This window comes from Buttiauxella cochleicola, from assembly GCF_021282405.1.
GTDB classification, from domain to species: domain Bacteria; phylum Pseudomonadota; class Gammaproteobacteria; order Enterobacterales; family Enterobacteriaceae; genus Buttiauxella; species Buttiauxella massiliensis.
In genome coordinates, this window is the sequence record NZ_JAJSOU010000024.1 from 1 (window position 1) to 51,163 (window position 51,163).

Consider the following 51,163-nt stretch of genomic DNA (forward strand, 5'->3'; position numbering starts at 1 on the left):
GGGGGCAGTGAGATTGATAATACCGAGAGCTTGTGAAAGTTCCATTTAAAAAGGGTCCATGTTGTGCATGAACCCTTTTTACACGAGCCACCGGATCGGTCAACTGATCCTTAAACGATCAGCATTACCCTCTGAGGTGCCGTTTTTTTTGGCAAACTCCAGGATCAGATTCCAGAGCCTTGCGAATAACTCTCTTCGCCAAACACGCCCGTCGATAAATATCGATCGCCACGGTCGCAGATAATTGCTACGACAACAGCGCCCGGATTTGCCTGTGCAACACGTAATGCGCCTGCAACCGCACCGCCCGAACTCACACCACAGAAAATGCCTTCTTCGCGCGCAAGTTTGCGCATGGTTCTCTCTGCGTCTACTTGAGACATATCGATCACTTCATCAACCAAACTCGGGTTGAAGATCTTCGGTAACCACTCTTCTGGCCAGCGACGAATTCCTGGAATACTGCTGCCATCTTCTGGCTGCAACCCAACAATTTTGACTGCTTTTTCTTGCTCACGCATGAATTGGCTGACGCCGGTTACAGTACCGGTAGTTCCCATACTTGAGACGAAGTGCGTGATTCGCCCTTGCGTCTGGTTCCAGATCTCCGGCCCGGTAGTGCTGTAGTGCGCGTAGGGGTTATCCGGATTATTGAACTGGTCGAGAACCTTCCCCTCACCGCGTTCATCCATCAAACGGGCCATTTCGCGTGCGCCTTCCATGCCCTGTTCTTTGGTCACAAGGATTAACTCAGCGCCATAAGCCTGCATCGCCGCTTTGCGTTCCATACTCATGTTGTCAGGCATTAAAAGCTTCATTCGATAGCCTTTAAGCGCTGCAATCATCGCCAGTGCAATCCCGGTATTGCCACTAGTCGCTTCAATGAGCGTATCTCCTGGGGAGATTTCACCGCGAGCTTCTGCGCGCACAATCATAGAAAGTGCCGCGCGATCTTTAACCGAGCCTGCCGGATTATTCCCCTCAAGCTTCACCCAAATTTCGCTGCCGTTATCAAGGCCGGTGCGTTGTAATTTAACCAGAGGCGTATTACCAATCGTGCTTTCTAAGGTGTTCACTTGCCTGTCCAAAAAATAAGAAAAGCGGCCACGTGGGCCGCCTTTGCGTGTCGTGTTGTTCAGTAAACTTATCAGGCTGATTGAGCCAGGTCTACACCCTGAATTCGGTTGTTGCCTTCATACAAACGCGCATGTTGCAGACCAACGAACAGACGTTCGCCACGTACCGGGACATGATTTTCACGTAGAACAACCGTTAATGGTTCGTCATACCAGCCGATCGGCTGCACAACCAACTGCATATAATGTCCGCGTGGGCTGATTTCCAGCACCTGTACCGGAAGTGGAGAGTCGAGATTCGTACGGCGACTGACATCTACCTCCCATGGGCGTAAGAATAAATCAACAGCCCCCTGATATGCAGGAGTGAAGCCCAGCGGCCAGCGGTGTGCACCTACATGGAACTGGCTGCCGCGAATAGTGCCTTTCATACGGTTCACTTCGCCGAGGAACTCCAGCACAAAGCGAGTCGCGGGTTCGCGCCATACCGCTTCTGGCGTATCAACCTGCTCGATATTCCCCTGGCTCATTACGACAACCCTATCCGCAACTTCCATCGCTTCTTCCTGATCGTGGGTCACGAATACGCTGGTGAATTTCAGCTCTTCATGCAACTGGCGCAACCAGCGGCGCAGTTCTTTACGCACCTGTGCATCCAGCGCGCCAAACGGCTCATCAAGCAGCAGGATTTGCGGCTCAACCGCCAGCGCACGTGCCAGAGCGACACGTTGCTTCTGCCCACCAGAAAGCTGTGCCGGGAAACGATCTGCCAGATGTGATAACTGCACCATCTCCAGCAAACGAGTCACTTTCTGTTTAATAGCCGCAGACGATGGACGCTCACGGCGCGGTAAAACCGTCAGGCCGAAGGCGATATTGTCGAACACCGTCATATGGCGGAACAGCGCGTAATGCTGGAACACGAAGCCCACTTTACGGTCACGGGCATGAATACGGCTCACATCGGTGCCGTGGAAACTAATACGCCCGCTGTTCTGGTGCTCAAGACCCGCAATAATACGCAGTAGCGTGGTTTTACCGGAGCCTGACGGCCCCAACAACGCCACCATTTGGCCTGAGGGGATATCCAGCGAGATATCATTTAGCACCTGGGTGCGACCAAAAGATTTCTTAATATTGGTAATATCAATGCTCATGATTCCCCTCCTGTTGCAGGCGTTTTTCCTGGCTATTCAAACGCCACTGCACCGCACTCTTTAAGAACAACGTAACGATTGCCATCAGGGTCAATAACGCCGCTGCGGTAAACGAACCGACGGTGTTGTAGTCCTGCTGTAGCAATTCAATCTGTAACGGCAGTGAGAACGTCTCACCGCGAATAGAACCGGAAACCACCGACACGGCACCAAACTCCCCAATCGCACGGGCGTTGGTTAACACCACGCCGTACAGCAGAGCCCAGCGGATATTAGGTAATGTGACGCGGCGGAACATCTGCCAACCGGATGCGCCGAGTAAAATAGCCGCTTCATCTTCCTGGCTGCCCTGGCTCAACATCACCGGCACCAGTTCGCGCACCACAAACGGGCACGTCACGAAAATCGTCACCAAAACCATGCCCGGCCAGGCAAACATAATCTGAATATTATGCGCATCCATAAAGCCCGCCAGCGGGCCGTTGGAGCCGTAAAACAGCAGGTAAACTAAACCGGCGACCACTGGCGAAACCGCAAAGGGAATATCCAGCAGCGTCAGTAACAACTGGCGTCCAGGGAAATCAAAACGCGTTACCAGCCACGCCAGCAAAATACCGAACACCAGGTTCACCGGCACGGTAATCAGCGCAATCATTACGGTGAGCCAGATTGCGTGCAGCATATCCGGGTCGACAATATTCTGTAGCGCAGGCATCAGCCCTTTCGAGAAAGCCTGAGCGAAAATAGAGGCCACCGGTACCACCAGCAGCAAAAATGAAATCAGCACGCCGAGGCCAATCAGTGTCCATTTGCCCCAGTTAAATCCCGTGCGGCGATAGCTTTTCAATTCAGTTACGTCCGTCATCAGTGACCTACCACGCGCCGACCAAAGCGACTTTGCAACGTGTTAATGGTAAACAGCAGCAGCAGTGAAGCAGCAAGGATCACCGAGGCAATCGCACTGGCTGCCGGGTAATCAAACTCCTGCAAACGTACAAAAATCATCAGTGAGGTGACTTCGGTCTTCCAGGCGATGTTCCCGGCGATAAATATGACCGCGCCAAATTCACCCAGGCTGCGGGTGAAAGAGAGCGCCACGCCCGCCATTAATGCTGGTGAAAGCTCCGGTAAAATCACACGGCGGAAACTCTGCCAGCGCGTTGCGCCCAGGGTTTCTGCGGCCTCTTCGTATTCTGGCCCGAGCTCTTCAAGCACGGGTTGGATGGTACGTACCACAAACGGAATGCTGGTAAATGCCATTGCCACGGCAATACCCAGCCAGGTGTAAGTCACTTTGATGCCAAACTGCGCCAACCACTCGCCGTACCAACCGTTAACGGAAAACAGCCCCGCCAGCGTTAAACCTGCAACGGCGGTTGGCAGTGCAAACGGCAAGTCCATCAAAGCATCGAGCAGGCTGCGGCCGGGAAATTGATAACGCGTTAAAATCCACGCCATCAACATGCCAAACGCGCCGTTAAAGATTGAGGCAACCCCCGCCGACAGCAGTGTGACTTTATATGCCGCCACTACCTGCGGGTTGGTGATCACTTCCCAATACTGAGCCAGCGTCATCTCGGAAAGCTGCATTACCAGCGCGCTTAAAGGCAGCAGCAAAATCAGGCAAACAAACAGCAAACTGGTGCCGAGGCTTAAGGTAAAGCCCGGCAACACCCGTTTAGAAGCAACAGCAAACATTACTCACGCCCCTTGCCGAGCAACTTGTCGAACTCACCGCCACTGGCAAAGTGGGTTTTCATCGCTTCTGGCCAGCCGCCAAATTCGTCTTCGACGCGGAACAGTTCGGTCTGCGGGAATTTGTCTTTCAGTTTCGCCATCACTTCCGGGTTATTCACGCGGTAGTAATAGTCAGTAATGATGGTTTGCGCCGCAGGGCTATACAGGAAGTTCAGATACTCTTTCGCCGCTTTTTCAGTGCCGTTGGCTTTAACGTTTTTATCCACCCAGGCGACTGGGAATTCAGCCAAAATATTGACCTTTGGCACAACCACTTCGTAGCCATCTTTCTCGTACTGTTTGCTAATGTTGTTAACTTCAGACTCAAAGCTAATCAGCACATCACCCAGGTTACGCTCAACAAATGTCGTGGTTGCGCCACGGCCACCGGTATCAAACACTTCGACGTTTTTCAGGAACTGCGTCATATACTGTTCGGTTTTGGCTTTATCGCCACCGTCAGCTTTGTTTGCCGCACCCCATGCGCCTAAGTAGGTGTAACGGGCGTTACCGGAAGTTTTTGGGTTAGGGAAAATGAGTTTTACGTCCGGGCGAACCAGGTCGCTCCAGTCGTGAATATTTTTAGGGTTGCCCTTGCGTACCAGGAACGCCATGGTGGAATAGAACGGCGAACTGTTGTTTGGCAAACGGGTCTGCCAGTCGGCGGGAATCAGGTTGCCTTTGTCATGCAGGATCTGCACATCAGAAACCTGGTTATAAGTTACAACGTCTGCTTTTAAGCCCTGCAAAATTGCCAGTGCCTGTTTTGATGACCCGGCATGAGATTGTTTAATCACCAGCTTGTCGCCGTTATTTTCCTCAGCCCACTGCTTCTGGAAGGCAGGATTGAGCGCGGCAAAAAGCTCGCGAGACACATCATAAGAGCTGTTCAGCAGTTCCGTGGCATGAGCTGAACCTGCCAGCAACGCAGAAACAACCAAAGCACTCCAGACTTTTTTAACCGATGTCATTGCCATTGGGTACCCTTATAAATGTTATATACCCATCATATTTCAAGTTGCAGATGCGTTGGCTGCTCTCGTTCACCCGAATCACTTACTTGTGTAAGCTCATCGGGATTAATGAGAGACTCCTGTCTCTCACCGAAGGCCAGCCTCCGGCTGGTCAAATTCGTTCCCGACGAATTTGTCGCTCGTTTGCCGCTTTCCTGCATCTTGAAATATTTTGGGTATTACGGTCTGCTTAATTGTGACCAGTGTATTTATAACGAGTGTCAAAGCTGTAACGGTTTTATATATCGTTTGGTGATTTGCAATAAGAAAGGGGTATAAGCTCAGAAAGGTAGGGCGTTAGCGGCGAAGGCAGTCTGACGACGGCCAGCGCGCAAAAAACGGAGCGTACATGAAGTACGTGGGGATTTTGAGCACTGCCCGGTGCCAGAATGGCGAGTAAGGTAGCCCTTACAGGTTTAGAAGCTTGTCTAAGGACGGCGCGAAATAATATCCACCCGTCACCGGCTTAGTAAAACGCAGCATCCCATCACGCTTTCCGTCGGTTTCGCCAAACATGCTCAGCAGTTGCTGCTCGATGTTATGCAAACGCGCGCAATAAGCGATGAAGTACAGGCCGTGCGGGCCGCTGGCAGTACCGTATGGCAGACTCTGGCGCACAATCTTCAGGCCTTTGCCGTTTTCTTTCAAATCAACACGAGTCAGGTGAGATGTGTCCGGGCGCTCGTCACCGTCAATCTCTTCATTGGCTTCTTTTGTACGGCCAATGATCATCTCCTGCTCGTTCACGCTCATGCGGTTTAGCTGCTTGAGATTATGCTCCCAACGCTGCACGAACACGTAGCTACCACCTGCATCGATGCCATCATTAATGACCGCCACTTCACGGCGAGTCTCTTCGCCCTGCGGGTTTTCGGTGCCATCAATAAAGCCGCTCAGATCGCGTTCTTCAACCCAGCGGAAACCGTGGATTTCTTCTTCAATTTTCAGCGCGTCGCCAAATGCCGCCAGTGCCGCCTGTGCCACAGAGAAATTTACGTCATGGCGCAGAGAAAGAATATGGATCATCACATCATGCTGCGTTGCAGGAGCAAGACCCTTGCCCAATGGAGCAAAGTTTTTCAACTCGGTCGCACCCACGCCACCACTTAAATCACGCCATAAGTCATGACCAAACGCCACCACTGCGCCTAAGTTTGCGTCCGGGAATTTACCCTGCAACTCAGTTAGCGATTGATTAAAGGTTTTGCAGCCCTGGCGAATAGCATCGAAATCGCCCTGAATACTCGCTTCCAGCCAAACGGCGGCGCGACAATGTTCTGGCAAAATACCAGTTTGAACACGAGACATGAATCCTCCTGAAAAAAACACGCCACTCACCGTGGCGTTTATTTCCATATGATACCCAAATCTGGCCGCACCTTCTTGAGAAGGCGCAAGGCCGGGCGAATTTTTTATCGACGCCAGATAATTTTGCTGACTTTCCAGTTTTTGAGCGCATCGTCAGACGGCATCAACTCCTGCCCGCCATGCCATTCACCGCTAAAAATGTAGCTAATGTGCTGGCTGTCTTTGGCCTTACACTCGACACCGTCACTATCATCTCCAGTCCCTTTGACACATGCGCCAAATGCTTTGTCGTACAGGTCGCTGAAGGCGGTGCCAATCTTCACGCCGCTATCAGTTTCGATGTCGCTATCCATAACATCAACGCGGCTTACTGTGCCTTTTTCGCCGTTGACGGCAACCATCACGGTTTTGTCATCCATCGCTTCATAGAAGCGAACAATCTCGCCGTTATCGGTTTTCATGCCGCTGCGTAAACGGTAGTTATCATTCAACGCGCTGCTGACGGCCTTTTCATCCATCGGCGTACTGGCGTTTAACTCACCCACGCCCTTCTCGCTGACTTCAATCGACGAACCAAACCAGTTCCACGGATTTGCCGCAGACCAATTGACGGATGACAACGTCGAACAGCCTGCTAACACCAGCGGCAGCCCTAATAACATCAGGCGCAGTTTTTTCATCAGAAATTCCTTTATTAAGCATGGATACGCGCTTTGGAGTGCAAACTTTCCCAAAAGTGCCCGGTTATTCACAATTGATAGTGAAGTAATCTCGTAAACGGCGGCTGGTACACAGCCACCAGAGGGCAAAAATATCGGCAACCAGCAGCGCTAAAGTGACGCCCGTCAGCACTTCGCCCTGCCAAAGCAATATGAGTTGCCAGGCCAAAACGATGAGCTGTGCGGCAATCAATATCCAGCGCCAGGCGGCCCATAATCGAGGGTATAAATGGCGGCGGCCGCTAATCATAAATGCCAGAGCCGCAGGAACGCCAGGCAATAGCCCGAACCAGAAATTGTCGCGGTCAGGATAAAAGACGCCAAGGATAGCATCACCCTGTTGACGGGACGCTGCCGCCAGCACCAGGACAAACCAGGTTCGCGCCTGTAAAAGAAGGGTACACCAGAACAAAAAAGGTGTTTTCAGATTACCGTGGGTATCGTAATCCGAAGGTGGATACAGCACAGGCATTAATATTCCTGATCTTCAATCAATCGCTTGCCGAGTAGCATCACATCTTGCTGCTCATACTCGAGCCGCTCGTACATGCCAATCACAAGGTCGTTTTCTTCACGCACCATGATTTGAATTTTTGGGCAACCGCGTGCGATTAGCTTCTTTTCCAGTCGGCTAAGTAGCGCATTAGCAATGCCGCGACCACGATATTCCGGGTGCACGCCAAGGTAATAAGCTGAACCCCGATGGCCGTCGTAACCACCCATCAGCGAGCCTACGACTTCGCCGCCCACTTCTGCCACTAAGAACAGATCCGCGTCATGATTGAGTTTGCGTTCAATGTCCATCTCAGGATCGTTCCATGGACGCAGTAAGTCGCAACGTTCCCAAAGCGTAATGACTTCTTCGAAATCATCCTGGCGAAAAACACGTATTTCCATGGTATTAGCCACCTGAAAGTCTAAAACAGTGATTATGGCGTTAAGTTTCTGTTTAGCCAATATCTGCCGCAAAACGAGGCAAAAAATGACATACTAGCCACTCATTCATTTTTGGTAATGAAAATCCCAAAAATGCTTGTCGTTTACCCTTTGCCGATACGCTATAAATGCCTATCTGCAATTTTAAAGATAAAAATATTAGCCGCATGAGCAAAATTAAATCACTGACGCATCTGACTACCCGCCGCCAGTTACTGCTTACTGGGTTGGCTGCTTTAACGTTAACGGGCGTAAATAAGGCTTTGGCCAGCCCGGAGACTAAACCTCTTAAAACCACCACAAACCACAGCAAACCGAGCAAAAAATCGGGTGGCCGTCGGGTAGTGATGCTCGACCCAGGCCACGGCGGTATTGATACCGGCGCGATTGGCCATAATGGTTCTAAAGAGAAACATGTCGTACTGGCCATTGCTAAAAATGTACGAAACATTCTTAAAAGCAATGGGATAGAGGCCAAACTCACACGTACCAGCGATGAATTTATTCCGCTGTATGATCGCGTAGAAATCGCCCACAAACACGGGGCCGATCTCTTTATGTCGATTCATGCTGATGGTTTTACGAACCCGTCTGCTGCCGGTGCGTCGGTGTTTGCCCTTTCCAATCGCGGCGCAAGTAGTGCGATGGCGAAATACCTTTCGGATAAAGAAAACGCCGCCGATGATGTCGCAGGCAGCAAGGTCAAACATAAAGACCAGTATCTACAACAGGTACTGTTCGACCTGGTGCAAACTGACACCATCAAAAACAGCCTGACGCTCGGCTCGCACATTCTTAAGCAAATCAAGCCAGTGCACAAACTGCACAGCCGTAACACGGAACAAGCGGCGTTTGTGGTGTTGAAGTCACCGTCGATTCCTTCCGTACTGGTTGAAACGTCATTTATCACCAACCCTGGTGAAGAGAAGTTGCTGGGCACTCCCGCGTTTCGCCAGAAAATTGCTAATGCTATTGCCTCTGGCATCATTAGCTACTTCAATTGGTTTGATAACCAAAAAGCCCACAGTAAGAAACGTTGAACCCTATGAACTTGCCAGATATTCAGTCCGTAAAACAATTCCTGCTGCAATTGCAGGACACCATCTGCCAGCAGCTCAGCAATATTGATGGTGCTGCGTTTGAAGAAGATAGCTGGCAACGCGAAGGCGGTGGTGGCGGGCGCAGCCGGGTGTTACGCGGTGGGAATGTCTTTGAGCAAGCGGGCGTTAACTTCTCCCATGTACATGGCGATGCGATGCCTGCGTCTGCTACAGCGCATCGCCCGGAACTCGCCGGGCGCAGCTTTGAAGCAATGGGCGTCTCTCTGGTGGTGCATCCGCTCAGCCCGTACATTCCCACCAGCCATGCCAACGTGCGCTTTTTCATTGCACAAAAGCCAGGTTGTGACCCGGTATGGTGGTTTGGCGGCGGTTTTGACCTAACGCCGTTTTACGGTTTTGAAGAAGATGCCGTTCACTGGCATAAAACCGCGCAGGAGCTGTGCCAGCCGTTTGGCGATGACGTATTCCCACGATACAAAAAGTGGTGTGATGATTATTTCTTTATTAAACATCGGAATGAACAACGTGGTATTGGCGGCCTGTTCTTCGACGATCTGAACACCCCAGATTTCGACCATTGCTTCAGCTTTATGCAAGCTGTGGGTAATGGTTACCTGGATGCATATCTGCCGATTGTCGAACGCCGTAAAGCGCTGCCATGGGGCGAGCGTGAGCGCGACTTCCAGCTTTATCGCCGTGGCCGTTATGTGGAATTTAACCTGGTGTGGGATCGCGGAACGCTGTTTGGTTTGCAGACCGGCGGGCGTACAGAGTCGATTTTAATGTCGATGCCACCACTGGTTCGCTTTGAATATAACTATCAGCCAGAAGAAGGCAGCCCGGAGGCTGCCTTGTATCGTGATTTCTTACCGGTTAAGGATTGGGTTTAAATCACAGCGGAACGGTCTGCGCCTCAACCACTGCCAGCGCCACCATATTCACAATACGACGAACAGACGCAATCGGTGTTAACACATGCACCGGTTTTGCCACGCCCATCAATACTGGCCCGACTGTCACCCCTTCGGAACTGGAAACACGCAACAAGTTGTAGCTAATGCGTGCCGCTTCGACGTTTGGCATGATCAAGATATTTGCAGAACCTTTCAGTGGGCTGTCAGGCATACGCTCGTTACGAATGCTTTCCACCAGCGCCGCATCACCATGCATTTCACCGTCAATTTCCAGCTCTGGTGCACGTTCGCGTACCATCTCCAGCGTTTTACGCATCTTGCATGCCGCTTTCGAATCGGAGGAACCATAGTTGGAATGCGACAACAACGCGACTTTTGGCTCGATACCAAAGCGACGCACAGTTTCCGCAGCTAACAAGGTTATTTCTGTCAGCTCTTCCGGCGACGGATCGTCATTCACATAGGTATCAGCAATAAAGGTGTTACCGCTTGGCAACAACAGCGCATTCATTGCCCCAGCCGCTTTCACGCCTTCACGATACCCGAACAACTTTTCCACCACGGAGAAGTGCTCGTGATACTCACCGATAGTGCCGCAAATCATGGCATCCGCTTCACCACGGTGCACCATAATTGCACCGATCACCGTGGTGTTGCTGATCACGGCACGCTGCGCCTGTTCTTGCGTAATACCGCGGCGTTTCATGATGTTGTAGTACTCATTCCAGTACTCTTTGAAACGCGGATCGGATTCGTTATTCACGATCTCAAAATCGCGCCCGGCTTGCATTTGCAGGCCGAGTTTCTTCAGGCGCATTTCGATAACCGCCGGGCGACCAATCAGAATCGGTTTCGCCAAACCAAGTGTAATCAGCTCCTGAGTCGCATGTAGCACACGCGCCTCTTCACCTTCTGTCAGCACCACACGTTTTGGATCTTTGCGGGCCTGAGAGAAGATTGGCTTCATAAACAGGTTAGTTTTGTAGACGAACTCGGTCAGTTTTTCGCGATAAGCGTCGAAATCCTGAATCGGACGCGTTGCCACACCGGTTTCCATTGCCGCTTTTGCCACTGCTGGTGCGATTTGCACGATAAGACGCGGATCGAATGGTTTTGGAATCAGGTAATCAGGGCCGAAAGTCAGCTCTTCTTCGCCATAGGCGGAAGCCACTACATCGCTCTGCTCGGCGTGAGCCAGTTCGGCAATCGCGTGAACCGCCGCCAGTTTCATCTCTTCGTTAATCGCCGTTGCGCCAACATCCAGCGCGCCGCGGAAGATGAACGGGAAGCACAGCACGTTGTTAACCTGGTTAGGGAAGTCAGAACGACCGGTGCAGATAATTGCATCCGGGCGCACTTCTTTTGCCAGCGGCGGCAAAATTTCCGGCTCAGGGTTTGCCAGCGCAAGAATCAATGGCGCGCGCGCCATCTTCTTGACCATCTCCTGGCTCATGGCTTTCGGGCCAGAACAGCCGAGGAAAATATCCGCGCCTTCAATCACTTCGTCGAGCGTGCGCTTACCGTTATCTTCCACCGCGTAAGCCGCTTTGGTTTCAGCCATGTTCTCTTCACGGCCCTTGTAGATAACGCCTTTCGAATCGCACACAACGATGTTGTGTTTCTGGATGCCCAGTTGTACCAGCAGGTTCATACAGGCGATAGCCGATGCACCCGCGCCAGAAACCACTAAACGCACATCAGAGATATTCTTCTCAACTACACGCAGGCCGTTAAGCACCGCAGCAGTACAGATGATGGCCGTACCATGCTGATCGTCATGGAACACAGGAATGTTCATGCGCTCGCGCAGTTTTTTCTCAATGTAGAAGCACTCTGGCGCTTTGATGTCTTCCAGGTTAATGCCGCCAAACGTTGGCTCAAGTGCAGCAATCACCTCAATCAGTTTGTCCGGGTCCATTTCATCGACTTCGATATCGAACACGTCAATACCGGCAAATTTCTTAAACAGAACGCCCTTACCTTCCATCACTGGCTTGCCCGCCAGTGCGCCAATATTACCCAGACCCAGCACCGCGGTGCCGTTGGAAATCACGCCGACCAGGTTGCCACGCGCGGTGTATTTGTAAGCAGCAAGTGGGTCTTTTTCAATCTCAAGACAAGGTGCCGCAACGCCCGGAGAGTAGGCCAATGCTAAGTCACGCTGGGTCGCCAGCGGTTTGGTTGGCGAAACCTGAATTTTACCGGGGACTGGGAATTCATGAAAATCGAGGGCACTTTGTCTTAGTTGTTCGTCCATTTCTTCGTTCCTTTTTTATCACTCTCAAGGGTCGTAAGGTCACGTTAAGATCGCTTTAGGGCCACGTAGTATCACGCTTGCGCGCGTTCTAAACTTTGAACATCGCCATACTATCAGCAACGTCTTGCAAAAATGTTAGAAAATCAGAGCCATTATGTTACCTGGCATTAACAACAATGCCATGCCTATCTGCTATGCTTTTTAGTTATGCCAACGATGAATTTTCATCGTGAGTGACATGGAACACTCAAATTAGACTTTGCATTTCAAGGAGATAGTCATGAATCAGTTAGATAGTATCAAGAAATTTACCACCGTTGTTGCCGACAGCGGTGACATTGAATCTATCCGCAATTACCAGCCTATCGATGCGACGACCAACCCCTCGCTATTACTGAAGGCAGCAGGTTTAGCGCACTATCAAACACTCATTGATGATGCCATTGCTTACGGTAAACAGCGCGGCGACACGCGAGAAGCCCAGGTCGCGCAAGCCTGTGACAAACTTGCGGTCAATTTCGGTGCGGAAATTCTGAAAAGCATTCCTGGACGAGTCTCAACAGAAGTGGATGCCCGTCTCTCGTTTGATAAAGAAAAAAGCATCGCGAAAGCCCGCCATTTGATCGCTCTTTATGAAGAGCTGGGCATTGATAAGTCGCGAGTTCTCATCAAGCTTGCTTCAACCTGGGAAGGTATTCGTGCCGCAGAAGAACTGCAAAAAGAGGGAATCGATTGTAACCTGACGCTGCTGTTCTCTTTTGCTCAGGCACGAGCCTGTGCGGAAGCTGGCGTGTTCCTGATCTCACCGTTTGTCGGGCGTATCTACGACTGGTATCAGGCTCGCAAACCGATGGACCCATATGTGGTTGAAGAAGATCCGGGCGTCAAATCGGTGCGCAATATCTATGATTACTTTAAGCAGCACAACTACAGCACCATCGTGATGGGCGCGAGCTTCCGCCGCACCGAACAAATTCTTGCGCTAGTAGGCTGTGATCGCCTGACTATCGCCCCTAACCTGCTGCAACAGTTGCAGGAAAGCGAAGAGCCAGTGGTACGCAAACTGGTGCCGATGTCCCAGGGCTTCCGTCGCCCGGAACCCATCAGCGAGGCAGATTTCCGTTGGGAGCATAATCAGGATCCAATGGCGGTAGAAAAACTGGCAGAGGGCATCCGCCTGTTCGCCATCGATCAACGAAAACTGGAAGATTTGCTCGCCGCTAAACTTTGAACGACAACCACGGAGTGAAACATGTCATCTCGTAAAGAGCTTGCTAATGCCATTCGTGCCCTGAGTATGGACGCGGTACAAAAAGCGAATTCGGGCCACCCTGGCGCACCGATGGGGATGGCAGATATTGCCGAAGTGTTATGGAACGAATTCCTGCACCACAACCCGACGAACCCCACATGGGCTGACCGTGACCGCTTTATTCTCTCTAACGGCCACGCCTCGATGTTGCTCTACAGCCTTTTGCATCTGAGCGGGTATGACTTGCCGATGGAAGAGTTAAAAAACTTCCGTCAGCTTCACTCCAAAACCCCCGGCCATCCGGAAATTGGTTATACACCCGGTGTTGAAACCACCACCGGGCCGCTTGGCCAGGGGTTAGCAAATGCGGTCGGCATGGCGATTGCTGAACGCACGTTAGGGGCGCAATTTAACCGTCCCGACCATGAAATTGTCGATCACTTTACCTACGTATTTATGGGGGATGGCTGCCTGATGGAAGGCATCTCTCATGAAGTGTGCTCGCTTGCCGGCACCCTCGGTCTTGGCAAGCTTATCGGCTTCTATGACCACAACGGCATCTCAATTGATGGTGAAACTAAAGGCTGGTTTACCGACGACACCGCGAAACGCTTCGAGGCTTATCACTGGCATGTGGTGCATGAAATTGATGGCCACGACCCGGAAGCAGTGAAGAAAGCGATTCAAGAAGCGCAAAGTGTGAAAGATAAACCGTCACTGATTATCTGCCGCACCATCATTGGCTTTGGCTCGCCAAACAAAGCGGGCAAAGAAGAGGCCCATGGCGCGGCACTCGGCGAGCAGGAAGTGGCTCTCGCCCGTAAACAACTGGGCTGGAACTACCCGGCGTTTGAAATCCCGAAAGAGATTTATCAAGCCTGGGATGCCAAAGAAAAAGGCGAGAAAGCAGAAACGTCCTGGAACGATAAGTTTGCCGCTTACGCCAAAGCTCATCCAGAACTAGCCGCTGAGTTTAACCGCCGCATGCACGGTGAAATGCCGGAGGATTGGCAGGAACTCACTCAGCAGTACATTGATAAATTGCAGGCCAACCCAGAGAAAATTGCCACCCGTAAGGCCTCACAAAACACGTTAAATGCCTATGGCCCAAGCCTGCCTGAATTGCTCGGCGGCTCGGCTGACTTAGCGCCAAGTAACCTGACCATCTGGAAAGAATCCAAATCTATCAAAGAGGATCTCGCCGGGAATTACATTCACTACGGCGTGCGCGAATTCGGTATGACCGCCATCGCTAATGGGATTGCCCATCACGGTGGATTTGTGCCATACACCGCGACATTCCTGATGTTTGTGGAATATGCGAGAAATGCCGCACGAATGGCGGCGCTGATGAAAGCGCGGCAAATTATGGTTTATACCCACGATTCCATCGGCCTTGGCGAAGATGGCCCAACCCATCAGGCGGTAGAACAACTCGCCAGCCTGCGTATGACGCCAAACTTCAGTACCTGGCGCCCGTGCGATCAGGTTGAAGCTGCTGTAGCCTGGAAAGCGGCAATCGAGCGGCACAACGGCCCAACGGCACTCATTCTTTCGCGCCAGAACCTCGCACAAATGGAACGCACGCCGGAGCAAGTCAAAGCGATTAGCCGTGGTGGTTATGTTCTGAAAGACGGCGGCGGTACGCCAGATGTGATTCTGATAGCCACAGGATCGGAGATGGAAATCACTGTGCTGGCGGCAGATAAACTCACAGCCGAAGGCCACAAAGTACGCGTGGTTTCACTGCCTTCGACCGATATTTTTGATGCTCAGGACGAAGAGTATCGCGAGTCAGTATTACCTTCAGGTATTGCTGCGCGAGTGGCGGTGGAGGCAGGTATTGCGGATTACTGGTACAAATATGTCGGCCTGAAAGGCGCGATTGTTGGTATGACGACTTACGGTGAATCAGCGCCTGCTGACAAGCTATTCCCGTTCTTTGGCTTTACCACCGAGAATGTGGTGGCGAAAGCGAAAAAGGTATTGGGTGTTTAATCTTCTTAGAGAAAATTGACGGTAATCCCCTAAATAATTTGAGTTGCAGAAAGGCGGCAAAGGAGTGAATCCCCAGGAGCTTACACAAGTAAGTGACTGGGGTGAACGAAAGCAGCCAACGCATCTGCAGCTTGAAGTATGACGGGGATTATTTGGTGACCCAGAGTGTGGGCCACGACGCATTGCTGTTCCACGCATCACACGTCGGCTCTTCGGCGTAACGCACCAGGCGGAAGCGCTGCCCATCAAAACGCCAGCGCGTCGCCACGCCGCAGTCGCCCACTCCGCGTCCTTTGGCCAACGTCGTCAGCTCTTTATTAGTTTCGTCATAACCGGCATTCATCAGCTCAAGCTCGGTGGTTCCGCTTCCCGGTGTAAACGGCAGTTTTAAGCGAATCTGCCGGGCGGCAAAGGGCTTCTGGCGCGACACAACCCAGGCGAGATCTACCACGTTGTAAGCACCCGCTTCACAACCGGTCATTAGCAAGGCTTTATCATCACTGAGCGCAAACACACGCACTTCGCGGCGAGCGGGATCGAGCGAACACTGGCTGTTGTTCATGCGCCAGGTGCCGTAATCGAGCAGGTCGCTGAGTTCTGGTTGCGTGAGTGGCGTCGGAGTGGGGTTAGTCAGCGCGACTTCTTTAAGTGCAGGCGCTGGCGGCACGCTCAGCGGCGGATCGTCACCTTTCTTAATCCAGGCGGTTTCACTTCCCACGCGCTGCTGTTGACTATCAATAAACAGCATTGAGGCTTTCAGCCCCGCAAGCGAAATATTTCCCTGCCCTTTCGCCAGCGTAATCGCATCGGCGTTGGCGACTTTTTCGAGGAAAGTGTTAATCGCGTCGGCATCACTGGTTTTGAGATGGTGCGGTGTTTCCTGCCATTTCGCTAAGTCCAGCGTCAACGGTTCACCATCAACAAGCAGGCGCGGCGCAATTGGCGGCGCTTTAGGTTCTGCGATGGTCATATTACCGAAATCAATTCTCAGCGTTGCATCAGTACGCGCACCCGCACTGCGGGTTAGCGTCATGACTAATCCTTGATGCAGCCCAGTGTTACGGGCCGCACAAAAATTTTGGTTGTTGCAGGTAACTTGCCAGTCGGAGAAAGACTTTTGTGCAGGTGCCGCGAAAACAGAGCTCGCTATAAAGAATAAAAAGAGAAACAGCGATTTGATCCGCAAAGACATTGGCGACACGTATCCTGAGAAGACGAAGAGAATTTAATGTATACCCAAAATAATTCGAGTTGCATCACGGCGGCAAGGGAACAAGTCCCAGGGAGCTTACATAAGTAAGTGACCTGGGTGAGTGAGCGCAGCCAACAAAGAGGCAACTTGAAGTATGACGGGTATACAAAATATGGCGATATCTTCGTCTGGTTAACGTTTGTGCTCAATCAGAATTATCGGATAGATTTACTTAAAATCGCCTATCCGTAATTCATTGAATAACAATGTTTTTAGTTCATGATTCCGCGTAATTGCAGCTGTTGTAACAGAATAACTGTTTTTCCGTCACGAATTTCACCTGTTGATACCATTTCCATAGCGCGGGTAAACGGTAATTCGAGCACGTCGATGTCTTCATCATCAATGCCACCACCGGCGTTTTCACGCTGGGCATCGCTGTATTCGGCCATGTAAAAGTGAATCAGCTCGGTCACACCGCCTGGCGACATATACAGCTCAAAGACTTTTTCGACTTCCCCTACTTCGTAGCCGGTTTCTTCGATAGCTTCTTTGCGGGCGCAAACTTCCGGTTCATCGGCATCCAGCAAACCGGCACAGGTTTCAATCAACATGCCGTCAGCATTACCGTTAACCCACGTAGCCACGCGGAACTGACGCGTCAGCACAACGGTTTTTTTATCGCGGTTATACAGCAGCATAGTTGCGCCGTTACCCCGGTCATAGACTTCACGTTTGTGGCGAATAGCTTCGGCTTCGTTACGGTATAGATCGTAGGTGATATTGCGCAGGATGAAGTAATTATCTGAGAGGATTTTATCTTTGATGACTTCGATTTTAATCGACATGCCGTCTCCACAGTGAGTTAGGGGAGCCGATTATAATATTCCGCTAAATACTTTTTGTCTTCTGGTTATGAAACGATATTACCCTAAATAATTCGAGGTGCAGGCAGGCGGTAAGGCCGTAAGTCCCCAGGAGCATAGATAACTATGTGACTGGGGCGCACGGGAGCAGCCAACACACCTGCAACTCGAAGTATGACGGGTAATCAAAAACCGTTTTTTACTTCACTCATGTCGGGCAACTTATGCGCAATCCCCTTGTGGCAATCCACGCAGGTTTGCCCATCGTTGACCGCTTTATCATGCATCTTTGCCGCGACGGTTTTCTGAGCGGTGAAATCCATGAAATCAAAGTTATGGCAGTTTCGGCACTCTTGCGAGTTGTTGTTCTTCATTCGCCGCCACTCGTTTTGCGCCATCGCCAGGCGGTGGTCATCAAACTTTTGCGGCGTGTCGATTAAGCCAAACGCTTTGGCATACAACTCTTTGCTGGCCTGAATTTTACGTAAAATTTTAGGTCCCCATTCGTGGGGAACGTGGCAGTCCGGGCAGGTTGCCCGCACGCCGCTGCGGTTGTTGTAGTGCACCGTCTGCATATATTCTTCGTAGACGTTGGCACGCATTTCATGGCAACCGATACAAAACTCCTCGCGGTTGGTCATCTCCATGCCGGTGTTAAAACCGCCCCAGAAAATAATCCCACCAGCGAAACCAATCAGCAGTAATGTGCCCAGCGCCAGGCGGCTCGGGCGACGCCACCACTGCCATATGCGCTTGATGATTCCGGGTTTACGGGTTGATTTATCCATAATGACCTCTAGTTCCCAAAACCTTTAGACGGCGTGAATGTGTTTTCAACAATCGGCGCTGCATCGGTTTGAGGGACATGGCATTGCAGGCAGAAGTAACGACGCGGTGCCACATTAGAAAGCACGTTGCCGTCGCTATCCATAAAGTGTGTGGGACTAACACGCGGCGCCCCCGTGGTGCGGTAATGTTCGACACCGTGGCATTGCAGACAACGGTTGGTGTTTTTGGAAACCTGGTAGCCGTCAACACTATGCGGAATCATTGGCGGCTGGTTTACGTAATTGAGCGCCATTCTGCCCTGCTGTTTTGGCATATGAATTGAACCTTCCGGCGTACCAGAAACCTCAGGCGATTGCGTAAGGTCAACGCCGTTTGCCGCCCACAATGCACCACTTACCAGCAGCGTAAATGCCGCAACCCATTGAAAGAACGTTTTAGTCAGGATGGTTTTTTTCATGATTTAGTCCCCCTTACACCTTCGCCAGTTTTACAGCGCATTTCTTATAATCCGTCTCTTTCGAAAGTGGGTCGGTTGCGTCCAGCGTCAGGTTGTTCACCAGTTGCGCTGCATCGAAGAACGGCATGTACACCAGCCCCTGCGGCGGTTTGTTACGACCGCGTGTTTCGACAATCGAAATCACTTCGCCACGACGGGAGATAACTTTCACTTTGTCACCACGACGCAAATCACGCGCTTTGGCATCAAGTGGATGGATGAACAAAACAGCTTCCGGGAAGGCACGATGCAATTCCGGTACGCGGCGCGTCATGCTGCCGGTATGCCAGTGTTCCAGCACGCGTCCTGTTGACAGCCACAGGTCATACTCCTGGTCCGGAGACTCCGCCGCAGGCTCAAATGGCAACGCGAAGATCACTGCTTTGCCATCTGGTTTACCATAGAACTTGAAGCCCTCACCCGCTTTCACATATGGGTCGTGACCTTCGCTGTAGCGCCAGAGCGTCTCTTTACCGTCGACCACCGGCCAGCGCAGGCCGCGCGCTTTGTGGTAATCATCAAACGGAGCGAGATCGTGCCCGTGACCACGGCCAAATGCGGCGTACTCCTCGAACAACCCTTTTTGCAGGTAGAAACCTAACTCGTGGGATTCGTCATTTAACTGCCCTTCAGCCAGTTCGGTGACCGGGAATTTGCTCACGTTTGAATTCGCAAACAGCACGTCAAACAGCGTTTTGCCCCGGTATTCCGGTTTTTGATCGACCAGTTCCGCAGGCCACACCTCTTCGACTTTGAAGCGTTTCGCAAACTGCACGAGCTGCCACAGATCGGACTTTGCCTCGCCCGGTGCTTTCACCTGCTGACGCCAGAACTGCGTGCGGCGTTCGGCGTTGCCGTAAGCGCCCTCTTTTTCCACCCACATTGCGGTTGGCAGGATCAGATCCGCGCTCAGTGCGCTGATCGTCGGGTACGGATCGGAAACGATGATGAAGTTACGCGGATCGCGCCAGCCCGGCATACGCTCTTCGGTAATGTTCGGCCCGGCCTGCATGTTGTTGTTACACATCACCCAGTAAACGTTGAGCTTGCCATCTTTCAGCGCGCGGTCCTGGGCCACGGCATGTAAACCCACTTTTGCCGGGATGGTGCCTGCTGGCAACTGCCACATGTTTTCGGTGATTTGGCGGTGTTTCTCGTTCGTCACCACCATGTCTGCTGGCAAACGATGGGAGAAAGTGCCGACTTCACGCGCCGTACCGCATGCCGATGGTTGGCCGGTTAAGGAGAATGGCCCGCAGCCCGGCTGAGAGATTTTTCCGGTGAGCAAATGGATGTTGTAAACCAGGTTGTTGGCCCACACACCGCGTGAATGCTGGTTAAAGCCCATCGTCCAGTAAGAAATCACTTTCTTATTCGGGTCGGCGTACAGCTTCGCCAGCGCTTCAAGTTGATCTATTGGCACGCCGCTCATTTCGGCGGTTTTTTCCAGCGTGTATTCCGCAACGAACGCTTTGTAATCTTCAAAGCTCATCGGCTCTGAAGCGTCAGAACCTGGGTTTTTCGCCGCTTTTTCTAACGGATGCGTCGGACGCAAACCGTAACCGATATCCGTCACGCCTTTACGCAGATTCACATGCTGCTTAAAGAAGGATTCGTTTATCGCGTTGTTCTGAATGATGTAGTTGGCGATATAGTTCAAAATCGCCAGGTCAGTTTGTGGCGTGAACACCATGCCGTTATCTGCCAACTCAAAACTACGATGTTGGAAGGTAGAAAGAACGGCGACTTCAACGTTTTCATTCGACAAGCGGCGGTTGGTGATGCGCGACCATAAAACCGGGTGCATCTCGGCCATGTTCGAACCCCACAGCACGAACGCGTCGCCCTGCTCGATATCGTCGTAGCAGCCCATCGGCTCGTCCATGCCGAAAGTACGCATGAAGCCCACAACAGCTGAAGCCATGCAGTGGCGTGCGTTCGGGTCAAGGTTGTTGGAACGAAAACCGGCTTTGAATAATTTAGAAGCGGCATAACCTTCCCACACCGTCCACTGGCCGGAGCCAAACATGCCGACCGCTTCCGGCCCTTTCTCTTTCAGGCTGGTCTTGAATTTTTGCTCCATGATGTCGAATGCCTGATCCCAGGTGATGGGAGCAAACTCACCTTCTTTATCATACTGCCCGTCTTTCATGCGCAACAGCGGCTGCGTGAGGCGGTCTTTTCCGTACATGATTTTTGGCAGGAAGTAGCCTTTGATGCAGTTCAGGCCACGGTTAACCGGCGCATCCGGGTCGCCCTGGCTTGCAACAACTCGCCCGTCCTGGGTACCGACTAATACGCCACAACCGGTGCCACAAAAACGGCATGGGGCTTTATCCCACTTGATAGCATCTTGTTTCCCGACAACCGCACGGGCAACGCTCGGTACGCTAAGGCCAGCGGCGGCCGCCGCGGCTGCAATAGCGTTCGCTTTCATAAAGCTACGACGACTGAGTTTCATGGTGTTTCCTCACCTTGCTCATCCTGCTGGTGATAAACCAGCGACACCGCCAGCACGCCCGCAATATTGCGTGCCGACTCGATTTGATTCAGCAGCACGTCACTACGTTCTGCTTCCATAACTACGACCAATTTGCCGTGTTCAGCATCACTTGCCGCGACTTCGCTGCCAGGTAGTTCGTTTAATGCGGCACTGACCGCGAGAATATTGTGTGGTTGCGCCTGAACGACCAGGCCTGCGACATGCCAGTTAGCTCGCATTTGCGTGCCTCATCTTGATGGCTGAAACCGGACAACCCGATATACATGCCCCGCAAGCGGTGCAATCGGTGTGATTGAGCAGAGGTTGTGCGATACCCTGCAAAGAAGGGCGAAATGAAATAGCCTGCGTGTCGCAGGTGTCCTGGCAGCTACGGCATTCGATGCTGTTTTTAGCCAGGCAATTATCGCCAATTGACAGCGTGTGTTCCCACGGGGAAACGTCACGCGCCAGGAAGAGTTGTTCCGGGCAAGCTTGTGCGCAGGCGTAGCAAAAAGTGCATTCACCGTGATCAAAGTTAACTTCGGGGTAGCCGCCCTGGCCGCGTTTCAGAACGCGAGTTTCGCAGGCCGACAAACAGGTATCGCAGCGAGTGCAATCCACAAGGAAATGGTTTTCATCTCCGCTCCAGGGTGGGCGGAAAGCAGTTGCGGAGCGTCGAAAGCTCCCGGTCAATAATCCACGTCGGGAAAAATCAGCCATAAGGCACATCCTTGCATCACAAATGCCAGCCTTCGCAGTGCAGAAGCCGGCAAACACATCTGTGTTATCTCCGTAGTTTTCTACGGGTTTTTATAGAGTGATACGTTATGTGACAAAGGGGGAGTAGAGGCATCACCCTTTAGGGGTAAATACAGGGGTAGGATCAAAAAGGAATTCGGTTTGTAAAACAAACACTCACCCCGACTCACAGACGGGGTGAGATTAACGTCTAATTAAGGCGTTGGGGTTGGACTTCAAGATATTCCATGATCCCTGCAGCAGCATGACGCCCTTCCGCCATCGCCGTGACAACCAGATCAGCACCACGGACCGCATCACCACCAGCAAAGATTTTTGGGTTGCTGGTCTGATAGCGTAATTTATCTTCAACGCTGGCAAGGATCCTCCCCCAGCTATCAAGCTTCACACCGTGCTCTTCAAGCCATGGCATACCATGAGGGTGGAAGCCAAATGCCATAATTACAGCATCGGCTGGCATGATAAATTCAGAGCCTTCAATCGGTTCCGGACGACGGCGACCTTGCTCGTCTGGCTCGCCCATTTGGGTGCGCAGCATACGGATGCCCATCACTTGCCCACTGTCATCCAGTTCAATATTCAGCGGCTGCACATTGAACTCAAACATCGCCCCTTCTTCCCGCGCGTTTTTGACCTCTTTTTTTGAACCCGGCATGTTGGCTTCATCACGGCGATAGGCACAAGTGACTTGCTGCGCGCCATGTCGCAAAGAAGTGCGCACGCAGTCCATCGCAGTATCACCGCCACCGAGCACCACCACTTGTTTATCCGCCATATTGATATACGGCTCGTCAGGCAACTCTGGTAATCCCATCACCTGTTTAGTGTTAGCAATCAGGAACGGCAGCGCATCGTAAACACCCGGCGCATCTTCGTTCGGCAATCCAGCTTTCATTGAACGATAAGTCCCAACGCCAACAAACACCGCGTCAAAATCAGCCAACACCTGTTGTAGAGAAATGTCGCGGCCAATCTCGGTATTGAGTTTGAATTCAATACCCATCGAACTGAAGATTTCACGGCGACGACTTAACAGCGATTTATCCAGCTTGAATGCGGGAATACCAAACGTGAGCAGCCCGCCGATTTCAGGATGGCGGTCGAACACTGTGGCTTTAATCCCATTGCGCGCCAGAATATCCGCGCAGGCAAGGCCGGCAGGCCCAGCACCAATCACGGCAACGCGGCGACTAGTTGGTTTGACATAAGAAAGATCCGGCGTCCAGCCGCTGGCAAAGGCTTTATCGGAAATATAACGCTCGATATTGCCGATAGTGACCGCACCATATTCATCTTTGAGGGTACAGGCACTTTCACATAAACGGTCTTGTGGACACACACGCCCAGTCACTTCTGGCAGGCAGTTTGTCTGGTGCGAAAGCTCCACAGCTTCCAGAATGCGCCCCTCTTTGACCAGTTCAATCCAATGCGGGATATGGTTATGCAGCGGGCAAGTCCACTCGCAAATGCTGTGCTCGCCACATTTCATGCAGCGGTCAGACTGGTTTTCAGCCTGGTTTTTATCAAAGGTGAGATAGATTTCATCAAAACCTGTTTTGCGCAAAACCAGGTCAATTTTATCAGGGTCCTGCCGTGCAGGAGTGGCGCGCATTTTTTCTACTTTACTTAAATCAGCACTCAGAGAAAGCTGCGGTGCTGTTTGCTGCGCGGTGGTATGCCACGGCTGAGATTCCTGAGCCGCCGAGCGTAAACGCCGGTTTTTTGCCAGGGCGGCAAGCGTCTCGCTATTAATTAATTTCAGCGCCTTGCTGGGACAATTTTCCACGCAAGCCGGGCCATTTTTACGGTCATGGCATAAGTCGCATTTATGGGCATTGGCTTTAACAGAGCGCCCATCATTAATCGGAGTGGTGAGAACCTGCATCGCACCAAACGGGCACGCTACCACACAGGATTTACAGCCAATACACTTGTGTTGATTAACCTGAACACTGTCATTAATGCGTGAAATAGCTTCGTTGGGGCAACTGCTTGCACACGGAGCATCTTCGCAATGACGGCAAGTTACCGCATTGCGCCTTCCCTGATGTTTAATAACAGAGATCCGTGGCTGAAATTGTTGGGTGGTCAGAACATGCTTTTCATCATTGTGAGCCATTACGCAGGCGATTTCGCATGCATGACAACCGATACATTGCTGTGCATTGGCAAGAACAAAACGATTCATTTTTACCCCTTTGCCCGTTATCACAAACAGGAGGCTATTTTTTATGGGGGTATGTTATGACCTGGCAAAGTCTTCGCTGGCAATGGTCATTTGCCCAGTTTGCTGCGAAATCTGCCAATAACCTGGTAAGGATCAATTTATTTTCGTGTTTAATGAAACATCGTTTTTCACTAGCTTGTTGTGCAAAGGTTACATTTCTGGTGTGCACTAGTTAATTCTGTAAATTTGTTTTGGAAGGAATGCCGAAATATAGCCAACAAGAATGACTGACATCTTACGTTTCTGATACGTTTCGCTCTCAACTATTTCGATGGGTTATTATAAGTGATAGTAAAACGCTCGCTCTCCACGAGCCTTGCCCGAGCTTTCTTTTACATTATTCTGCTATCGCTGCTTTCAACAGGCATCGCGATGTTAACCCTTGCCAGCAGTTTGCGTGATGCCGAAGCGATTAACGTCGCAGGTTCGTTACGTATGCAGAGCTATCGCCTGGGATATGATTTGCAGGGCGACCGCATCAATCTGGACAAACATCTTGAGCAGTACAGCCAGTCACTGCGCTCTCCAGCCTTGCTTAAAATTGAAAAATTCTGGGTTCCTGCTGAAGTCCGTAACCGTTTCGCAGTGATTAACCATGCCTGGTCTGATATGGAAAACCATATTCGCCAGGGCGATTTACAGTGGTACAAGGCCAACATTACTGGCTATGTAGCGCAAATTGACCTGTTTGTCCTCGCCCTTCAACATTATGCTGAACGCAAAATGATGCAGGTGGTGATAGCTTCAGTGGTAGGTTTTATTGCCATTTTCACGTTAGTCTTTTTCACCTTACGCCGCTTTCGCCACCAGGTTGTGGCACCTCTGAACAAACTAATGGAAGCAAGTCGCACTATTGAACGCGGTGAGTTTGATTACCCGCCGCTAAACACACAACTACCAAATGAACTGGGTTTGTTGGCACATACTTTCACGCGCATGTCAGGCGAGTTACATAAACTTTATCGCTCACTTGAAGAGAGCGTGCAGGAAAAAACGCTGGACCTGCAGGAAGCCAATCAGACGCTGGAAGTGCTATATGCCTGCTCACAAGCCCTGACGGTCAGTACCATCGATCAGCACTGTTTTGAACGAGTGTTGCAGCAGGTACGCCAGAAAACACCGGTCAATTATCTGGAGATGAAAACGGGTGAAAACTGGAAAATACAGGAAGGGGTTCAACACGATAAGCAAGCATGGCAAACATTGCCGATCGTGCTTGAGAATAAAGAATTAGGTTTGCTCCGCTGGCAGGCTCCAGAAGGTGTTCCGCCGCTGCCATTAATGCAAAGTCTGGCAAATATGTTGGGCCGTGGCCTCTACTTCAACCAGGCGCAAAAACATTATCAGCAATTGTTGCTGATGGAAGAGCGCGCGACGATTGCCCGGGAATTACACGACTCGTTAGCGCAAGTGCTCTCTTATTTACGTATCCAACTCACGTTACTCAAACGTGCGGTACCGGCAGAAAACCAGCCTGCGCAGCGCATTATTGGCGATTTTTCCCAAGCGCTGAACGATGCCTACCGCCAGTTACGTGAGCTATTAACGACCTTCCGCCTGACACTTCAGCAAGCCGATTTACCTTCCGCATTGCAGGAGATGATTGCCCCGCTGCGCAACCAGACTGAAGCCGTTATTACCATGGATTGCGACATACCCACTCAGGCACTGGATGCCTCACAACAGGTACATTTGCTGCAAATTATCCGTGAAGGCGTTTTAAACGCGATTAAACACGCGCAAGCACATAAAATATCCGTAAGCTGTAATACATCGGTATCAGGGATTCATTCTGTGAATATTCTTGATGATGGAACTGGAATAGCCAGTCTGACGGAACCCGAAGGTCATTACGGCTTAAATATTATGCACGAACGCGCCACACGGTTAGGTGGCGAGCTGACTATTTCCCGCCCAGCACAAGGCGGGACGTTGATTACGATGACTTTTCGTTCGCCGCCATCAGACCTGGCAACGCGCGAAACGCCGGTGAACCTATAACGATAATAATGTGAACAATATTGGGAGTTGTGATGAGTGAGAAAAATGTCTGCCGGGTATTAATCGTCGATGATCATCCGTTAATGCGTCGTGGCATCCGTCAGTTGCTGGAAATGGACGACAGTTTTAGCGTAGTAGGTGAAGCAAGCAGCGGCGCAGAAGCCATTAGCCTTGCGAATCGCCTGACCCCTGACCTGATTTTGCTCGATCTGAATATGAAAGGTTTGAGCGGGTTAGACACGTTAAACGCCCTGCGCCGTGATGGCGTCAGTGCGCGTATCGTGGTGCTGACAGTTTCAGATTCCCGCAGTGATATTTTCACCCTGATAGATGCCGGAGCAGACGGTTATTTGCTCAAAGACAGCGACCCGGACGTGCTGCTGGAAGATATCCGTCGTGGTGCAACCGAAGGCGAAGCCTACAGCGAGCAAGTGGCTGAATATTTACGCACCCGCAGCACTGATAAACGCAGTGACGATCCTTTTGCGGTCTTAACCGAACGTGAGTTGGATGTATTACAAGAAGTCGCTAAGGGTTTGTCAAACAAACAGATTGCCTCGGATCTGCATATCTCCGAAGAGACGGTGAAAGTGCATATCCGCAATTTGCTGCGCAAACTCCAGGTGCGATCTCGTGTCGCGGCAACGGTGTTGTTCCTTGAAAGCAGAGGCTTCTGAAGCCTCGCCATACCACAGAGAGCGAAGATAATTTACAATATCTCCTCAATTTCTCCACGTTTGGACTTGCCGTTAAGGCTACAGTGACGACTATCTCAATAATCACAATCTGAAGTACTGACGAGGTTCTGACTGAATGGCGAATTTCTTTATTAATCGCCCCATTTTTGCCTGGGTGCTGGCCATTATTTTGTGTCTCACCGGCGCACTGGCAATTTTTTCACTTCCCGTAGAACAATACCCCGACCTCGCACCGCCAAATGTGCGTATCACTGCAAATTACCCAGGTGCGTCTGCACAAACGCTGGAAAATACGGTTACTCAGGTTATCGAGCAGAATATGACCGGGCTGGACAACATGATGTATATGTCCTCCCAAAGTAGCAGCACCGGTCAGGCGACGATTACGCTGAGCTTTAAAGCCGGAACAGATCCAGACGAAGCAGTGCAGCAGGTGCAAAACCAGTTGCAGTCAGCATTGCGTAAATTGCCGCAGGCCGTGCAAACCCAGGGCGTAACGGTTAGAAAAACCGGCGATACCAACATTCTAATGGTGGCGTTTGTGTCGACCGACGGCAGCATGGATAAGCAAGATATCGCGGACTACGTCGCCAGTAATATTCAGGATCCTATAAGCCGTATTAACGGCGTCGGTGATGTGGATGCCTACGGTTCGCAATATTCAATGCGTATCTGGCTCGACCCGACCAAACTCACCAGTTTCCAGATGACCACGCAGGATGTGGTGGATGCGATTAAATCGCAGAATGCACAAATTGCGGTCGGGCAGCTAGGTGGAACGCCTTCTGTCGATATGCAGGCGCTGAACGCCACCGTTAATTCTCAGTCACTGCTGCAAACGCCGCAGCAATTCAAAGACATTACGCTGCGTGTAAATCAGGATGGATCTCTGGTTTCGCTGGGTGATGTTGCAGAAGTTGAACTAGGTGCCGAGAAGTACGACTTCCTGAGCCGTTATAACGGGCAAGCAGCGTCAGGCCTGGGAATTAAACTCGCCTCGGGCGCGAACGAGATGGAAACTGATAAACTCGCCCGCGCAAAAATTGAAGAATTATCGCAGTACTTCCCTCATGGCCTGGAAGCGAAGATTGCTTACGAAACCACTCCTTTTGTGAAAGCCTCGATTACTGATGTAGTGAAAACTCTGCTGGAAGCCATCCTATTGGTGTTCCTCGTCATGTATCTTTTCTTACAGAACTTCAGAGCGACGTTAATTCCGACTATCGCCGTGCCGGTAGTATTATTGGGTACCTTCTCCGTCCTGTATGCGTTTGGCTACAGCATTAACACCCTGACGATGTTTGCCATGGTTCTGGCTATCGGTTTGTTAGTTGACGACGCCATCGTGGTGGTCGAAAACGTTGAACGCATCATGAGTGAGGAAGGGTTATCACCCAAAGAAGCGACCCGAAAATCAATGGGCCAGATTCAAGGCGCGTTGGTTGGGATTGCAATGGTGCTGTCAGCGGTGTTTGTACCGATGGCATTTTTTGGCGGCACCACTGGGGCGATATACCGCCAGTTCTCGATAACCATCGTTTCCGCGATGGTGCTATCGGTATTGGTGGCGATGATTCTGACGCCCGCATTGTGTGCCACCATTCTCAAGCCATTGCATAAAGGTGAACATCACGGCCAGAAAGGTTTCTTTGGCTGGTTTAACCGCATGTTTAACCGCAATGCACAGCGCTATGAATCTGCTGTCGGCAAAATTCTGGCGCACAGTCTGCGCTGGATCCTGATTTATGTGCTGCTGATTGGCGGCATGGTGTTCCTGTTCCTGCGCCTGCCAACCTCTTTCCTGCCGCTGGAAGATCAGGGCGTATTCACCACTTCAATACAATTGCCGAGCGGCTCTACGCAGCAGCAAACTACCAAAGTGGTGGAAAAGCTTGAGCAGTATTATCTGACCAAAGAGAAAGATAACGTACTGTCGGTGTTTGCCACTATAGGCTCCGGCCCCGGCGGTAACGGACAAAACGTGGCGCGCATGTTTGTACGCCTGAAAGACTGGGATGTACGTGACCCGAATACCGCCAGTTCTTTTGCCATTATCGAACGGGCAACAAAAGCCTTCCGTGATATTAAAGAAGCACGTGTGATAGCCAGCAGCCCACCGGCCATCAGCGGTTTAGGTAACGCAGCTGGGTTTGATATGGAATTGCAAGACCACGCAGGTGCCGGGCACGATGAGCTCATGCAGGCGCGCGATCAGTTACTGGATATGGCGAGCGATGAAAAACTGCTGACTCGCGTGCGTCACAACGGTTTAGACGATAGCCCGCAAATGCAGATTGATATCGACCAACGAAAAGCGCAAGCATTGGGCGTATCCATTGACGATATCAATAACACGCTGCAAACCGCCTGGGGTTCCAGCTACGTGAACGATTTTATGGATCGTGGCCGCGTGAAAAAAGTGTATGTGCAGGCAGGAGCGAAATATCGCATGCTGCCGGAAGACATTAACCAGTGGTATGTGCGTAACAAAGACGGTGGAATGGTGCCCTTCTCTGCTTTTGCCAGCTCGCACTGGGAAACAGGGTCACCACGCCTCGAACGTTATAACGGTTATTCAGCTTTGGAAATTGTCGGTGAAGCAGCACCTGGTGTAAGTACCGGGACCGCGATGCAGGTGATGGAAACCTTGGTGCAAAAGCTGCCAACAGGTTTTGGCCTGGAATGGACCGGTATGTCTTACCAGGAACGGTTATCAGGCGCGCAGGCTCCGGCGCTATACGCCATCTCTCTATTAGTGGTGTTCCTGTGCCTGGCGGCACTTTATGAAAGCTGGTCAGTGCCATTCTCAGTGATGCTGGTTGTTCCGTTGGGGGTAGTTGGTGCACTGCTGGCAACCTGGATGCGCGGGCTGGAAAACGACGTATATTTCCAGGTGGGGCTGTTAACGGTTATAGGATTGGCGGCCAAGAACGCCATTCTGATTGTTGAGTTCGCCAACGATATGAATGCCCAGGGCCGCGAACTGGTTGCCGCGACGCTTGACGCCTGCCGCCAACGTTTACGCCCGATATTGATGACATCCCTGGCGTTTATCTTCGGCGTGTTGCCAATGGCCACCAGCAGCGGTGCGGGTTCTGGTAGCCAGCATGCGGTGGGTACCGGGGTGATGGGGGGGATGATTTCAGCGACCGTGCTGGCGATATTCTTCGTGCCATTGTTCTTTGTGCTGGTGCGCAGAAGATTCCCGCTCAAGGAACATTCAGATAGCTAACCAACAAAAAAGCGACCTTAAAGGGGTCGCTTTTTGTATGGCTCAAAGGATATTGAGAATAAGAACATCATGTTCCCGTTGTATTTTTTACCCGGTTAGATCATTTACGAAGCATATCTTCAATGAAATCTTTCCAGTTCCCTAGTTCGTGCTCAATCATAACCGCCTCTCTTATAATTGCTTTAATTATACGTAATCCCTTCCATGGAGTGAAGCGGCATTACTTTGCAGCTTCACTGGCTATCTATCATCAAATATTGAGAGTCGACTGCGTATGGACTTAATTATTAGCTCAATAGGTATTTAATAATGTGACGAAACACTTGAAATAAAATGTTTCAGTTACTCAGCAGCTCTGCAAGCCACGAAAATAGGACTTTTCGTAGCAATCAAAGACTCTGAACTCTCTACACGCCAAACGGCGATAAATTAATCAAAGCAGAAAAAGAATCTCTATTACCTAACTTTTAGATTAGCAATTGAGTTATATTTTTCCTTGCAACTTTTTTATCATTTTATTTATTCTAAATTCCTGCATAAATAATCACTGCCAAAAATAAGGATTTAACCCGTGATAATTCTCTACGGTATTAAAAACTGCGACACCATCAAGAAAGCACGCCGCTGGTTGGAGACTCAAGGTGTGGAATATCAATTCCATGACTATCGTGTAGATGGGTTAAATGCCGAATTATTGAACAGTTTTATTGCCGAATTAGGTTGGGAAGCACTGCTGAATACGCGAGGAACGACCTGGCGCAAACTCGACGAAGCACATCGCGCAAGTATTACCGACGCCCAAACTGCAGCAGCGCTAATGCTCGAAATGCCAGCAATCATCAAACGCCCATTGCTCTACGCGCCCGGTCAGCCTATGCTGCTGGGTTTCAATGAATCGAACTATACGATGTTTATCAACGAGGTGTAGAGCTATGTCTTGCCCGGTTATTGAGCTGACGCAACAGCTTATCCGCCGCCCTTCTCTTAGCCCTGACGACGCTGGCTGCCAGGCGCTGATGATTGAGCGACTACGTGCCATTGGTTTTACTATCGAGCACATGGATTTTGGCGACACGCAAAACTTCTGGGCATGGAGAGGAAAAGGCGAAACGCTGGCGTTTGCTGGCCATACCGACGTCGTGCCTTCAGGTGATGCCGACCGTTGGATTAATCCTCCGTTTGAACCGACTATCCGTGATGGCATGCTTTTTGGTCGTGGTGCTGCAGATATGAAAGGGTCGCTTGCCGCGATGGTGGTTGCTGCAGAACGTTTTGTGGCACAGAACCCGCGCCATAAAGGCCGCCTTGCATTTCTCATCACGTCTGATGAAGAAGCCAGTGCCAAAAATGGCACTGTGAAAGTAGTCGAAACATTAATGGCACGCCATGAAAGGCTCGATTACTGCCTGGTTGGTGAACCTTCCAGCACTGAAGTTGTAGGCGATGTGGTGAAAAACGGCCGCCGTGGCTCGTTGACCTGTAACCTGACCGTTCACGGTGTGCAGGGGCACGTTGCTTACCCGCATCTGGCTGATAACCCTGTTCATCGTGCAGCACCAATGCTGAATGAGCTGGTCAATATTGAGTGGGACAAAGGTAACGAGTTCTTCCCTGCCACCAGCATGCAGATTGCCAACGTTCAGGCCGGCACCGGCAGTAATAACGTAATTCCAGGCGATCTGTATGTGCAGTTCAACTTCCGCTTCAGCACCGAACTGACTGATGAAGACATCAAGCAACGCGTTATTGCCCTGCTCGATAAGTATGAATTGCGTTATACCCTCGACTGGTGGCTTTCCGGCCAACCGTTCCTTACGTCACGCGGGAAGCTGGTCGATGCGGTAGTGAATGCAGTTGAGCACTATAATGAGATCAGACCGCAGCTATTGACCACCGGCGGCACATCCGATGGGCGCTTTATCGCACGCATGGGGGCGCAGGTGGTGGAACTTGGACCAGTGAACGCGACTATTCATAAAATTAATGAGTGTGTTAATGCCGCTGACCTGCAAATGTTGGCCCGTATGTATCAACGCATTATGGAGCAGCTTGTCGCCTGACAGGCCGCAATAAACATCAATCATAGCCAGATTAATTGGTGTTGTGGCACAGCAGCCTGGGAGCTTACTTGAGTAATTGATTCGGGTAAGTGAGTACAGGAAACGCCGCCACAACGTCAAGTAACAAGGCGAAAGAGGTTATACGCATGGAATGGCTATCGCATTATTGGTGGATCATCGTACTGGTGCTGCTTCTGGGCATTTTCCTTAATGTGATTAAGGATCTGAAGCGTATTGATCCGAAGAAATATATGGCGAATAAACCTGAGCTTCCTCCTCATCGTGACTTTAACGATAAGTGGGATGACGAAGACGATTTCCCAAAGAAAAAGCCTTAACTGACAAATGAGCGGGGTATTCCCGCTTTTCAGAATGCTGATAGTAATGGCGACCGGCCTTCGGTCGCCATGATGAAGAACGAGCATTTTCTGCCGAACCCCTGCAGTTTTCTGGCATCCAGGCCAGTATCTGAAAGCAAACAGCCAATAATAAGATAAGAAGTGCAGTCAAAACTTAACGTTTTAATTTGGCTACATAAGGCAGATTTCTGTACTTATTTTCCCATGGCATGCCATATCCAATCAATAAGTCATCATTTTCCATCTCATACGCATAATATTGTCTGACGGGGATATCTACCCGACCCGGTTTGACAAAAAGAACAGCAACGCAGACCGATTTTGGCGTGTAGTTTTCTAAGATAAATTGAACAAGACGCTTCATCGTTCCGCCTGACTCAATGGCATCATCGATGATAATGACATCCCGACCGCTGATATCTATATTCTGATGGAAAACTATCGCTGAATTATTATGTCTGTCGCCTGGAGTATGCGGGCAGGCAATATAATCCATATTAATATCAAACTCTAACTGCCGAGTCAGGTCCGCAGTGAAGAGGATCCCGCCCGGTACAACCGTAATAATGACTGCGTCATTAAAATGCTGGTTGAGTTGTGCAGCAACTTTCGTCACGCCCTCAGCAATAGCCGATTCACTAATTATGATTTCACCAACATGTTCATGTTTCATAAAAATTTCTCTTTAGTTATCAGAGCAATCAACACATTCAGAATTTGTAAAACCCTTACTGACCAGACTCGTTACCCCGGCAAGCTCTTGCCCACTTATACCTCTAACAGCATATGTTCTGAAAATAAATCTATCACAAACTATCACCATGGCGATTTTTTAGATCTAAATATTGCACAAAAATACACTAACGAGCATCATCAAGCAGAGTTAGATCATCATGAAGTGTGCGTAATATCGCATAACCCAACATACTTTGTGAGATTCGAATATCAACTGTCGTCGTCAAAAACTCCAACACATAGAGGCTCTGACCTAATGATTAAACTTATTATTACTGACCTGGATGGCACATTTCTGAATAGTGACGGAGATTATGACAGGGAGTTATTCATGGAGGTCAGCGCACTAATGGCTGCAAAGGGTGTTCACTTCGCAGCCTGTACCGGAAAACAGTGCGACAGGGTTGAGGAGTTGTTTGGTGGGTACAGCAGGAACCTGTGGATTGTGGGAGACAGTGCAACCCGAATCAAACACGACGGACAATTTGTTTATCAGTCACTGATCAAAAATGAGCTGGGCATACGCATCATTAATACCCTTCAGGAAGTTAACTCTCAACATGTCATCATCGCCTGTACTTCAGAAGGGGCAGTGATCCGCGCTGACCTTGCGCAAAGGCTGAAGGATAAGGTACGAAATTCGTATTCCAGTATGATTGAAGTAGACGACCTGAGTGCGCTGACATCTGATTTTGTTAAAATTACAGTGTATGACGAGGAAGGTCATTGCCCACAGACTCGACCTCACCTGTCCACTTTCGAAAATGAAGTTTACATTGTGGTGTCAGAAGCGGCGTGGATTGATATTGCGGACTATGGTGTTCACAAAGGAACCACCATACAAAAGCTCCAGGAACTGCTTGGTGTCAGTAAGCACGAAACCATGGCTTTCGGCGATGGCTACAACGATATTGAGTTGCTCGCAATGGCCGAATACAGTTTTGCAATGCGCAATGCCTTCGAGGAAACCAAATCGGTTGCAAATTTTATCACTGGATATAATGACGCAAATGCAGTCCAGGAAACAATCAAACGAATGTTGGCTCTTCAGTCCTAACATCTGCTTGCGCAAGCCATCAGTGAAGGTTCACTCCAGCCTTCACTGATGTGGATTTGAGGCTAATCAACAATCTCGATGCGAAGATTTTCGCTACTGAAATCCTGTACTCGGGTTTCACGGCTCACCACGACAATATCAATAGCATCACAGGTAGCAACTTTGTATCTCGCCACCTGACACATTTTATCTGCAATGACCGCGGCAATAACTTCGTTACTCTGAGCGATGACTTCTTTTTTAAAACAGGCATCTTCGTAGTATACGGCTGTGAGCCCAGCCTGTGGGTCAAGGCCACAAACACCGATAAATGTCTGGTCAAAAATCATATTACGGACCTGGTTTACGGTATCTAAACCTAAAGTGCTCCCTGTTTTGGGACTCACCTTTCCTCCCAACAGAATCAACTCCCCTGACTGTCTACTGCTTAATGCAGAGGCAATTTGTGGCGAATTTGTCACGATGGTGAGTTCAAAAGTCTCAGGGATAAAATCCACCATCGCCAGATACGTTGAACCAGCGTCGATGAAAATACAGGTATCCGGCTTTATCAACTCAGCGCATCGTCTGGCAACATCTGACTTCTCAGAAACACTCTGTGCCACACGGGTTTCAAAGCTTGCTGATTGCTGAAGCTGACAGACAGCCCCTCCGTAGACTTTTTTACATAAACCTTTGCGGGCCAGAACCTGAAGATCACGGCGAATGGTATGTTCTGAAACACCGAGTTGGCGGGCAATATCGGCACCAATCACCCTGCCAGTTTTAGTAAGCATTTGATGAATAAGATCCTGCCGCTGCTCAGGGAAAGCATCATAATCGATCACGAAAAACCTCAATCAAACACAACATTGCATGAAGCATAACATGGATAAATTATCTCAGCAGGAACGTGACGTTCTGGTGTGCCTTTAGACTCCTCCTGTGTTCAAAATCCAGAAGGAGTCTATAGGCAGGAGGGACTTCACTCAGACCGGGTTTTCAAAGAAACTCAACAATATCATCGTTGTTTGGTTTACCGCCGCTGAGCGCCTCATCGAAATAGTGCTTCGGCACGGTATAACGCAGGTGATCGAGCGCAATCTGAATACTGCGGTCATCTATCGCATGGCCCAAATCGTCAATCACATCCAGCGTCACATCACCGCCCAGTTGCATTAACTGTTCGTGAGCATCAAAGGCATGCTTCACATCAATCACTTTATCAACGTCGCCATGAATCAAATGAATAGTGGTTGAAGTTGAGGCATTTTGCGGAAGTTGTGCATAACGGCCATTAAAAGCCACCACGCGAGAAGCCAGTTCTGACTGTGCTTTCACGCCCTCAAGCGCCATGATTGCCCCTTGCGAGAAACCAATCAGAGCTGTGGCATTCGCAGGCACGCCACTGTCTTTTTGCAAGTCACGCACCACCTGGACAAATGTTGGCATGATGGCATCAACTCGTGCCTGGCGGTTTTCTTCCGTGACTCCCGCAACGGAAAACCACTCACGGCCTTGATACGGGCCGCTGGGTGCCGGGCCACCAATGCTGACCACCAGCGCTTCCGGGAAATGTGGCGCAAACCAGCTACCAATTTCCCCCATTGCTACCGGGTTATCGCCAACACCATGAAACAACAAAATCAGTTGCTTAGCCGGGCTGGCTGGGCTTTGAACTACAAAATGGTCGTGTTTCATGGTGCTCTCCTTTAGTTTCTGGAGATGACTATACGCCGGGATTCCATGATGACCATACCGTTTGACTGAATGAGTTAGTGGAAAAATTGCAATTGCATAAGCGTATTTTTCAGCTCAATACACTGTTGCTCATCGAGTTTTTCCAGCGCCTTTTGCACTTCCTGCCGCATCACAATTAACAATGCTTTACGTCCGGAAATGCGTAATTGCTGGCAAAGTGACTCCACACTTAGACATTGTTGTACTCGGCCACGTAGCGCGTTAAGGGGTAAATCACTGGTGAGCAACAAACGATTCAAAGAGCCCAGGCAGGCCTCCACAGGTCGATGCCCAAAGGCGAACCCTGCCAACTCCAGCCAATCATCACTGTTTAGCGCAGCCTTTTCATCAGGAATAACAGGTAAGGATTGGTCAATCCACGGTTGCAACCACCTAATATCGCGCTGCAGCCGCTGCTGCTCATGGCCAGTCAAAACCTCACCTTGCTTAGTTAACGGCAATAACGCCATCGCCGTATAGCAGCCACTGCTGGCCTCCCGGTGACTACCTACGCGCACCAACCGGAAGCCACAGCTTTCCCAAAAGTGCCATAACTCGTTGGTAAAACCAAAACTCACCGAAAGATAATCAGCAGCAAACGTTGCGTGAGCTTTCACTTTGGCAATCATCTGTTGGCCGATTTGCTGACGCTGGCGTAGTGGATGCACAGCAATACGGCTGACGCGCAATCCATTAAGCGTTGCGGCTAATGGACTACCGCCATGGGCTGCCAGCGATTGCGCCACTAAATTGCCACGTGGGCGCCGAAATCCAGCCCATACAGCCCGACTGAGATCCTCATGAAGCCCACCCTCCGCCACAAGCCAGGTTGCTCCAATCGTTTCCCCACGACTGATTGCAGCAATGAAATGCTGCCCCGGAGCATCCAGCATCCGACGCCAGTCCAGTGGTGAAGTGCGATAATGTGCGCCAGACAGTAAGCGGTACATCTGTTGTAGTTGTTGCGATGGTTGTAACTCGCTGGCACGTTCAATGACCTGCAAAGAAATCGTACCTTGCGGGGCTGTCGTTATGTCGATTTCATCAAATAGCAAAACCGCATCAATTAGTTTTTCCAGCGGATCATTTGCAGCCCAACGGATGGGAGTTGAAAGGGTGTAGCGCGTCAGTTCGTCGAGACTTGCGCAGAACTTGAGTACAAACCCGCGCCCTGTCCCTTCGTAACCCTGAACCGTAGTGGTGAGTAAAGCCCGTGGGAAATGGGAAATTAGCTGGCGTAGCTGGGGTGCCGGAAGAGCTGCAGCCTCATCAATAATTAGCCAGTCAGCCTGAAATGCATCGGGGTTGGCAAGCAGTGCGTCAGGCGCAACAAAGTTAAAGCGATCGCCAGCATGCTCAGCGAGCACATCTGTCGCCGCTTTTCCGGGAGCGGTTACCAGCCCTTTGCCTGGAATCCTTTGCAGTAACATACCCGCCAACGCAGATTTACCACGCCCTCTCGGTGCGGTAACCACCGCAACGCCCGCAGACATGTTCAAAAGCTCATCCAGAATAGCGGCCTGCTCTGCAAAAGGTTCACCATTGGCTGCATGCCATTGTGGACGTGGCAAGAAATCAGGGATTTGCAGCGGCTGATGCTGCTGCCAGAGCACGCATTCGTTATCAACGCTGATACAGTGCTGTAGATGAGCGATAAAATGTGGTGTGGGAATCGCTTCCGGCTGCTCACTCCAGCGGTTTGAATCGCAATCTGGCTGCATCGACCAATTGTCCCATTCGGGAGCCAGCAGAACCAACCAACTGCCCGCTTTAAGCGTTCCCGCAAGGGCTGCCAGCGATTCAGCATCCAGCCCTTCTCTTGCATCAAAGACTGCATGCAGAAACTCACGGCCCAATAAAGTGCGCATTGCCGACGTTGCACAATGAAGCGGCAATTCCGGTGCGGCCCCGACCCATAGCCAGTCACCGGTTAATTGCCGGGTAAGAGATTGTACTTGCTGACTACTCCAGGTTTTCTCACCCGCCATGATAATCATACGGCGAATACCAGCATCAGCCATACTGGCGGTTGCTTGCCTTAACAGCTCCATGGCTTGCGTCCTTGTCACATCTCGTTATTTGGCAGTATTACCGAAGGTATTGCACTGCGCCGGGTCGCCGCTATCGAAACCGCGTTTGAACCAGGTATAGCGCTGTTCTGAAGTGCCATGGGTGAAGCTGTCGGGAACTACGCGTCCCTGACTCTGTTGTTGCAGTTTATCATCGCCAATCGCTTCAGCTGCATTCAACGCTTCCTGCAAATCTCCGGCATCCAACACTTCTTGTTTTTGCATGCTGTTACCCCAGACACCCGCGAAGCAATCAGCCTGCAATTCCATTTTTACAGAAAGACGATTGCCCTCCGCCTGGCTTACCCCCTGCTGGAGCTGGCGGACTTTCGGTTCAATCCCTAACAATTTCTGCACGTGGTGTCCGACTTCATGAGCAATGACATAGCCTTGAGCGAAATCACCATCAGCGCCCAGTTTGCTTTTCATTTCATCATAGAAAGAGAGATCGATATACACCGTGCTGTCAGCCGGGCAGTAGAAAGGCCCCATGATTGACTGACCAGTGCCACAACCAGTACGCGTACTGCCGCGATACATCACCAGTTTTGGTGGTTGATAAGTGCGCCCCATCTTCTGGAAAACTTCTCCCCAGGAGTCCTCGGTCGTTGCCAGAATAACCCGGGTAAATTTAGCGGCTTCGTCATCGTTAGGACTGATAGATCGTTGCGTAGATTGCTGTTGCGGAACTGGCTGCCCACCGAGCATTGAGGTGAGATCTACACCATAATAGCTCGCCACAACGACCACTATTAATAAGATGACACCGCCTTTACCGCCGGGTAAGCGGAATCCACCACCGCCGCCTCCGAAGCTTGGGCCAGAAGAGTTGTTTCGTCTGTCTTCAACATTGTCGCTTTCGCGACGACCTTGCCAGCGCATAGTCGACCTCATTATTCACAACTTGTAATAAGTAGATCGTAGGTGGTTAATTCCAGGATTACCATAGGAAACAAGACGTGAAAAAGCCGAATGTGAGAACACATTCGGCTTCATAAGAATCGTGCGAGATTTTAGTCTAATTGAACGCCAAGACGACGAGCGACTTCTTCATAAGCTTCAATCAGGCCACCAAGGCTCTGGCGGAAACGGTCTTTGTCCATCTTGTCGAGGGTTTCTTTGTCCCACAAGCGGCTACCGTCTGGGGAAAACTCATCACCCAGTACAACCTCGCCGTTGAACAAACCAAATTCCAGCTTGAAATCGACCAGGATAAGACCCGCGTCATCAAACAGTTTGCTCAGAACATCGTTAGCTTTGTAGCTCAACTCACGCATACGAGCCAAATTCTCTTTGTTCACCCAACCAAAGGTTTCACAGTAAGATTCATTGACCATCGGGTCATGCATCGCATCGTTTTTCAGGAACAGGTCAAACAGCGGTGGATTCAGCTCAATGCCTTCTTCAATACCGAGGCGTTTAACCAGTGAGCCAGCCGCACGGTTACGAATTACACACTCAACCGGCACCATATCCAGCTTTTTCACCAGCACTTCGTTGTCGGAGAGCAGAGCTTCCATTTGCGTAGGAATGCCCGCCTCTTCCAGTTTAGTCATAATGAAATGGTTGAACTTATTGTTCACCATGCCTTTACGGTCAAACTGTTCAATACGAGCACCGTCTCCTGCTGAAGTATCATTGCGGAATTCGAGCACCAACAGATCCGGATTTTCCGTGCTGTATACGGTTTTCGCTTTGCCACGATACAACTCAGCTTGCTTTTGCATCTTTCTTACTCCAGGTGTGATTTAACTAAAAATTCCGCTATCTGTGTCTACGCACACGTTTGCGTAGCCTAACAGAAAAAAGGCCAGAGAGCTCTGGCCTTTAAATGTTACTTGCTGAATGCCGCCTGGAATGCAGCTACCAGAGCATCGTTCTGAGACTGCGTCAGCGTGTGACCTTTTGGATCGATGAACTGCAGACTGCTGCGGTTATCGAGGTCGCCCACTTGCAGTTTATAGTCGCCACTGGACAGACCCGGGTCTTTCGCCCCTAAATCTTGCCATGCGCTGTCAGACAATGGTTTGTATGTTACAGCCATGCTGCCTGTTGAACGCGTAGAGTCAGTGACTTTCATGCCCACTTTCTCAAGCGTTGCCGGTAAACGGTTCCATACGACGTTGAATGGACCACGCACCACCAGCATTGGCAGGCCAGTGTCATCAGCGGCACTTTGAACATCAAGCTGCGTTGCTGCACGGCTTTCTTTGGCGTTTTGCAGATCGGTCTGGGTTTTATCCAGTGCCGCACTGATGCTGTTAAGCATTTCTGCACTATAACGTTGCATAGATGCCGCATCAGCAATTGGCTTGCCGGCCTGTTCCAGATTCAGCAGCTTAACCACCACAGCTTGTTGATAGCCTTGAGGTTTCACACTGATTTGATAGCGCCCACGGTACTGCTGATCTTCATCAGCACGGTTCCATTGGACCCAGTCAGTGGTCAGCGTTTGGCTTGCGTCATCACGTTTATCAATACCGTAATTTTTCGCCTGTACAGCGCTTACGACCTGTGGCCACAGCGTTGCACTACGCGCACTTTCAACCATCAGAGTTGCGGTGTCCCCAGTAAACTGAGTACGTGCGCCACTGACTAATGCCAGAGGTTGAGCCGGCGGACGGATATCCAGCTGTTTGCCTACTGCGCCGCTGCCGTTGGTGACCGGAATATTGTATTCACCATTCTGCACCGGCAGGATCATCCCCGCCGGGGAGTGGATTTCCGCGAGGGGTGCTGCATCCAGATAGGATTCGTCACCACTAACCTGGCGCTTATAACGCTGGTCGGTGCTACATGCTGCTAACAGCATGGCTAACGAAACCACTGCAACTTTCGCCACCGTCGACTTCTGTACTGAGTAAGCCATCAAATCTCCCTAAACTTTACAGCAAACCGGCATGCTTGAGCGCGCTAACAATCACCGGACGACTGGCTTCAGTCAGCGGTGTCATTGGCAGGCGTAAGGTATCGGTTGCCACAAGTCCCAACTCCCTACATGCCCATTTGACTGGGATAGGGTTGGGTTCAACAAATAATTTATTGTGCAGCGGCATCAAACGTTCGTTGATAACGCGCGCTTGCGCATATTGCCCATTGGCGGCCAGTTTACACACTTCTGCCATTTCTCGCGCGGCTACGTTTGCCGTCACAGAAATCACACCGTGGCCACCCAATTGCATAAAGTCCAGCGCACTCGCGTCATCGCCGCTAACCAGGATGAAGTCATCTTCAACCAGCTCTTTGATCTGGTTTACTCGTGTTAAGTTCCCGGTCGCTTCTTTGATACCAATAATATTTTTAATCTTCGCCAAACGGCCTACTGTTTCAGGCAGCATGTCGCAACCGGTACGAGATGGCACATTGTACAGCATCTGCGGCAGGTCTGTACTTCCAGCGATGGCTTTGAAGTGCTGATATAGCCCTTCCTGGGTTGGGCGATTGTAGTATGGAGTTACCGTCAGGCAGCCCACAATTCCGCTGTTTTCGAAACGCTTTGTCAGTGAGATAGCTTCAGAGGTGGCATTAGCGCCAGTCCCCGCGATAATCGGAATACGGCCATCAGCCAGTTCCAGCGTCATCAGTACCACATCACCGTGCTCGTCATGGCTCAACGTAGCAGACTCTCCGGTCGTACCTACCGAGACAATCGCCGAGGTCCCGCTGGCGACATGGTAATCAATCAGTTTTTTCAGGCTTGACCGGCAGACATTACCTTTCTCATCCATCGGCGTCACAAGCGCGACAATACTTCCAGTGAACATTGGCCATCCTCTGTGCTAACAAGTGTCTCAATGGTACGTTTGGTGCAGGATCAAAAGCAAGTCACCAGGTGACGCTACACGGTTGTACGCAACTTTTTTTTATGCTTTCCTTATGATATCTCACCGATTCACAGGAAGAACACGTTTGACACTCTCACCACACCATTATTTGGTCATTACGGCCCTTGGGGCGGACAGACCTGGTATTGTTAATACCATCACCCGCCATGTGAGCAGTTGCGGCTGTAATATTGAAGACAGTCGCCTCGCTATGCTCGGTGAAGAGTTCACGTTTATTATGCTGCTATCGGGCAGTTGGAATGCCATAACCCTGATTGAATCAACGCTACCGCTGAAAGGTGCTGAGCTAGATTTATTAATCGTTATGAAACGTACCGCAGCGCAAGAGCGCCCAGCAATGCCAGCAACAGTCTGGGTGCAGGTAGAAGTGACCGACTCGCCTCATTTAATCGAGCGTTTCACCCATCTGTTTGATGCCCATCACATGAATATTGCGGAATTGAGTTCACGTACCCAGCCGGCTCAGGATGGCAATCCACCCCAGCTGTATATTCAGATAACAGCTCATAGTCCGGCAGGTCAGGATGCGAATGTTATTGAAGATGAATTCAAGGCCCTCTGTACAGAACTTAAAGCACAAGGCAGTATTAACGTTGTGAATTATCCACAGCAAGATGATTAAGACGGAGAGTTGTAATGAGCCCACTGAAAGCCGGTGACAGTGCACCGAAATTTAGCTTGCCTGATCAAGACGGCGAGCAGATAAATTTAACCGACTTCCAGGGACAGCGCGTTCTGGTTTATTTTTATCCTAAAGCGATGACACCAGGCTGCACCGTGCAAGCATGTGGCTTGCGCGACAACATGGATGCGTTGAAAAAAAGTGGTGTGGAAGTGCTGGGTATTAGCACCGACAAGCCAGAGAAACTTTCACGTTTTGCCGAAAAAGAGTTACTCAACTTCACCCTGCTTTCTGATGAAGACCACCAGGTCTGTGAGCAATTTGGGGTTTGGGGCGAGAAGTCATTTATGGGTAAAACCTACGATGGCATCCATCGCATTAGCTTCTTGTTGGATGGTGAAGGGAAAGTTGAAAAAGTGTTTGATGATTTCAAAACCAGCAACCATCACGACATTGTGGTGAACTGGCTGAAAGAAAACGCTTAATAGCTACGCTAAAAATATTAAAAAAGCCGACTTTATGTCGGCTTTTTACTTTCTCTAGTTTGGCTTATCGTCTATCAACACGCTATCCGGCCAGGCATGCACCACCGCTTTAATCAGGGTAGCAAGTGGAATCGCGAAGAAGACGCCCCAGAACCCCCACAGACCGCCAAAAATAACTACCGACAAAATGATGACCAATGGATGCAGGTTAACCGCTTCGGAAAATAATACCGGTACCAACAGATTGCCATCTAATGCCTGAATAATTAAATACACGGCAAATAGCGTCCAGAACTCTGGCCCCACTCCAAATTGGAATAACGCCACGCACACCACTGGGATTGTCACGACAAACGCGCCAATATATGGAATCAGCACAGAGAATCCGACCAGCACCGCCAGCAGCAGAGAGTAATTCAGGCCAAAAATCACAAAACCAATATAGGTCACCACACCCACAACCAGCATTTCCAGCACTTTGCCGCGAATGTAGTTCGTAATTTGCTGATTCATCTCCAGCCATACCTGCCCCGCAAGCCCACGGTTTCGAGGTAAAACCCGGCGAACAGCATTAAGCATCTGTTCTTTGTCTTTGACGAGGAAGAACACCATCAGCGGCACTAACACCAGATAAATTGCCAGCGTTAACAACCCAACTAATGAAGCCAGTGAATATTTGACCACTTGATCGCCCATACCCATCATGCGCCCACGCATGTTCTCGGCGATGGCATCAATGATGCCTGCATCAACCAGTGCCGGGTAACGTCTTGGCAGAGTGGCCGCATAATCGGAAAGTTTATTCAGCATTCCCGGCATGTCACGTATCAGATAGATACCCTGCTGCCAGGCAACTGGCGCAACCACCAACACCATCAACAGCAAAATGCCGACAAACAGCACCAATACAATCGTTGCAGCCCAGGTTCGTGAACATCCGATACGCTGAAGCCGTGCGGTCGGCCATTCCAGTAAATAAGCCAGCACAATTGCCACCAACAGCGGCGCTAACAGTCCGTGGAAGAAGAACAGAATGACAAATCCTGCAACCAGAATGACTAGCAGTGCGATAGCCTCCGGATCGCTAAACCGTCGTCGATACCACTGCAACAACATTTCAAGCATACATCCCTTCCCTGACAGTATTGTGCGAGGAGAGATTGTATCTAAATGTCACTGTAAAGACTTTGCTTTTTATCTCCGTTCAATGGCGGTTTAAAATTGTCGCAGATAAGATAGGTCTCAGTCATGCGGTGGGCTACAGTTCATTTTTGTATGCGAACAAATTCACGTAATACATGTCGAAGATTAACTTTGATTAAACAGGACAGGACGTATGTTCAAGCAGTTGAAAAAATCGCTGGTTGCAACACTGATGGCAGCTTTGCTTGCGGGTCCAGTAACTCCAGCCTTTGCGGACGTTAGCGACCAACTGCCAGATATGGGAACTTCAGCAGGTAATACTCTGTCAATTGGCCAGGAAATGCAGATGGGCGACTTTTATGTTCGTCAGCTGCGAGGCAGCGCCCCATTAATCAATGACCCTTTGCTCGTGCAGTACATCAACAAACTGGGTATGCGTCTGGTTAGCCATGCCAACTCAGTTAAGACCCCATTCCATTTCTTTCTGATCAATAACGACGAAATCAACGCCTTTGCTTTCTTCGGCGGTAACGTGGTGCTGCACTCTGCGCTATTCCGTTATGCCGATAATGAAAGCCAGCTCGCGTCGGTTATGGCGCACGAAATCTCTCACGTCACACAACGTCACCTGGCGCGAGCCATGGAAGATCAGAAAAAAAATGCCCCGCTAACCTGGGTGGGTGCATTAGGTTCTATTTTACTGGCGATGGCCAGCCCACAAGCGGGTATGGCAGCGTTAAGTGGAACACTCGCCGGCACACAACAGGGCATGATCAGCTTCACGCAACAAAACGAGCAGGAAGCAGACCGCATCGGTATTCAGGTGTTACAGCGCTCCGGTTTCGATCCACAAGCGATGCCAACCTTCCTTGAGAAACTGCTCGACCAGTCGCGTTATTCATCTCGCCCGCCAGAAATTTTGCTCACCCACCCATTACCTGAAAGCCGTTTGGCCGATGCGCGCAACCGAGCCAACCAAATGCGGCCGGTGGTGACACAATCTTCAGAAGATTTTTACATGGCAAAAGCGCGTACGTTGGGTATGTACAACTCCGGACGTAATCAACTAACCAGTGATTTATTGGATAGCTGGTCGAAAGGAAATATTCGCGAACAACACGCCGCAGCATATGGTCGTGCGCTTCAGGCGATGGGCGGTAATAAATGGGATGAGGCCCGTAAGCTTTTGCAACCACTGCTTACCGCACAACCTACAAATGCGTGGTATCTCGATTTATCTACCGATATTGACCTTGGGCAAAATAAATTCGCAGACGCTATCAATCGACTGAAAAACGCGCCTGATTTAAAACAGAACCCGGTATTACAGCTTAACCTTGCTAACGCCTACGTTCAGGCAAAACAACCAGAGCAGGCGGCAGCAATTCTCAATCGTTATACCTTCGCTCACCCTGATGATAGCAATGCCTGGGATTTGTTAGCGCAAACCGAGGCAGATTTAGGCAATCGTGATCAAGAACTCGCTGCACGTGCTGAGGTTATGGCACTCGTTGGGCGTCTCGACCAGGCTATTTCGCTACTCAGTAGTGCCAGCGCTCAGGTGAAATTGGGTAGCTTGCAGCAAGCCCGTTATGATGCGCGAATCGATCAGTTCCGCGAATTGCAAAAACGCTTCCTTCCGTATTCTAAGATGTAACAGGAGTTACGATGTCTACAGCCGTTTCTATTTATCACAATCCGCGCTGCTCTAAGAGCCGTGAAACGTTAAGCCTGCTAAAAGCAAATGGCGTAGAACCCGAAGTGGTGCTGTACCTGGAAACCCCTCCGGATGCGGCAACCATCAAAACGTTGCTCAGCCAATTGGGTTTTGCCAGCGCACGCGAGTTAATGCGTCAGAAAGAGGATTTGTACAAGGAGTTGAATCTGGTAGATAGCGCATTAAGCGAAGAGCAATTGATTCAGGCGATGGTCGATAATCCAAAGCTGATTGAGCGCCCGATAGTACTGGCTAATGGCCAAGCCCGTATTGGTCGCCCGCCTGAGTCGGTGCTAGAAATTTTGTAGTGATAATGGCGGATGCCGCGCTGGGTATCCGCCAAACGAATTAAAGACTCAGAATCTCTTTCACAAACGGGATCGTCAGTTTACGTTGCGCCGTGATAGAAGCATGATCCAGCTGATCGAGCGTCATAAACAGCGTACGCATTTCGCGATCCAGGCGTTTTAACAGGAAGCGACCCACATCTTCTGGCAGCTCAAAACCGCGCAGTCGTGAACGCAGTTGCAGGGCTTGAAGTTTGTCTTCGTCGGAAAGCGGTTGCAGCTTATAGATTTGGCCCCAGTCAAGGCGCGATGCGAGGTCGGGAAGTTGCAAATTGAGCTGGCGCGGAGGACGATCGCCGGTAATCAGCAGACGGGTTTTTCCTGATTCAAGAATGCGGTTATAGAGATTAAAGATCGCCATTTCCCACAGTTCGTCGCCCGCTACACACTCGATATTGTCGATACACACAAGCGAAAGCTGTTCCATACCGTCCAATACTTCCGGGACAAACCAGGTACGCTTATCAAGTGGCACGTAGCCAACCGCTTCGCCACGTTGTGACAGTTCCGCACAGGCGGCATGCAGCAAATGGCTGCGCCCTCCTCCCTCTCGCGACCAGAAATAGATATATCCGCTGTGATCCTGACGGAGCACGGACTGGAGTGCGGCGAGTAAAGAAGGGTTATCACCCGGCCAGAAACTCGCAAAAGTTTCGTCATCAGGCAAATAGAGTGGCAGTGATAGCTGTGCCGGCGTATTCAGAATTACCTCAACCATAACAGGCAGAAAAACGCAGAGAGTCTAACACAGAAATGAGGATCAATAGAACCGGGCGAACGCGCCGCCCGGCTTGAGGCAAAACTACTATTTTACGTCGTTTTCTTCAGCATCCAGCACCACTTCTTCCGGGCGCAGCACACTGATAAGTTTGAAGATTAGGCTCAGGCTCACGCCAACGACTGTCGCCAGCGCCATGCCTTTGAGCTCAGCCGCGCCAATGTGCACTTTCGCGCCACTCACACCGATAATCAGGATAACGGAGGTGAGGATCAGGTTTTGCGTTTTGTTGTAATCGACTTTTGACTCGATCAACACGCGAATACCAGATGCACCGATCACGCCGTACAGCAGCAAGGAAACACCACCAATCACCGGTACCGGGATAATCTGGATCGCCGCCGCCAGTTTACCAACGCAAGAAAGCAGAATTGCCAGAATCGCCGCGCCACCGATAACCCAGGTGGAATAAACGCGGGTAATGGCCATAACGCCGATGTTCTCACCATAAGTGGTGTTTGGTGTCGAACCAAAGAAACCGGAGAAAATCGTCGAAATACCGTTGGCGAACATTGAACGATGCAAGCCTGGGTCGCGAATCAAATCTTTCTTCACGATATTTGCCGTTACGACCAGGTGACCCACGTGTTCCGCAATCACTACCAACGCTGCAGGCAGAATTGTGAAGATCGCAAACCACTCAAAACGCGGGGTGTAGAAGGTTGGCAGTGCGAACCAGTGCGCGTTAATAATTGGCGTGACATCAACCACGCCCATGGCGAAGGAGAGTGCGTAACCCGCCAGCACACCGATAAGAATCGGGATAATCGCCAGGAAGCCACGGAACAGAACCGAACCAAAGATGGTTACCCCAAGCGTCACCAGGGAAATAATAATGGTGGTTGAGTCAGGAGAAGTGCCATCAGCAGGTAGAAGACCAGCCATATTCGCAGCCACGCCCGCCAGTTCAAGGCCGATAACCGCCACAATCGCGCCCATCGCCGCAGGAGGGAACATCACATCCAGCCAGCCAGTACCGGCCTTTTTAACAATCAAAGCCACAATACAGAACAACACGCCACACATGATAAAACCGCCCAGCGCCACTTCATAGCCCAGCGGCAGGAGTAGCAGTACCGGTGAAATAAACGCAAAGCTCGAACCGAGATAGGCCGGGATTTTACCTTTACAGATAAAGAGATACAGCAGTGTCCCGATCCCGTTAAATAGCAGCACCGTCGCCGGGTTGATGTGGAACAGGATTGGTACCAGAACGGTGGCACCAAACATCGCGAACAGGTGCTGCAAGCTTAACGGTATCGTTTGCAGCAGGGGTGGTCTTTCGCTCACTCCAATAGCGCGGCGTGTCATCTTTATTTCCTCTGAGGATGGTGTTGTTGTGTTTTAGCCAAAAAAAAGCCGACTCTCAAAGTCGGCTAATTTTATTGAATCAATTATTTGGTACCGAAAATCTTATCACCAGCATCGCCGAGGCCCGGAATAATGTATCCGTGCTCGTTCAGACCCTGATCGATAGAAGCGGTGAACAGCTCAACGTCCGGGTGCGCTTTTTCCAGCGCAGCGATACCTTCAGGTGCTGCGACCAGAACCAACACTTTAATGCTGGTACAACCGGCGTTTTTCAGCAGGTCGATGGTTGCGATCATAGAACCGCCGGTTGCCAGCATTGGGTCAACCACCAGCGCCATACGTTCTTCAATGTTAGAAACCAGTTTCTGGAAATAAGGAACAGGTTCCAGGGTTTCTTCGTTACGGTAAATACCCACAACGCTGATACGCGCGCTTGGAACGTTTTCCAACACGCCTTCCATCATGCCCAGACCGGCACGCAGAATTGGCACAACGGTAATCTTCTTACCTTTGATTTGATCAATCTCTACCGGGCCGTTCCAGCCTTCGATAGTGACTTTTTCAGTTTCCAGATCCGCCGTGGCTTCGTAAGTCAGCAAGCTGCCAACTTCTGAGGCGAGTTCACGAAAGCGTTTGGTGCTAATGTCGTTCTCACGCATCAGGCCCAGCTTGTGTTTGACGAGTGGGTGTTTGACTTCCACGATCTTCATACTCTTTCTCCCCGAGATAGTTGGCCACCATAAAAAAAATCGCCGGATTATACCGCTTTTTTAACACCGCGCCACCGCTTCGAGATCAAGTTGGGTGAAATGAGTATAGATTGATAATAATTACACCCCGCTGAATAAGAGGCTCGCAAACGTTTGCCTGCACTGTTAGAATTGCGGCGTTTTTTATTTCTAACCCATCCGCGGGGACTAAGCAGTGACCGACAAAACCTCTCTTAGCTATAAAGATGCCGGTGTTGATATTGATGCTGGTAACGCTCTGGTCGATAAAATCAAAGGTGTAGTGAAAAAGACTCGCCGCCCGGAAGTCATGGGTGGGCTGGGCGGTTTCGGTGCGTTGTGCGCGTTACCTCAAAAGTATCGTGAGCCTGTGCTGGTTTCCGGCACCGACGGTGTGGGTACTAAATTACGGCTGGCGATGGATTTAAAGCGCCACGACACTATCGGCATCGATCTGGTCGCTATGTGTGTCAATGACCTGATTGTTCAAGGTGCTGAGCCGCTGTTTTTCCTCGATTATTACGCCACTGGCAAACTTGAAGTCGAAACTGCTGCGAGCGTTATTTCCGGTATTGCCGAAGGTTGTCTGCAATCTGGCTGTGCATTAGTTGGCGGTGAAACGGCTGAAATGCCGGGCATGTACCATGGCGAAGATTACGACGTTGCTGGCTTTTGTGTAGGCGTGGTCGAAAAATCTGAAATCATCGATGGTTCTAAAGTCACTGACGGCGATGTGCTGATTGCCCTGGCATCAAGTGGCCCGCATTCCAACGGTTATTCTCTGGTACGTAAAGTACTGGAAGTGAGCGGTACTGACCCGCTGACGACAGAGCTTGAAGGCAAACCGCTGGCAGATCATTTACTGGAACCGACTCGCATTTATGTGAAGTCTATTCTGGAATTGATTGAAAATGTAGACGTTCACGCCATTGCGCACCTGACCGGCGGCGGCTTCTGGGAAAATATCCCACGCGTTCTGCCAGACAACACTCAGGCGATTATTGCTGAATCTTCATGGCAGTGGCCTGCGGTATTCAACTGGTTGCAAAAAGCCGGGAATATCAGCCGTCACGAAATGTACCGCACCTTTAACTGCGGTGTCGGCATGCTGATTGCCCTGCCTGAGTCAGAAGCTGATAAAGCGATAGAATTTTTGAACGCAAAAGGTGAAAACGCCTGGAAAATCGGTAGTATCAAAGCTTCTGATTCCTCCGAGCGCGTGGTTATTGAGTAATGAGACGTATAGTGGTGCTAATTTCCGGCAACGGAAGCAATCTTCAGGCAATTATTGATGCTTGTAAGCTGAAAAAGATTAATGCCACCGTGGCGGCTGTATTCAGTAATAAAACCGATGCCTTTGGTCTTGAGCGAGCGCGTGCTGCGGAAATTCCTGCTCACGCGTTAACGGCTAGCCAATTCGCTGACCGCGCAGCGTTCGATCGTGAGCTAATGCTTGAGATCGATGCCTACGCCCCCGATCTGGTGGTGCTAGCCGGTTATATGCGCATTCTTAGCCCGGAGTTTGTCGGTCATTACGCAGGGCGACTGATCAACATCCACCCTTCTCTGCTGCCAAAATATCCTGGCCTCAATACGCATAGCCAGGTGTTGGAAAACGGCGATGAAGTGCATGGAACATCCGTGCATTTTGTCACTGAGGAGCTAGATGGTGGGCCGGTTATTCTTCAGGCCGAAGTTCCAGTTTTTGAAGGTGATGATGAAGAAGACATCACCGCCCGCGTGCAGAATCAGGAACACGCTATTTATCCATTAGTTGTCTCCTGGTTTGTCGAAGGACGCCTGGAAATGCGTGAAAATAGCGCCTGGCTGGATGGCAACAAATTACCACCGCAGGGTCATGCTGCAGACGAATAAAACTTAGGGGCTACGGCTAATGCCGGTCACTTAAGGTGACCGGCATTGTTTTTTAAGGGATATTTCGACCTTTTTTCTCTCACTTCCCTTGCATATTCACGCTCACGCCTCGAGGGGAGTTTTAGCATCGCTGCGTTGCTGTA

At 50.5% G+C, this 51,163-nt stretch carries 48 protein-coding genes; 17 read left to right on the forward strand and 31 right to left on the reverse strand.

Features of this window, described 5'->3' with window-relative positions; all coding sequences use genetic code 11:
• Positions 1-164: 164 nt before the first annotated feature.
• The 9 genes from cysM to LVQ79_RS21270 all read right to left on the reverse strand — a co-directional run bounded on the left by cysM (position 165) and on the right by LVQ79_RS21270 (position 7,907).
• Positions 165-1,076 (reverse strand): cysteine synthase CysM, encoded by a 912-nt coding sequence (gene cysM / locus LVQ79_RS21230; RefSeq protein WP_232866677.1) that lies wholly within the window; start codon positions 1,074-1,076, stop codon positions 165-167.
• Between the two features lie 71 nt (positions 1,077-1,147).
• On the reverse strand, positions 1,148-2,233 hold the full coding sequence (gene cysA / locus LVQ79_RS21235) for a sulfate/thiosulfate ABC transporter ATP-binding protein CysA (RefSeq protein ID WP_232866679.1): 1,086 nt from the start codon (positions 2,231-2,233) through the stop codon (positions 1,148-1,150).
• Entirely contained in the window at positions 2,223-3,098 is an 876-nt protein-coding gene (gene cysW / locus LVQ79_RS21240; RefSeq protein ID WP_064555028.1) for a sulfate/thiosulfate ABC transporter permease CysW, read from the reverse strand. Before cysW ends, cysA begins: the two co-directional genes overlap by 11 nt.
• Positions 3,098-3,931 carry a sulfate/thiosulfate ABC transporter permease CysT gene (cysT, locus tag LVQ79_RS21245; protein ID WP_034497495.1) on the reverse strand — a complete coding sequence of 278 codons (834 nt, stop codon included), beginning with the start codon at positions 3,929-3,931 and terminating at the stop codon, positions 3,098-3,100. The genes cysW and cysT overlap by 1 nt, the downstream gene beginning before the upstream one ends.
• Positions 3,931-4,947, reverse strand: coding sequence for a sulfate ABC transporter substrate-binding protein (locus LVQ79_RS21250; RefSeq protein ID WP_232866681.1), 1,017 nt, complete (start codon positions 4,945-4,947; stop codon positions 3,931-3,933). The genes cysT and LVQ79_RS21250 overlap by 1 nt, the downstream gene beginning before the upstream one ends.
• 444 nt (positions 4,948-5,391) lie before the next feature.
• Complete coding sequence (locus tag LVQ79_RS21255; protein WP_232866683.1) at positions 5,392-6,291, reverse strand: Dyp-type peroxidase; 900 nt, start codon at positions 6,289-6,291, stop codon at positions 5,392-5,394.
• Between the two features lie 104 nt (positions 6,292-6,395).
• Positions 6,396-6,971, reverse strand: coding sequence for an RpoE-regulated lipoprotein (locus LVQ79_RS21260; protein WP_232866685.1), 576 nt, complete (start codon positions 6,969-6,971; stop codon positions 6,396-6,398).
• A gap of 64 nt (positions 6,972-7,035) precedes the next feature.
• Positions 7,036-7,482 (reverse strand): DUF2919 domain-containing protein, encoded by a 447-nt coding sequence (locus LVQ79_RS21265; RefSeq protein WP_232866688.1) that lies wholly within the window; start codon positions 7,480-7,482, stop codon positions 7,036-7,038.
• The gene (locus tag LVQ79_RS21270) at positions 7,482-7,907 is read right to left on the reverse strand and encodes a GNAT family acetyltransferase (protein ID WP_034459050.1); all 426 of its coding nucleotides are present in this window, start codon (positions 7,905-7,907) and stop codon (positions 7,482-7,484) included. The genes LVQ79_RS21265 and LVQ79_RS21270 overlap by 1 nt, the downstream gene beginning before the upstream one ends.
• Positions 7,908-8,113: 206 nt before the next feature.
• On the opposite strand from LVQ79_RS21270, the gene amiA reads away from it, so the two are divergent.
• Both amiA and hemF read left to right on the forward strand, forming a co-directional pair.
• The gene (gene amiA, locus LVQ79_RS21275) at positions 8,114-8,986 is read left to right on the forward strand and encodes an N-acetylmuramoyl-L-alanine amidase AmiA (RefSeq protein ID WP_232866691.1); all 873 of its coding nucleotides are present in this window, start codon (positions 8,114-8,116) and stop codon (positions 8,984-8,986) included.
• Between the two features lie 5 nt (positions 8,987-8,991).
• The gene (gene hemF / locus LVQ79_RS21280) at positions 8,992-9,897 is read left to right on the forward strand and encodes an oxygen-dependent coproporphyrinogen oxidase (protein ID WP_232866693.1); all 906 of its coding nucleotides are present in this window, start codon (positions 8,992-8,994) and stop codon (positions 9,895-9,897) included.
• A 1-nt stretch (position 9,898) separates the two neighbouring features.
• Here hemF and maeB read toward each other — a convergent pair whose 3' ends face one another.
• Positions 9,899-12,178: an NADP-dependent oxaloacetate-decarboxylating malate dehydrogenase gene (gene maeB, locus LVQ79_RS21285; RefSeq protein WP_034459057.1), complete on the reverse strand. Its 2,280-nt coding sequence runs from the start codon at positions 12,176-12,178 to the stop codon at positions 9,899-9,901.
• Positions 12,179-12,458: 280 nt separating this feature from the next.
• Here maeB and tal point away from each other — a divergent pair, with 280 nt between their 5' ends.
• Together tal and tkt are read left to right on the forward strand one after the other, a co-directional pair.
• On the forward strand, positions 12,459-13,409 hold the full coding sequence (gene tal / locus LVQ79_RS21290; RefSeq protein ID WP_232866695.1) for a transaldolase: 951 nt from the start codon (positions 12,459-12,461) through the stop codon (positions 13,407-13,409).
• A 21-nt stretch (positions 13,410-13,430) separates the two neighbouring features.
• Complete coding sequence (gene tkt, locus LVQ79_RS21295) at positions 13,431-15,428, forward strand: transketolase (protein ID WP_232866698.1); 1,998 nt, start codon at positions 13,431-13,433, stop codon at positions 15,426-15,428.
• Positions 15,429-15,576: 148 nt separating this feature from the next.
• Here tkt and LVQ79_RS21300 read toward each other — a convergent pair whose 3' ends face one another.
• The 8 genes from LVQ79_RS21300 to aegA form a co-directional block, all read right to left on the reverse strand.
• Positions 15,577-16,620, reverse strand: coding sequence for a DUF1176 domain-containing protein (locus LVQ79_RS21300; RefSeq protein WP_232866701.1), 1,044 nt, complete (start codon positions 16,618-16,620; stop codon positions 15,577-15,579).
• Positions 16,621-16,892: 272 nt separating this feature from the next.
• Entirely contained in the window at positions 16,893-17,468 is a 576-nt protein-coding gene (gene nudK, locus LVQ79_RS21305; RefSeq protein WP_232866704.1) for a GDP-mannose pyrophosphatase NudK, read from the reverse strand.
• A gap of 203 nt (positions 17,469-17,671) precedes the next feature.
• Positions 17,672-18,274 carry a cytochrome c-type protein NapC gene (gene napC / locus LVQ79_RS21310; RefSeq protein ID WP_232866707.1) on the reverse strand — a complete coding sequence of 201 codons (603 nt, stop codon included), beginning with the start codon at positions 18,272-18,274 and terminating at the stop codon, positions 17,672-17,674.
• Between the two features lie 8 nt (positions 18,275-18,282).
• The gene (gene napB, locus LVQ79_RS21315) at positions 18,283-18,732 is read right to left on the reverse strand and encodes a nitrate reductase cytochrome c-type subunit (protein WP_064512946.1); all 450 of its coding nucleotides are present in this window, start codon (positions 18,730-18,732) and stop codon (positions 18,283-18,285) included.
• A 13-nt stretch (positions 18,733-18,745) separates the two neighbouring features.
• The gene (gene napA, locus LVQ79_RS21320; RefSeq protein ID WP_232866710.1) at positions 18,746-21,232 is read right to left on the reverse strand and encodes a nitrate reductase catalytic subunit NapA; all 2,487 of its coding nucleotides are present in this window, start codon (positions 21,230-21,232) and stop codon (positions 18,746-18,748) included.
• Positions 21,229-21,492, reverse strand: a complete 264-nt coding sequence (gene napD / locus LVQ79_RS21325) for a chaperone NapD (protein ID WP_232866713.1) — start codon at positions 21,490-21,492, stop codon at positions 21,229-21,231. The genes napA and napD overlap by 4 nt, the downstream gene beginning before the upstream one ends.
• A complete protein-coding gene (napF, locus tag LVQ79_RS21330; RefSeq protein WP_232866716.1) occupies positions 21,482-21,973 on the reverse strand; it encodes a ferredoxin-type protein NapF in 492 nt (163 codons plus the stop codon). The genes napD and napF overlap by 11 nt, the downstream gene beginning before the upstream one ends.
• A 229-nt stretch (positions 21,974-22,202) precedes the next feature.
• A complete protein-coding gene (gene aegA, locus LVQ79_RS21335) occupies positions 22,203-24,200 on the reverse strand; it encodes a formate-dependent uric acid utilization protein AegA (RefSeq protein WP_232866719.1) in 1,998 nt (665 codons plus the stop codon).
• A 324-nt stretch (positions 24,201-24,524) separates the two neighbouring features.
• On the opposite strand from aegA, the gene narQ reads away from it, so the two are divergent.
• From narQ to acrD, 3 genes are all read left to right on the forward strand, one after another.
• A complete protein-coding gene (narQ, locus tag LVQ79_RS21340) occupies positions 24,525-26,240 on the forward strand; it encodes a nitrate/nitrite two-component system sensor histidine kinase NarQ (protein WP_232866722.1) in 1,716 nt (571 codons plus the stop codon).
• A 32-nt stretch (positions 26,241-26,272) separates the two neighbouring features.
• Positions 26,273-26,917 carry a nitrate/nitrite response regulator protein NarP gene (narP, locus tag LVQ79_RS21345; RefSeq protein ID WP_232866725.1) on the forward strand — a complete coding sequence of 215 codons (645 nt, stop codon included), beginning with the start codon at positions 26,273-26,275 and terminating at the stop codon, positions 26,915-26,917.
• 136 nt (positions 26,918-27,053) lie between these two features.
• Positions 27,054-30,170, forward strand: coding sequence for a multidrug efflux RND transporter permease AcrD (gene acrD / locus LVQ79_RS21350; protein WP_232866728.1), 3,117 nt, complete (start codon positions 27,054-27,056; stop codon positions 30,168-30,170).
• Between the two features lie 100 nt (positions 30,171-30,270).
• Here the strand turns inward: acrD and ypfM are convergent, their stop codons facing one another.
• Positions 30,271-30,330, reverse strand: coding sequence for a protein YpfM (gene ypfM / locus LVQ79_RS21355; protein WP_087867655.1), 60 nt, complete (start codon positions 30,328-30,330; stop codon positions 30,271-30,273).
• A 411-nt stretch (positions 30,331-30,741) separates the two neighbouring features.
• On the opposite strand from ypfM, the gene LVQ79_RS21360 reads away from it, so the two are divergent.
• The 3 genes from LVQ79_RS21360 to LVQ79_RS21370 all read left to right on the forward strand — a co-directional run bounded on the left by LVQ79_RS21360 (position 30,742) and on the right by LVQ79_RS21370 (position 32,568).
• Positions 30,742-31,098, forward strand: a complete 357-nt coding sequence (locus LVQ79_RS21360; RefSeq protein ID WP_232866732.1) for an ArsC family reductase — start codon at positions 30,742-30,744, stop codon at positions 31,096-31,098.
• Between the two features lie 4 nt (positions 31,099-31,102).
• Positions 31,103-32,230: a succinyl-diaminopimelate desuccinylase gene (dapE, locus tag LVQ79_RS21365; protein ID WP_034459089.1), complete on the forward strand. Its 1,128-nt coding sequence runs from the start codon at positions 31,103-31,105 to the stop codon at positions 32,228-32,230.
• Between the two features lie 146 nt (positions 32,231-32,376).
• On the forward strand, positions 32,377-32,568 hold the full coding sequence (locus tag LVQ79_RS21370) for a YpfN family protein (protein ID WP_034459091.1): 192 nt from the start codon (positions 32,377-32,379) through the stop codon (positions 32,566-32,568).
• 175 nt (positions 32,569-32,743) lie between these two features.
• On the opposite strand, the gene LVQ79_RS21375 is transcribed toward LVQ79_RS21370, so the two are convergent.
• Positions 32,744-33,262: a phosphoribosyltransferase gene (locus LVQ79_RS21375; RefSeq protein WP_232866735.1), complete on the reverse strand. Its 519-nt coding sequence runs from the start codon at positions 33,260-33,262 to the stop codon at positions 32,744-32,746.
• Positions 33,263-33,580: 318 nt separating this feature from the next.
• Here LVQ79_RS21375 and LVQ79_RS21380 point away from each other — a divergent pair, with 318 nt between their 5' ends.
• Entirely contained in the window at positions 33,581-34,381 is an 801-nt protein-coding gene (locus LVQ79_RS21380; RefSeq protein WP_232866737.1) for a Cof-type HAD-IIB family hydrolase, read from the forward strand.
• Positions 34,382-34,443: 62 nt separating this feature from the next.
• Here the strand turns inward: LVQ79_RS21380 and LVQ79_RS21385 are convergent, their stop codons facing one another.
• The 7 genes from LVQ79_RS21385 to dapA form a co-directional block, all read right to left on the reverse strand.
• Positions 34,444-35,208 (reverse strand): DeoR/GlpR family DNA-binding transcription regulator, encoded by a 765-nt coding sequence (locus tag LVQ79_RS21385; protein ID WP_232866740.1) that lies wholly within the window; start codon positions 35,206-35,208, stop codon positions 34,444-34,446.
• Positions 35,209-35,362: 154 nt separating this feature from the next.
• A complete protein-coding gene (gene ypfH, locus LVQ79_RS21390) occupies positions 35,363-36,061 on the reverse strand; it encodes an esterase (RefSeq protein ID WP_232866742.1) in 699 nt (232 codons plus the stop codon).
• A gap of 74 nt (positions 36,062-36,135) precedes the next feature.
• Positions 36,136-38,151 carry a tRNA(Met) cytidine acetyltransferase TmcA gene (locus LVQ79_RS21395; protein WP_232866745.1) on the reverse strand — a complete coding sequence of 672 codons (2,016 nt, stop codon included), beginning with the start codon at positions 38,149-38,151 and terminating at the stop codon, positions 36,136-36,138.
• A gap of 24 nt (positions 38,152-38,175) precedes the next feature.
• Entirely contained in the window at positions 38,176-39,051 is an 876-nt protein-coding gene (ypfJ, locus tag LVQ79_RS21400) for a KPN_02809 family neutral zinc metallopeptidase (RefSeq protein WP_232866761.1), read from the reverse strand.
• A 131-nt stretch (positions 39,052-39,182) separates the two neighbouring features.
• Positions 39,183-39,896, reverse strand: a complete 714-nt coding sequence (gene purC, locus LVQ79_RS21405) for a phosphoribosylaminoimidazolesuccinocarboxamide synthase (RefSeq protein WP_034459103.1) — start codon at positions 39,894-39,896, stop codon at positions 39,183-39,185.
• Positions 39,897-40,003: 107 nt separating this feature from the next.
• On the reverse strand, positions 40,004-41,038 hold the full coding sequence (bamC, locus tag LVQ79_RS21410; protein WP_034459106.1) for an outer membrane protein assembly factor BamC: 1,035 nt from the start codon (positions 41,036-41,038) through the stop codon (positions 40,004-40,006).
• A gap of 16 nt (positions 41,039-41,054) precedes the next feature.
• The gene (gene dapA / locus LVQ79_RS21415; protein ID WP_151995231.1) at positions 41,055-41,933 is read right to left on the reverse strand and encodes a 4-hydroxy-tetrahydrodipicolinate synthase; all 879 of its coding nucleotides are present in this window, start codon (positions 41,931-41,933) and stop codon (positions 41,055-41,057) included.
• 145 nt (positions 41,934-42,078) lie between these two features.
• Between dapA and LVQ79_RS21420 the strand changes: the two genes are divergently transcribed.
• Positions 42,079-42,636 carry a glycine cleavage system transcriptional repressor gene (locus LVQ79_RS21420; protein WP_226812155.1) on the forward strand — a complete coding sequence of 186 codons (558 nt, stop codon included), beginning with the start codon at positions 42,079-42,081 and terminating at the stop codon, positions 42,634-42,636.
• A 14-nt stretch (positions 42,637-42,650) separates the two neighbouring features.
• A complete protein-coding gene (bcp, locus tag LVQ79_RS21425; protein WP_064512983.1) occupies positions 42,651-43,121 on the forward strand; it encodes a thioredoxin-dependent thiol peroxidase in 471 nt (156 codons plus the stop codon).
• 54 nt (positions 43,122-43,175) lie between these two features.
• Here bcp and LVQ79_RS21430 read toward each other — a convergent pair whose 3' ends face one another.
• Positions 43,176-44,246, reverse strand: a complete 1,071-nt coding sequence (locus LVQ79_RS21430) for an AI-2E family transporter (RefSeq protein ID WP_151995234.1) — start codon at positions 44,244-44,246, stop codon at positions 43,176-43,178.
• A gap of 211 nt (positions 44,247-44,457) precedes the next feature.
• Between LVQ79_RS21430 and bepA the strand changes: the two genes are divergently transcribed.
• Positions 44,458-45,921, forward strand: a complete 1,464-nt coding sequence (gene bepA, locus LVQ79_RS21435) for a beta-barrel assembly-enhancing protease (RefSeq protein ID WP_232866748.1) — start codon at positions 44,458-44,460, stop codon at positions 45,919-45,921.
• A gap of 11 nt (positions 45,922-45,932) precedes the next feature.
• Positions 45,933-46,289 (forward strand): arsenate reductase (glutaredoxin), encoded by a 357-nt coding sequence (arsC, locus tag LVQ79_RS21440; protein ID WP_232866751.1) that lies wholly within the window; start codon positions 45,933-45,935, stop codon positions 46,287-46,289.
• Positions 46,290-46,329: 40 nt separating this feature from the next.
• Here the strand turns inward: arsC and LVQ79_RS21445 are convergent, their stop codons facing one another.
• The 3 genes from LVQ79_RS21445 to upp form a co-directional block, all read right to left on the reverse strand.
• Complete coding sequence (locus LVQ79_RS21445) at positions 46,330-47,031, reverse strand: DnaA inactivator Hda (RefSeq protein ID WP_226812157.1); 702 nt, start codon at positions 47,029-47,031, stop codon at positions 46,330-46,332.
• A gap of 102 nt (positions 47,032-47,133) precedes the next feature.
• Positions 47,134-48,417, reverse strand: a complete 1,284-nt coding sequence (gene uraA / locus LVQ79_RS21450; protein ID WP_232866754.1) for a uracil permease — start codon at positions 48,415-48,417, stop codon at positions 47,134-47,136.
• 83 nt (positions 48,418-48,500) lie between these two features.
• A complete protein-coding gene (gene upp / locus LVQ79_RS21455; RefSeq protein WP_034459132.1) occupies positions 48,501-49,127 on the reverse strand; it encodes a uracil phosphoribosyltransferase in 627 nt (208 codons plus the stop codon).
• Positions 49,128-49,341: 214 nt separating this feature from the next.
• On the opposite strand from upp, the gene purM reads away from it, so the two are divergent.
• Both purM and purN read left to right on the forward strand, forming a co-directional pair.
• On the forward strand, positions 49,342-50,379 hold the full coding sequence (purM, locus tag LVQ79_RS21460) for a phosphoribosylformylglycinamidine cyclo-ligase (RefSeq protein WP_232866757.1): 1,038 nt from the start codon (positions 49,342-49,344) through the stop codon (positions 50,377-50,379).
• A complete protein-coding gene (purN, locus tag LVQ79_RS21465) occupies positions 50,379-51,020 on the forward strand; it encodes a phosphoribosylglycinamide formyltransferase (protein WP_232866760.1) in 642 nt (213 codons plus the stop codon). Before purM ends, purN begins: the two co-directional genes overlap by 1 nt.
• The last annotated feature ends 143 nt before the right edge of the window (positions 51,021-51,163 follow it).

Excerpts from the sequence above, each read along its gene's own strand:
- aegA (WP_232866719.1), bottom strand. The coding sequence starts at position 24,200 with ATGAATCGTTTTGTTCTTGCCAATGCACAGCAATGTATCGGTTGTCAT.
- dapE (WP_034459089.1), top strand. The coding sequence starts at position 31,103 with ATGTCTTGCCCGGTTATTGAGCTGACGCAACAGCTTATCCGCCGCCCT.
- napD (WP_232866713.1), bottom strand. The coding sequence starts at position 21,492 with ATGCGAGCTAACTGGCATGTCGCAGGCCTGGTCGTTCAGGCGCAACCA.
- nudK (WP_232866704.1), bottom strand. The coding sequence starts at position 17,468 with ATGTCGATTAAAATCGAAGTCATCAAAGATAAAATCCTCTCAGATAAT.
- purC (WP_034459103.1), bottom strand. The coding sequence starts at position 39,896 with ATGCAAAAGCAAGCTGAGTTGTATCGTGGCAAAGCGAAAACCGTATAC.
- tal (WP_232866695.1), top strand. The coding sequence starts at position 12,459 with ATGAATCAGTTAGATAGTATCAAGAAATTTACCACCGTTGTTGCCGAC.
- napB (WP_064512946.1), bottom strand. The coding sequence starts at position 18,732 with ATGAAAAAAACCATCCTGACTAAAACGTTCTTTCAATGGGTTGCGGCA.
- ypfH (WP_232866742.1), bottom strand. The coding sequence starts at position 36,061 with ATGAAACACGACCATTTTGTAGTTCAAAGCCCAGCCAGCCCGGCTAAG.
- upp (WP_034459132.1), bottom strand. The coding sequence starts at position 49,127 with ATGAAGATCGTGGAAGTCAAACACCCACTCGTCAAACACAAGCTGGGC.
- LVQ79_RS21380 (WP_232866737.1), top strand. The coding sequence starts at position 33,581 with ATGATTAAACTTATTATTACTGACCTGGATGGCACATTTCTGAATAGT.
- ypfJ (WP_232866761.1), bottom strand. The coding sequence starts at position 39,051 with ATGCGCTGGCAAGGTCGTCGCGAAAGCGACAATGTTGAAGACAGACGA.
- tkt (WP_232866698.1), top strand. The coding sequence starts at position 13,431 with ATGTCATCTCGTAAAGAGCTTGCTAATGCCATTCGTGCCCTGAGTATG.
- LVQ79_RS21370 (WP_034459091.1), top strand. The coding sequence starts at position 32,377 with ATGGAATGGCTATCGCATTATTGGTGGATCATCGTACTGGTGCTGCTT.
- acrD (WP_232866728.1), top strand. The coding sequence starts at position 27,054 with ATGGCGAATTTCTTTATTAATCGCCCCATTTTTGCCTGGGTGCTGGCC.
- bamC (WP_034459106.1), bottom strand. The coding sequence starts at position 41,038 with ATGGCTTACTCAGTACAGAAGTCGACGGTGGCGAAAGTTGCAGTGGTT.
- napF (WP_232866716.1), bottom strand. The coding sequence starts at position 21,973 with ATGGCTGATTTTTCCCGACGTGGATTATTGACCGGGAGCTTTCGACGC.
- arsC (WP_232866751.1), top strand. The coding sequence starts at position 45,933 with ATGTCTACAGCCGTTTCTATTTATCACAATCCGCGCTGCTCTAAGAGC.
- amiA (WP_232866691.1), top strand. The coding sequence starts at position 8,114 with ATGAGCAAAATTAAATCACTGACGCATCTGACTACCCGCCGCCAGTTA.
- LVQ79_RS21265 (WP_232866688.1), bottom strand. The coding sequence starts at position 7,482 with ATGCCTGTGCTGTATCCACCTTCGGATTACGATACCCACGGTAATCTG.
- LVQ79_RS21255 (WP_232866683.1), bottom strand. The coding sequence starts at position 6,291 with ATGTCTCGTGTTCAAACTGGTATTTTGCCAGAACATTGTCGCGCCGCC.
- LVQ79_RS21260 (WP_232866685.1), bottom strand. The coding sequence starts at position 6,971 with ATGAAAAAACTGCGCCTGATGTTATTAGGGCTGCCGCTGGTGTTAGCA.
- purN (WP_232866760.1), top strand. The coding sequence starts at position 50,379 with ATGAGACGTATAGTGGTGCTAATTTCCGGCAACGGAAGCAATCTTCAG.
- cysA (WP_232866679.1), bottom strand. The coding sequence starts at position 2,233 with ATGAGCATTGATATTACCAATATTAAGAAATCTTTTGGTCGCACCCAG.
- cysW (WP_064555028.1), bottom strand. The coding sequence starts at position 3,098 with ATGACGGACGTAACTGAATTGAAAAGCTATCGCCGCACGGGATTTAAC.
- maeB (WP_034459057.1), bottom strand. The coding sequence starts at position 12,178 with ATGGACGAACAACTAAGACAAAGTGCCCTCGATTTTCATGAATTCCCA.
- narP (WP_232866725.1), top strand. The coding sequence starts at position 26,273 with ATGAGTGAGAAAAATGTCTGCCGGGTATTAATCGTCGATGATCATCCG.
- bepA (WP_232866748.1), top strand. The coding sequence starts at position 44,458 with ATGTTCAAGCAGTTGAAAAAATCGCTGGTTGCAACACTGATGGCAGCT.
- LVQ79_RS21300 (WP_232866701.1), bottom strand. The coding sequence starts at position 16,620 with ATGTCTTTGCGGATCAAATCGCTGTTTCTCTTTTTATTCTTTATAGCG.
- LVQ79_RS21250 (WP_232866681.1), bottom strand. The coding sequence starts at position 4,947 with ATGGCAATGACATCGGTTAAAAAAGTCTGGAGTGCTTTGGTTGTTTCT.
- hemF (WP_232866693.1), top strand. The coding sequence starts at position 8,992 with ATGAACTTGCCAGATATTCAGTCCGTAAAACAATTCCTGCTGCAATTG.
- cysT (WP_034497495.1), bottom strand. The coding sequence starts at position 3,931 with ATGTTTGCTGTTGCTTCTAAACGGGTGTTGCCGGGCTTTACCTTAAGC.
- uraA (WP_232866754.1), bottom strand. The coding sequence starts at position 48,417 with ATGACACGCCGCGCTATTGGAGTGAGCGAAAGACCACCCCTGCTGCAA.
- napA (WP_232866710.1), bottom strand. The coding sequence starts at position 21,232 with ATGAAACTCAGTCGTCGTAGCTTTATGAAAGCGAACGCTATTGCAGCC.
- LVQ79_RS21270 (WP_034459050.1), bottom strand. The coding sequence starts at position 7,907 with ATGGAAATACGTGTTTTTCGCCAGGATGATTTCGAAGAAGTCATTACG.
- dapA (WP_151995231.1), bottom strand. The coding sequence starts at position 41,933 with ATGTTCACTGGAAGTATTGTCGCGCTTGTGACGCCGATGGATGAGAAA.
- LVQ79_RS21395 (WP_232866745.1), bottom strand. The coding sequence starts at position 38,151 with ATGGAGCTGTTAAGGCAAGCAACCGCCAGTATGGCTGATGCTGGTATT.
- napC (WP_232866707.1), bottom strand. The coding sequence starts at position 18,274 with ATGGATAAATCAACCCGTAAACCCGGAATCATCAAGCGCATATGGCAG.
- LVQ79_RS21430 (WP_151995234.1), bottom strand. The coding sequence starts at position 44,246 with ATGCTTGAAATGTTGTTGCAGTGGTATCGACGACGGTTTAGCGATCCG.
- bcp (WP_064512983.1), top strand. The coding sequence starts at position 42,651 with ATGAGCCCACTGAAAGCCGGTGACAGTGCACCGAAATTTAGCTTGCCT.
- LVQ79_RS21375 (WP_232866735.1), bottom strand. The coding sequence starts at position 33,262 with ATGAAACATGAACATGTTGGTGAAATCATAATTAGTGAATCGGCTATT.